59 protein-coding genes are annotated in these 57,671 nt (G+C 42.1%); 24 read left to right on the top strand and 35 right to left on the bottom strand.

The window, feature by feature from the left end:
* Positions 1–154 precede the first annotated feature (154 nt).
* Positions 155–295 (bottom strand): hypothetical protein, encoded by a 141-nt coding sequence (locus LPA49_RS17085; RefSeq protein WP_162898013.1) that lies wholly within the window; start codon positions 293–295, stop codon positions 155–157.
* Positions 296–617: 322 nt separating this feature from the next.
* Between LPA49_RS17085 and LPA49_RS17080 the strand changes: the two genes are divergently transcribed.
* Positions 618–1,466 carry a diacylglycerol kinase family protein gene (locus tag LPA49_RS17080; RefSeq protein ID WP_036974456.1) on the top strand — a complete coding sequence of 283 codons (849 nt, stop codon included), beginning with the start codon at positions 618–620 and terminating at the stop codon, positions 1,464–1,466.
* A gap of 55 nt (positions 1,467–1,521) precedes the next feature.
* Here LPA49_RS17080 and LPA49_RS17075 read toward each other — a convergent pair whose 3' ends face one another.
* Positions 1,522–2,451 carry a DMT family transporter gene (locus LPA49_RS17075; protein ID WP_180311275.1) on the bottom strand — a complete coding sequence of 310 codons (930 nt, stop codon included), beginning with the start codon at positions 2,449–2,451 and terminating at the stop codon, positions 1,522–1,524.
* A 110-nt stretch (positions 2,452–2,561) separates the two neighbouring features.
* Between LPA49_RS17075 and LPA49_RS17070 the strand changes: the two genes are divergently transcribed.
* Positions 2,562–3,995, top strand: coding sequence for a PLP-dependent aminotransferase family protein (locus LPA49_RS17070; RefSeq protein WP_180311612.1), 1,434 nt, complete (start codon positions 2,562–2,564; stop codon positions 3,993–3,995).
* 63 nt (positions 3,996–4,058) lie between these two features.
* On the opposite strand, the gene LPA49_RS17065 is transcribed toward LPA49_RS17070, so the two are convergent.
* Positions 4,059–4,859: a YggN family protein gene (locus tag LPA49_RS17065; protein ID WP_180311276.1), complete on the bottom strand. Its 801-nt coding sequence runs from the start codon at positions 4,857–4,859 to the stop codon at positions 4,059–4,061.
* 391 nt (positions 4,860–5,250) lie between these two features.
* On the opposite strand from LPA49_RS17065, the gene LPA49_RS17060 reads away from it, so the two are divergent.
* A complete protein-coding gene (locus LPA49_RS17060) occupies positions 5,251–5,439 on the top strand; it encodes a PA3496 family putative envelope integrity protein (protein ID WP_036974357.1) in 189 nt (62 codons plus the stop codon).
* Positions 5,440–5,493: 54 nt separating this feature from the next.
* Here the strand turns inward: LPA49_RS17060 and LPA49_RS17055 are convergent, their stop codons facing one another.
* Positions 5,494–5,976 (bottom strand): glutathione peroxidase, encoded by a 483-nt coding sequence (locus tag LPA49_RS17055; protein WP_180311277.1) that lies wholly within the window; start codon positions 5,974–5,976, stop codon positions 5,494–5,496.
* A gap of 67 nt (positions 5,977–6,043) precedes the next feature.
* Positions 6,044–6,910, bottom strand: coding sequence for a LysR family transcriptional regulator (locus LPA49_RS17050; RefSeq protein WP_051501983.1), 867 nt, complete (start codon positions 6,908–6,910; stop codon positions 6,044–6,046).
* Positions 6,911–7,067: 157 nt separating this feature from the next.
* On the opposite strand from LPA49_RS17050, the gene LPA49_RS17045 reads away from it, so the two are divergent.
* The gene (locus LPA49_RS17045) at positions 7,068–8,222 is read left to right on the top strand and encodes an iron-containing alcohol dehydrogenase (RefSeq protein WP_036974363.1); all 1,155 of its coding nucleotides are present in this window, start codon (positions 7,068–7,070) and stop codon (positions 8,220–8,222) included.
* A gap of 6 nt (positions 8,223–8,228) precedes the next feature.
* On the opposite strand, the gene LPA49_RS17040 is transcribed toward LPA49_RS17045, so the two are convergent.
* Both LPA49_RS17040 and LPA49_RS17035 read right to left on the bottom strand, forming a co-directional pair.
* Positions 8,229–8,528 carry an AzlD domain-containing protein gene (locus tag LPA49_RS17040; RefSeq protein ID WP_074989611.1) on the bottom strand — a complete coding sequence of 100 codons (300 nt, stop codon included), beginning with the start codon at positions 8,526–8,528 and terminating at the stop codon, positions 8,229–8,231.
* Positions 8,525–9,232, bottom strand: coding sequence for an AzlC family ABC transporter permease (locus LPA49_RS17035; RefSeq protein ID WP_036974367.1), 708 nt, complete (start codon positions 9,230–9,232; stop codon positions 8,525–8,527). Before LPA49_RS17035 ends, LPA49_RS17040 begins: the two co-directional genes overlap by 4 nt.
* A gap of 153 nt (positions 9,233–9,385) precedes the next feature.
* Between LPA49_RS17035 and LPA49_RS17030 the strand changes: the two genes are divergently transcribed.
* On the top strand, positions 9,386–10,036 hold the full coding sequence (locus LPA49_RS17030) for a cytochrome b/b6 domain-containing protein (protein WP_036974369.1): 651 nt from the start codon (positions 9,386–9,388) through the stop codon (positions 10,034–10,036).
* 61 nt (positions 10,037–10,097) lie between these two features.
* Here the strand turns inward: LPA49_RS17030 and LPA49_RS17025 are convergent, their stop codons facing one another.
* A complete protein-coding gene (locus tag LPA49_RS17025) occupies positions 10,098–10,550 on the bottom strand; it encodes a cytochrome c (RefSeq protein WP_036974371.1) in 453 nt (150 codons plus the stop codon).
* Positions 10,551–10,653: 103 nt separating this feature from the next.
* Positions 10,654–11,124 (bottom strand): DUF2721 domain-containing protein, encoded by a 471-nt coding sequence (locus LPA49_RS17020; RefSeq protein WP_036974373.1) that lies wholly within the window; start codon positions 11,122–11,124, stop codon positions 10,654–10,656.
* Positions 11,125–11,362: 238 nt separating this feature from the next.
* Here LPA49_RS17020 and LPA49_RS17015 point away from each other — a divergent pair, with 238 nt between their 5' ends.
* Positions 11,363–15,343, top strand: a complete 3,981-nt coding sequence (locus LPA49_RS17015) for a S8 family serine peptidase (protein WP_075594399.1) — start codon at positions 11,363–11,365, stop codon at positions 15,341–15,343.
* A 129-nt stretch (positions 15,344–15,472) separates the two neighbouring features.
* Positions 15,473–17,647 carry a S9 family peptidase gene (locus tag LPA49_RS17010; RefSeq protein ID WP_118843877.1) on the top strand — a complete coding sequence of 725 codons (2,175 nt, stop codon included), beginning with the start codon at positions 15,473–15,475 and terminating at the stop codon, positions 17,645–17,647.
* A 32-nt stretch (positions 17,648–17,679) separates the two neighbouring features.
* Here the strand turns inward: LPA49_RS17010 and LPA49_RS17005 are convergent, their stop codons facing one another.
* From LPA49_RS17005 to LPA49_RS16985, 5 genes are all read right to left on the bottom strand, one after another.
* Positions 17,680–19,131: an ATP-binding protein gene (locus LPA49_RS17005; RefSeq protein WP_230237325.1), complete on the bottom strand. Its 1,452-nt coding sequence runs from the start codon at positions 19,129–19,131 to the stop codon at positions 17,680–17,682.
* A gap of 8 nt (positions 19,132–19,139) precedes the next feature.
* A complete protein-coding gene (locus LPA49_RS17000) occupies positions 19,140–19,868 on the bottom strand; it encodes a response regulator transcription factor (protein WP_074989615.1) in 729 nt (242 codons plus the stop codon).
* A gap of 59 nt (positions 19,869–19,927) precedes the next feature.
* Positions 19,928–20,635 (bottom strand): spondin domain-containing protein, encoded by a 708-nt coding sequence (locus LPA49_RS16995; protein ID WP_075594396.1) that lies wholly within the window; start codon positions 20,633–20,635, stop codon positions 19,928–19,930.
* A 9-nt stretch (positions 20,636–20,644) separates the two neighbouring features.
* Complete coding sequence (locus LPA49_RS16990; protein ID WP_075594395.1) at positions 20,645–21,346, bottom strand: spondin domain-containing protein; 702 nt, start codon at positions 21,344–21,346, stop codon at positions 20,645–20,647.
* Between the two features lie 81 nt (positions 21,347–21,427).
* Positions 21,428–21,943 (bottom strand): TlpA disulfide reductase family protein, encoded by a 516-nt coding sequence (locus LPA49_RS16985; protein WP_075594415.1) that lies wholly within the window; start codon positions 21,941–21,943, stop codon positions 21,428–21,430.
* An 82-nt stretch (positions 21,944–22,025) separates the two neighbouring features.
* Between LPA49_RS16985 and LPA49_RS16980 the strand changes: the two genes are divergently transcribed.
* On the top strand, positions 22,026–22,397 hold the full coding sequence (locus tag LPA49_RS16980; protein ID WP_036974384.1) for a DUF4870 domain-containing protein: 372 nt from the start codon (positions 22,026–22,028) through the stop codon (positions 22,395–22,397).
* A 62-nt stretch (positions 22,398–22,459) separates the two neighbouring features.
* Positions 22,460–22,894, top strand: coding sequence for a YqaA family protein (locus LPA49_RS16975; protein WP_036974386.1), 435 nt, complete (start codon positions 22,460–22,462; stop codon positions 22,892–22,894).
* Here the strand turns inward: LPA49_RS16975 and folX are convergent.
* From folX to folM, 3 genes are read right to left on the bottom strand one after another with little or no spacing between them, the layout of a single operon-like run.
* The gene (gene folX / locus LPA49_RS16970; protein ID WP_036974387.1) at positions 22,891–23,250 is read right to left on the bottom strand and encodes a dihydroneopterin triphosphate 2'-epimerase; all 360 of its coding nucleotides are present in this window, start codon (positions 23,248–23,250) and stop codon (positions 22,891–22,893) included. The two genes, LPA49_RS16975 and folX, sit on opposite strands and share 4 nt — an antisense overlap.
* 2 nt (positions 23,251–23,252) lie before the next feature.
* On the bottom strand, positions 23,253–23,807 hold the full coding sequence (gene folE, locus LPA49_RS16965) for a GTP cyclohydrolase I FolE (protein ID WP_036974389.1): 555 nt from the start codon (positions 23,805–23,807) through the stop codon (positions 23,253–23,255).
* An 18-nt stretch (positions 23,808–23,825) separates the two neighbouring features.
* Positions 23,826–24,545 (bottom strand): dihydromonapterin reductase, encoded by a 720-nt coding sequence (gene folM / locus LPA49_RS16960; RefSeq protein WP_036974391.1) that lies wholly within the window; start codon positions 24,543–24,545, stop codon positions 23,826–23,828.
* 315 nt (positions 24,546–24,860) lie between these two features.
* On the opposite strand from folM, the gene LPA49_RS16955 reads away from it, so the two are divergent.
* Positions 24,861–25,655 (top strand): sulfite exporter TauE/SafE family protein, encoded by a 795-nt coding sequence (locus tag LPA49_RS16955; RefSeq protein ID WP_230237323.1) that lies wholly within the window; start codon positions 24,861–24,863, stop codon positions 25,653–25,655.
* Here LPA49_RS16955 and nadE read toward each other — a convergent pair.
* The 3 genes from nadE to LPA49_RS16940 form a co-directional block, all read right to left on the bottom strand.
* Positions 25,652–26,488, bottom strand: coding sequence for an ammonia-dependent NAD(+) synthetase (nadE, locus tag LPA49_RS16950; protein WP_180311279.1), 837 nt, complete (start codon positions 26,486–26,488; stop codon positions 25,652–25,654). The genes LPA49_RS16955 and nadE overlap by 4 nt on opposite strands.
* Positions 26,489–26,557: 69 nt before the next feature.
* Positions 26,558–27,184, bottom strand: a complete 627-nt coding sequence (locus LPA49_RS16945) for a YceH family protein (RefSeq protein ID WP_180311280.1) — start codon at positions 27,182–27,184, stop codon at positions 26,558–26,560.
* 4 nt (positions 27,185–27,188) lie between these two features.
* A complete protein-coding gene (locus LPA49_RS16940; protein WP_180311281.1) occupies positions 27,189–30,563 on the bottom strand; it encodes a response regulator in 3,375 nt (1,124 codons plus the stop codon).
* Positions 30,564–30,738: 175 nt separating this feature from the next.
* Between LPA49_RS16940 and LPA49_RS16935 the strand changes: the two genes are divergently transcribed.
* Complete coding sequence (locus LPA49_RS16935; protein ID WP_180311282.1) at positions 30,739–33,021, top strand: penicillin acylase family protein; 2,283 nt, start codon at positions 30,739–30,741, stop codon at positions 33,019–33,021.
* Here LPA49_RS16935 and LPA49_RS16930 read toward each other — a convergent pair.
* On the bottom strand, positions 33,014–34,114 hold the full coding sequence (locus LPA49_RS16930) for a diguanylate cyclase (RefSeq protein ID WP_230237321.1): 1,101 nt from the start codon (positions 34,112–34,114) through the stop codon (positions 33,014–33,016). The two genes, LPA49_RS16935 and LPA49_RS16930, sit on opposite strands and share 8 nt — an antisense overlap.
* Before the next feature lie 260 nt (positions 34,115–34,374).
* Between LPA49_RS16930 and LPA49_RS16925 the strand changes: the two genes are divergently transcribed.
* Both LPA49_RS16925 and LPA49_RS16920 read left to right on the top strand, forming a co-directional pair.
* Positions 34,375–35,907, top strand: a complete 1,533-nt coding sequence (locus LPA49_RS16925) for a carbon-nitrogen hydrolase family protein (RefSeq protein WP_036974402.1) — start codon at positions 34,375–34,377, stop codon at positions 35,905–35,907.
* The gene (locus LPA49_RS16920; RefSeq protein ID WP_036974404.1) at positions 35,907–36,224 is read left to right on the top strand and encodes a multidrug efflux SMR transporter; all 318 of its coding nucleotides are present in this window, start codon (positions 35,907–35,909) and stop codon (positions 36,222–36,224) included. The genes LPA49_RS16925 and LPA49_RS16920 overlap by 1 nt, the downstream gene beginning before the upstream one ends.
* A 22-nt stretch (positions 36,225–36,246) precedes the next feature.
* Here the strand turns inward: LPA49_RS16920 and LPA49_RS16915 are convergent, their stop codons facing one another.
* On the bottom strand, positions 36,247–37,122 hold the full coding sequence (locus LPA49_RS16915; protein ID WP_083633684.1) for a DMT family transporter: 876 nt from the start codon (positions 37,120–37,122) through the stop codon (positions 36,247–36,249).
* 174 nt (positions 37,123–37,296) lie between these two features.
* Between LPA49_RS16915 and LPA49_RS16910 the strand changes: the two genes are divergently transcribed.
* Complete coding sequence (locus LPA49_RS16910; protein WP_065978879.1) at positions 37,297–37,680, top strand: MAPEG family protein; 384 nt, start codon at positions 37,297–37,299, stop codon at positions 37,678–37,680.
* Positions 37,681–37,740: 60 nt separating this feature from the next.
* On the opposite strand, the gene LPA49_RS16905 is transcribed toward LPA49_RS16910, so the two are convergent.
* The 3 genes from LPA49_RS16905 to LPA49_RS16895 all read right to left on the bottom strand — a co-directional run bounded on the left by LPA49_RS16905 (position 37,741) and on the right by LPA49_RS16895 (position 40,086).
* Entirely contained in the window at positions 37,741–38,946 is a 1,206-nt protein-coding gene (locus LPA49_RS16905) for a M56 family metallopeptidase (RefSeq protein ID WP_036974406.1), read from the bottom strand.
* Between the two features lie 9 nt (positions 38,947–38,955).
* A complete protein-coding gene (locus LPA49_RS16900) occupies positions 38,956–39,330 on the bottom strand; it encodes a BlaI/MecI/CopY family transcriptional regulator (protein ID WP_036974407.1) in 375 nt (124 codons plus the stop codon).
* A gap of 69 nt (positions 39,331–39,399) precedes the next feature.
* A complete protein-coding gene (locus LPA49_RS16895; RefSeq protein ID WP_075594412.1) occupies positions 39,400–40,086 on the bottom strand; it encodes a pseudouridine synthase in 687 nt (228 codons plus the stop codon).
* Between the two features lie 80 nt (positions 40,087–40,166).
* Here LPA49_RS16895 and LPA49_RS16890 point away from each other — a divergent pair, with 80 nt between their 5' ends.
* The gene (locus LPA49_RS16890; RefSeq protein WP_036974408.1) at positions 40,167–40,472 is read left to right on the top strand and encodes a DUF6482 family protein; all 306 of its coding nucleotides are present in this window, start codon (positions 40,167–40,169) and stop codon (positions 40,470–40,472) included.
* Between the two features lie 45 nt (positions 40,473–40,517).
* Positions 40,518–40,925 (top strand): N-acetyltransferase, encoded by a 408-nt coding sequence (locus LPA49_RS16885; RefSeq protein WP_065978881.1) that lies wholly within the window; start codon positions 40,518–40,520, stop codon positions 40,923–40,925.
* Here LPA49_RS16885 and LPA49_RS16880 read toward each other — a convergent pair whose 3' ends face one another.
* The 8 genes from LPA49_RS16880 to LPA49_RS16845 form a co-directional block, all read right to left on the bottom strand.
* Positions 40,926–41,285, bottom strand: a complete 360-nt coding sequence (locus tag LPA49_RS16880) for a HopJ type III effector protein (RefSeq protein WP_074989623.1) — start codon at positions 41,283–41,285, stop codon at positions 40,926–40,928.
* Between the two features lie 9 nt (positions 41,286–41,294).
* Positions 41,295–42,407 carry a TIGR02281 family clan AA aspartic protease gene (locus LPA49_RS16875; RefSeq protein WP_180311283.1) on the bottom strand — a complete coding sequence of 371 codons (1,113 nt, stop codon included), beginning with the start codon at positions 42,405–42,407 and terminating at the stop codon, positions 41,295–41,297.
* 68 nt (positions 42,408–42,475) lie between these two features.
* Positions 42,476–43,186: an HAD-IA family hydrolase gene (locus tag LPA49_RS16870; RefSeq protein WP_180311284.1), complete on the bottom strand. Its 711-nt coding sequence runs from the start codon at positions 43,184–43,186 to the stop codon at positions 42,476–42,478.
* Positions 43,187–43,196: 10 nt separating this feature from the next.
* Complete coding sequence (locus LPA49_RS16865; RefSeq protein WP_036974413.1) at positions 43,197–44,150, bottom strand: tyrosine recombinase XerC; 954 nt, start codon at positions 44,148–44,150, stop codon at positions 43,197–43,199.
* Positions 44,147–44,758 (bottom strand): DUF484 family protein, encoded by a 612-nt coding sequence (locus tag LPA49_RS16860; protein ID WP_036974415.1) that lies wholly within the window; start codon positions 44,756–44,758, stop codon positions 44,147–44,149. The genes LPA49_RS16865 and LPA49_RS16860 overlap by 4 nt, the downstream gene beginning before the upstream one ends.
* The gene (gene dapF, locus LPA49_RS16855; RefSeq protein WP_036974416.1) at positions 44,755–45,585 is read right to left on the bottom strand and encodes a diaminopimelate epimerase; all 831 of its coding nucleotides are present in this window, start codon (positions 45,583–45,585) and stop codon (positions 44,755–44,757) included. Before dapF ends, LPA49_RS16860 begins: the two co-directional genes overlap by 4 nt.
* A gap of 64 nt (positions 45,586–45,649) precedes the next feature.
* Complete coding sequence (gene lysA / locus LPA49_RS16850) at positions 45,650–46,903, bottom strand: diaminopimelate decarboxylase (protein ID WP_065978886.1); 1,254 nt, start codon at positions 46,901–46,903, stop codon at positions 45,650–45,652.
* A complete protein-coding gene (locus LPA49_RS16845; protein ID WP_036974419.1) occupies positions 46,904–47,086 on the bottom strand; it encodes a lipoprotein in 183 nt (60 codons plus the stop codon).
* A 148-nt stretch (positions 47,087–47,234) separates the two neighbouring features.
* Here LPA49_RS16845 and cyaY point away from each other — a divergent pair, with 148 nt between their 5' ends.
* The 8 genes from cyaY to add all read left to right on the top strand — a co-directional run bounded on the left by cyaY (position 47,235) and on the right by add (position 56,846).
* Complete coding sequence (gene cyaY, locus LPA49_RS16840; RefSeq protein WP_036974421.1) at positions 47,235–47,558, top strand: iron donor protein CyaY; 324 nt, start codon at positions 47,235–47,237, stop codon at positions 47,556–47,558.
* Entirely contained in the window at positions 47,555–48,211 is a 657-nt protein-coding gene (locus LPA49_RS16835; RefSeq protein ID WP_118843888.1) for an alpha/beta hydrolase, read from the top strand. The genes cyaY and LPA49_RS16835 overlap by 4 nt, the downstream gene beginning before the upstream one ends.
* 23 nt (positions 48,212–48,234) lie before the next feature.
* Positions 48,235–49,119, top strand: coding sequence for a DUF2914 domain-containing protein (locus LPA49_RS16830; protein ID WP_036974464.1), 885 nt, complete (start codon positions 48,235–48,237; stop codon positions 49,117–49,119).
* Positions 49,120–49,148: 29 nt separating this feature from the next.
* A complete protein-coding gene (hemC, locus tag LPA49_RS16825) occupies positions 49,149–50,087 on the top strand; it encodes a hydroxymethylbilane synthase (RefSeq protein WP_036974425.1) in 939 nt (312 codons plus the stop codon).
* 1 nt (position 50,088) lies between these two features.
* Positions 50,089–51,909 (top strand): uroporphyrinogen-III synthase, encoded by a 1,821-nt coding sequence (locus LPA49_RS16820; protein WP_118843890.1) that lies wholly within the window; start codon positions 50,089–50,091, stop codon positions 51,907–51,909.
* Positions 51,906–53,015 carry a heme biosynthesis HemY N-terminal domain-containing protein gene (locus LPA49_RS16815; RefSeq protein WP_065978890.1) on the top strand — a complete coding sequence of 370 codons (1,110 nt, stop codon included), beginning with the start codon at positions 51,906–51,908 and terminating at the stop codon, positions 53,013–53,015. The genes LPA49_RS16820 and LPA49_RS16815 overlap by 4 nt, the downstream gene beginning before the upstream one ends.
* Before the next feature lie 30 nt (positions 53,016–53,045).
* Positions 53,046–55,742, top strand: coding sequence for a CHASE domain-containing protein (locus LPA49_RS16810; RefSeq protein WP_230237319.1), 2,697 nt, complete (start codon positions 53,046–53,048; stop codon positions 55,740–55,742).
* A gap of 102 nt (positions 55,743–55,844) precedes the next feature.
* Positions 55,845–56,846: an adenosine deaminase gene (gene add / locus LPA49_RS16805; RefSeq protein WP_036974434.1), complete on the top strand. Its 1,002-nt coding sequence runs from the start codon at positions 55,845–55,847 to the stop codon at positions 56,844–56,846.
* 23 nt (positions 56,847–56,869) lie between these two features.
* Here add and LPA49_RS16800 read toward each other — a convergent pair whose 3' ends face one another.
* Together LPA49_RS16800 and LPA49_RS16795 are read right to left on the bottom strand one after the other, a co-directional pair.
* Positions 56,870–57,286 carry a CBS domain-containing protein gene (locus tag LPA49_RS16800; RefSeq protein WP_036974436.1) on the bottom strand — a complete coding sequence of 139 codons (417 nt, stop codon included), beginning with the start codon at positions 57,284–57,286 and terminating at the stop codon, positions 56,870–56,872.
* 116 nt (positions 57,287–57,402) lie between these two features.
* Positions 57,403–57,671 (bottom strand): integrase core domain-containing protein (locus tag LPA49_RS16795; RefSeq protein WP_230236436.1); only part of this gene is annotated, 269 nt, incomplete at its 5' end.

Below are 57,671 nucleotides of genomic sequence, written 5' to 3'. Positions count from 1 at the left end.
TTTGAGCGTAAAGACGGTGTTTTTTGTAAAAAGCTTTAAATTTTTGCTGTTTTAGTGCTTTTAAAAAGAGGGGAGCAGCAAACGAGGAGCTAAAGAAGATGCTTCGTTAGTGGTTGGGTGTTTGCTGCACCTAAAAAGTAACCATGGTTGGGGATTACTTATATTGTACTGCACCGCCAAGCGCTAGCTTTTTGCCGTAGCGATTAAGTTTTGCCAACATTTTTGCTTTGCGGTTAGTTGGTTTTACGGCAACATGAGTTGCAGCATTTTGATTTAAAGTGTTAATTGGGTTCATTACTTTGCTCCAGATTGTGTTTGGTTGAAAACATGGGTATTTTGCAGGCAAAGTGAACAAAAATAAAACGATAAAATTTGAGTCTACCGGATAACTTTTTCTTATCCGAATGTGCCTTGTTAACGGTGGGTTAAGTTACGTGTCTCATTGTTTTTTGAATAATTATGCTAAGGGAGTTCGCTCTAAAACCCTTGTTTATAAGGGTTTTTAGATTTTGAAACTTTGTTTTATGCGTTTTTAAAGTTTCAAATTGAGTATTTATTCAGATTAATTTAATTTGAATAAAAAGGGGTTTCTTACTGAGAAGATGAAGTGATAGTTGATGTTAATAATAATAAAGCCAAGTGACAAAAAAAATACTAAGCAAAGTGTCGAATGGTTATTAAACGAATGCACATTACGGCACATTGAGCCGCAACTTTTCTTTACCACGGGACACTTTGAAAGTGACCATAAAGCAATTGCGAATCTTGCAAAGCACGTTAATCAGGCTGTTGTTATTGGTGGCGATGGTTCACTGCATTTAGCCATTAATGCACTGTTTGGTTGTGATTGTTCAATTGCCTTATTGCCAGCAGGGACCGGTAATGACTTTGCGCGAGGCTTTGCTTTTAAGCCGCAACAATGGCGAGACGCTGTCTTTTCAGGCCATACTCAGTTAATTGATGTTGGGAAAATTAATCAGCGGTATTTTATTAATGTGGCTGGGGTCGGTTTTGATGCGGATGTTGTTAGTCAATTAAATCAAGTGGGGCGGTTTACTGCGTTTGGTTATCTATGGCAGGGCATTAAACAGTTATTTTCTTTTCAAGCAAAGTCTTTATCAGGGGTATTTGCCGACAAGCATGAAGAGTTCACTAATTTAGTGACTTTATTTGCTAACCATCATTATTTTGGTGGAGGCTTAAAAATTGCGCCTCATGCCATATTGAATGATGGAGAGCTTGAGTGTTATCGCATGCCAGCAGGTAACTTAGTGAAGAATTTACGCAGTTTTTTACATCTCATTTTTGTAAAACATCATAACTTAAACGAGCTTCAATACTGCCGTTTGTCTCGTGCCGAAATACACACTGCCGGTTTACTAATAGAGGCTGATGGCGAGTTGGTCGGTGTGACACCTGCAAAAGTTGTCATGTATCACCAAGCATTACGTTTTCATTTACCATAAAAAAGCGCCTGCTATTTTTAGCAGGCGCTTGGTGTTAGAGGTGACATAATCACTTCTAACTGGGGACAGAGCGATTTTGCAGATTATTTCTTGTAGCAAAAAACGCTTTAATTCGTTGTGTGGGCGTTAATACAATGGCATTGCCAAATAGCACTAAACTAAACCCTATAAATGTGTTGGTTTGCCACTCAAACCCTTCAAACAATGTACTCAGTACGACTGCAACCAGAGGAAATAATACAATGACGTAACTGGCGCGCTCGGGACCAATATTTTTCAACAGCGCAAAATAACAAGCAAATGCGATGACAGTGCCAAATATGGCTAAGTAAAGTAGCGATACCCAGTAACTTGCAGGTGCAGTGAATGTCAGTTGCACGTCGCTTATTAATACATACACGGCTAAGCCAATAGCACTGTAAAGCATGCCCCATGCATTCCCCTGCATAACGCCAATATCACGCTGAGAATTGCGGACGCTGATCATATTACCTAATGAAGCCACAAAGGTCCCTGACAGCGCAAGTAGTAACCCGACCAACGTACCATTACTCAAGTCGAACTGCTGAATTTGTGGCCAAAACAAGCTGGCGATACCCAAAACGCCTAACAATGCGCCAACGTAAATTCGCTTGGCGATTGGTTTCGAAAAAAACAGTCGGGTATTAATAATATTCATCACTAATAGCATTGAGAATGCAATGGAGGCCATGGCAGAACTAAGGTAGTTTTGTGCCCAATACAGTGTTAGGTAGTTCAAACCAAAGTTAAATAATGCCAGTAGGGTAAAAAAACCATGATCACGCCATGAATAACGCATCGGCAGGTTTTTAAATAACACAAATGCCCACATTAAAATGGCGGCAATCGCAAAACGATAGAACAAAGAAATTTCAACGGCGACATCACCTAATTGAAACTCAATAGCCAGCCACGTTGATCCCCAGATCAATACAGTTGCAAGGTAAAGAGCGGCGCTTTTCATCTTTATTGCCTAAATAGGGTAAGTGTGTTTATTTTAAGTTGATTCTGTATACTTAACATATACAGAAAACTACAAATGCAACCTATACAGTTTGGTGGGCTATGTCACAAGTGATCAGTCGCAGTAACAGTGAGTTCTTGTATCAGCAAGTGACTCAGTTAGTAAGAGATTTATCGTCACAGGGATCGTTATTACCCGGTGAAAAACTCCCTTCATTGCGAAAAATGGCTGAAAAGCTTAATGTCAGTATTCCTACCGTTAAGCAGGCCTATCAGCTTCTTGAGGGGCAAGGGTTGATTGAAGCGAGAGAGAAGTCGGGATACTTTTTAAAATCATCGCAGTTAAATCAATCAAGACCCAAGCGCGTGAAATTAAGCCGCGAGCCAATGACTGTCAACAAGCAAGCGCTGATAGAGCAAGTTTATAGCGCAATTCACAAAGCCAATGTTGTCCCGTTTGGTATTGCTAATCCAATTGCTGCGGCACCCACCGATAAAGCATTAGCACGAACGATGCGCCGAGTGATGACATTGGCCGGAGCTACGGTAATTAATTATGGGCCGATGGATGGCTTTGCTCCGTTAAAAAAGCAATTGATTCATCGTTATTTAGATTTCGGAATTGGTGTGGCGAGCGATGAATTGGTGATCACCAATGGGGCACAAGAAGCGCTTGCCATTGCACTAAAATGCGTGGCAAAACCTGGTGATGTGATTGCGATTGAATCACCTTGTTACTTTGGCATCATTGAGTTAATTGAAAGTTTAGGATTGAAAGCGCTGGAAATCCCACTATGCCCAGATGAAGGCATTTGGTTAGATGACTTACAACAGGCGCTAGATGAGCATGATATAAGAGCATGCGTGTTCTCTACCTCATTGAATAACCCCGTGGGGAGTTTTATGCCTGATAGTAAGCGTGAACAGCTGGTCGCTTTACTTGAGGCTCGTGATGTTGTGCTGATAGAGGATGATGTATACGGTGACCTACATTACACCGCAAAACGTGCTACACCAGCGCAGGCTTACTCTAAAAAAGGATTGGTGATCACCTGCGCCTCATTTTCAAAAACGGCTGCGCCGAGTTATCGGATTGGTTGGATTATTGCGGGCCAGTTTGCTGAACAAGCCAGACGTTTTAAACGAGCCTTGAGCTGCTCAGCGCCATTGATCAATCAATGGACCTTGTATGAATTTATTGCCAGTGGTGAATATGACAGAAATATTCGTTTATTACGCCAGCGACTAAGTGCCAACAAAGAGCGAATGATTTGGTGCCTGCAGCAATATATGCCAAGTTGTGCACGTATTAGTAACCCGCAGGGAGGGTGTGTTATTTGGGTGGACTTAGGGAGCCAATATGATGCCGTTAAACTATTCCATTTAGCATTAGATGCGGGGATTAGTATTACTCCTGGGCTTATTTTTTCGGCGGGGAAAAAATACCGCAGCTGTTTTCGATTAAGCTATGGTTTGCCTTGGTCAGAGCGTTTGGAAGACGCGCTCAAAACGTTGTCACAACTAACCGTACTTGCAAAAAAATAAAAAAAGCGCAGAGCAAGCTCTGCGCCATAAGACCAAGTAGATTGGTTCAGGGATGTTAATGCATTACAGGGTGTTCTGTTTGAACGTGAACAGTTGGTATTCTTTGAGTTGTGGCACTAAAGCAACGAGCTGTTGCTCTTTGTGAGCAATATCGGCAAAGCTGCCACACAATGCGTCGGCACGTTTTTCAAGTTGCGCTGCTTGTGTTTCTACACGCGCTTCGATTTGTTCACCCATGTTTTCCATGCGCTGTTCAAACGTGTCCATATCACCACCCGAGCCAAGAAGCTCAGAGCCTAGCGCAACTAAAATACTGCCCATTGATTGCATCATTGCCGATTCAACTGCAGACTCAATTTGTTGGTCGAATTGTTCATCAAAATTTTGACCAAACTTTTCAAAACTTTGCTGACCCATGGTGAATGCACCTTGTTGGTAAAAGGTATTTTGCACTTCTACACTAATCTCATCCATTAATTCCGAGATGTCATCAAAGCCACTAATGTTGAATGCGTTTGCCACTTCTTCAATTGCAACACCGGCAATTTTCACACCCTCTAGAGCAATGTTTGCCACTTCGGGTAGTTGGCTACGTAAGCTATCTGAGTAATTTGCAATAGCTTGTTGTTGAGATGCATTCAGCGATATGTTTTCGCCATCAATGTATAAGTTATTTTGATCAATGATTTTCATTGTGCGGTTATCAGTAGTGAACACTTCTAATTCGTTTGGCGTGATGCGAACATCGTTCTTGAACTCAACATCACATTGCTCACCACTGAATGAAATATGCGTATCATTATCGTTATGAGCCATAGCGCTGGTTGCGATAAATAAAGAACTTACTAACAATAACTTTTTCATTTTTTTCTTTCCTGTTTGAAATGACGAAAATAAATAATCAAACTTAATGCCAAGGTTTTTATTGTGTTTATTTTCATTGAGTTATGTTGTTTTTGTGGTTTTTTAAAATGAAAGCTGTTTGGTTTTTTAGCCATTTTTTAGTCAAATTAACTAAAAAACACACATGGATAAATGTGTTTTATCGAAACGATAAAAAACTCTCACTTTTCAGAAATCAAATTTAGCGCTATTTATTCACAATATTGACATATCGCCACTTTAGCATGGCGGTGTGGCTTTATTTTGGTGGTTTTTTACATACTAAATAACCACTGAGCTTTTTAATCTTTGCCAATTCACAGAGCAAATTTTAATCTCCTGAATTGGTCTCAAACACTTTATGGAGTGGGTTGTGGGTAAGACATTTAGTTATGATGCGCTAGATGACGATTTTGTTGAAGACGAGTACGAAATGGTCGGGCGTAATCAACACGACAAGAAAAAGCAACGCGTTAAGAAGAAGTTGGAAGACTATCTTGAGCAAAAACGCTTGCGCAGAAACTTAGGCGAAGACGACTTTGATGAGTACATGAACGACTAAGCATAAATTTAGATAAAGAGGCTATTGCCTCTTTATTGCTTTTTGGTTCGAGGTTTATTTGCTCAGTGCTGTAATAATTGCAGACTCGATGTGTTCTGGTTTAGTGAGGGGCGCGAATCGTTTAATTGCTTTACCATGCCTACCAATCAGAAACTTTGTAAAGTTCCACTTTATTTTACGGGTGATAAAGCCCGGTAGTTCTGATTTTAGGTGCCTAAAGACAGGGTGAGCATGTTCACCATTGACATCCACCTTACTCATCATTAAGAAACTCACGCCATAGTTGATGAGGCAGCCTTCCTTAATTTCTTTTGCGTCACCGGGCTCTTGTTTACCAAACTGATTACACGGAAAGCCAATAATAATGAGGCCTTGATCATGGTATTTTTCGTGCAATTTTTGCAGGCCTTCGTATTGTGGTGTAAAACCACACTTGCTCGCTGTATTGACGACTAAAACGACTTTATTTTCGAAATCAGAAAAGTGAACCGTTTGGCCTTGTAAGTTGGTTGCTGAGAGTTGATAAAATTCGTTCATAATAGTGACTTTTTATTATTATTTGATTGATTCTAACCCGCTTGCCTTATTTCTGAAAGTGTGAATTTTATTCAGCGAATTCATTGGTAAGGTGCTCAATTAGTAAACGTACGCGGTAAGGCAAGAGATCTTTGCGCGGATACACCAACCAAGAGGCGTTGTCGCTGACTTGAAAGTCATCCAGCACTGTTACAAGTTGCCCTTTTGCAATATAGGGCTCAACAATGTCGTGTGCCAAATGCGCGATTCCGATGCCAGCAATAGCTGCACTTAGAATGGCTTGAGGGTGATTGCTGCGCCAATTGCCATTTATACGGACTTCTTTGATGTGTTCATCAATGTTAAAACGCCAACGTTTTCTCATCGCGATTAGGCAATTGTGTTCAGTCAACTCATAAGGGTGCGTTAAGCGTGGATGGTTGGCTAGGTATTCAGGGCTTGCGACAAGCGTCATTATTCGCTTGCAAAGAGGTCTGGCGATAAGATTGGAGTCTTCCATGCGGCCAAAACGAACGGCTAAGTCAAAGCCCTCTTCAACTAAATTGACATTACGGCTATTGAAGTCGATTTCGACTTCGACCTCTGGGTAGCGTTTGACAAATTCGGCAACTTTCGGTGCAACTTGATTGGCAACAAATTCACCGGCACCTGTAATACGAATAAGCCCTTTAGGTTGGCGTTGCTCACCCTGTAACTGGTTATTCGCATCGATAAGCTCTTGCCGGATTGCTTTAAGTTTGATCGCATATTCTTTTCCGGCCTCTGTCAGGCTTATTTTTCGCGTGGTACGCTGAAAAAGGACTGACCCTAAGCGGTTTTCAAGTTGTTGAATTTGCCTACTAATATGTGAAGTAGAGACCTCCATCGCCTTGGCTGCATGGGTAAAGCTCCCTTGCTCAACAACATATAAAAATTCGTCTAAACCTTGCCACATATTCATATCCTAAGATTTCTAGCTAGTGTGAGTTTACGTTAATTATTATTGCATTACTGCAAAAGTGATTATCTATTTTACCGCTTTATCCCTATATAAAAATAACTAAAATGGTTTATTCACTGATAAAAACTCACATCAACGATGAGGAAGCCACATGTTAAATTTTAGTTTTGAAAACCCAACCAAGATTCATTTTGGTGAGCAACAGATTAAAGAGATTCAGTCAGAAATCCCTAAAAATGCCAAAGTACTCGTCACTTATGGTGGTGGCAGCATTAAGAAAAATGGCGTTTATGATCAGGTTAAAGCAGCATTAAGTGAGCATACGTGGTTTGAGTTTGCAGGTATTGAGCCAAACCCAAGTTACCAAACCTGTATGAAAGCCGTAGAGCTTGTTAAAGAAAAGCAGATTGATTTCATTCTGGCTGTAGGTGGGGGTTCTGTGGTTGATGGCAGTAAGTTTATTGCCGCTGCGGCTGAATTCACGGGTGAGCCTTGGGATATTTTAGCAAACGGCGCAGAAGTAAAATCGGCGGTTGCACTCGGTGTGGTACTGACCTTGCCTGCAACGGGGTCTGAGTCGAATACCTTTAGTGTTGTCTCAAACCTTGAAACTCACGATAAACTTCCATTTGCCAGTGAGTATGTGCGCCCTCGTTTTGCGGTACTTGACCCCGCAGTAACGTTTTCATTACCAGAGCGCCAAGTGACTAACGGGATTGTTGACGCATTTGTACATACTATGGAGCAATACCTTACGTATGATGTAGGTGCAAAGTTGCAAGACCGCTTTGCCGAAGGAATTTTAATGACCCTCATTGAAGAAGGGCCTAAAGCATTCTCAGAGCCAGAAAATTATCAGGTGCGCGCTAATATTATGTGGTCAGCAACAATGGCATTAAATGGGTTGATTGGTGCGGGCGTACCTCAAGATTGGGCAACACATATGATAGGGCATGAAATGACAGCAGTGTACGGCCTTGATCATGCGCAAACCCTAGCGATTGTATTACCACGCATGATGGCTGAGCAAAAAGACACTAAGCGCGGTAAGTTACTACAATATGCAGAACGTGTGCTGGGACTGGATATTACCAATGAAGAGGCGGCAATTGAACACGCGATAGCTGCAACGGAAGCTTTCTTCCACAGTGTTAAAATGCCAACACGTTTGAGCGATTATAACTTAGACGACAGTGTGGCAGATAAGCTTGTTGCGCAGTTAGAGCGCCATGGTATGACTGCACTGGGTGAGCGTGAGCAAGTGACACTTGAGAAAAGCCGCGCTATTTTGCTCGCCAGCGTATAAGTTGCGTTAGCTCAAGATTATAAATAATCCCATCCCTGCCAGTGTTGTGTAGTAAATGTTGTGTGTTTTGTAAGCCACAATAACGGAAAGTACTGCAGCAATTAGGTAGGGATTTTGCCAATCTAAATTAATCCCTTCATCATTAATAAATACAATGGGCACCCAAATAGCAGTGAGCACGGCAGGAGCACTAAAACTCAAAAACTGCTGCATTTTAGGGCCTACCTTAAAAGGCAAAGCGCGGTGTAGAAACAAGTAACGCGTAAAAAAAGTAATACACGCCATTAATACAATCGTGGTCATCATGCACTATGCTCCTCTTTTGCTTGCCAGCGGCTAATTGCGTACCCAACCGACATAGCAATCAGTGCTGCTGTTACTAACCATAACTGAAAACCGTGGCTTTTAAGGAGGGTTGCAACGACTCCTGCGGTGACGACGGTGGCAAGAGTTGCGAGGTTTTTCACCCCTGGCACCACTAATGCAATAAAAGTGGCGGCAATAGCAAAATCAAGGCCTAGGTTTGTTAAATCGGGCAATAAGCTGCCAGCAACAATACCAAGCAATGTCCATATGTTCCATGCGATATAAAAACTAAAGCCAGCACTTAAAGCATAAATAAGGCGCAGCTTTGTTTGGTAGGCTTTAGGGTGATGCGAAAAAGCAAATAACTCATCGGTTAAAACAAAGCTGACAGGTAAACGCCAACCAAATGGTTGATCAATGACTTTATGGCGGATGGCTAGGCCATACAAAAAGTGTCTTGAACTTATAATAAGCGTGGTAAATAAAATAGTGAGTAAGGGGGTATTGCCAGCCATTAATTCAATCGCGACTAACTGCGCAGAACCGGCAAATACGAGTAGTGACATTGCTTGTGTTTCAAACGCACTAAAACCATTTTGGATTGCTAAAGAGCCACACAGAATGCCCCATGGGATGACGGCTAAACATAGCGGGAGCATGTCGAAAAAGCCTTTTAATAACGCTTTGAGAATAGGTTTTTGCATTTTATCGCTCTTACTTGTTGTTATGGCTCAGATCAAAACACCTGTAATAGAGGCGTGTCAAAATAACCGAAGTTTGCAATAATGTATACCCCAATGCCTTGCCGGTTCTGGTCTTTTTAAGTGCTTTGAGTATATTTCATAGGGAGCGTTATCATGTCTAAAGTGAAAGTATGGGATGGCTTTATAAGAAGCTTTCATTGGTTATTAGTTGTTGCAATTGCAACGCTTTATTTTAGTGCTGAAGAAGGCATGCTGGAGCTACATTTTGCAACTGGGTATTTCACGCTAGCGCTCATAATCACGCGTCTTATATGGGGAGTTATTGGCAGTAAAACAGCCAAGCTGTCCTCATTGATACATTCACCGATTGCGGCAATTAAGTCATTTAAAAATAATGAGCATAAAGCTGGTCACGGGGCTGCCGGCAGCTATATGGTCATTGCGTTTTTTATATTAATTTTGGCGCAACTAGGCTCAGGATTGATGACCAGCGATGACATACTTACCGATGGACCGCTTGTTAAATATGTATCTACGGACACGGTTGAGTTTGCTGGTTGGTTACATCACCTGAACTTTGATATTTTACTGTATGCTATTGTGCTGCATGTAATTGCGATTGTGATATATCGCATTAAAGGCAAGAACCTCGTTAAACCAATGCTGACGGGCAGTAGTGAGCAAGTCTCTGTGACTGAGCCTGTGACAAAATCACCCTTGCTTGCATTCGTTATTTTTGCGCTGTGTTTAGTGGTACTTTTTACCACATGGGGTGCTGAGCCATTAAGTTATTTGTTTAATTAAGTGAGTTGAGTGAGTTAAGTGTTAAAAAAGGCGCAGACGGCGCCTTTTTTAATGTCGTTGACTAGTCTTTAAATGACTTATGACAGTCTTTACATCCTTTAGCCCACGCACCGAATGCTTTACCAATTACTTTCTGATCACCACTTTTTGCTGCAACCGCAAGTTCATCCGCATATTGCTGGAAAGCGACTGCTTTTTTCATAAAAGTATCGTTATCGCTCCACACCGCGGGAAGCGCTGATGTTTCGCCTTTGTCTGAACCTGCAACAAATGCTTCCCATGGCATTTTTGATAAAGCGGCAGCATTATTTGCTCGCATTTGGAAGCGCTCAGCATCAAAAGGGACTTTTCCTTTTAACATGTCGCCCATATCACCAATTTGTACACGGATCATAGAAAACGCAGCTTGGCGGTATTCAATCGCGTCGCTAGGTTCTTCGAATACGGTGCTTGCTGTTGCGCCTAGTGCCAGTGTCGATAACATGGTACCTAATACTAAGTGTTTTAATTTCATTCCTTTTGCCCCTTTAGATGTCATAAAGATAAACTGTTTGAGTTGTATCTTAGCTAGGTGTTTTATTCAAGTGTAATGCGGTTAATCTTAACTTAAGTTTAATTTAATCATTAATATCAATGTCAGCGAAGATCATCCCGCGTCGCATGCTACGTGTTGCTAAGAAAACTTCGCCAAGTAACGATAAAAAGCCACAAATGAGCAGTGCCATCGCAGCCACAAAGCAACTGGCAATGGTCACACTTAAGTTGATAGAGTGAATGTGTGATAAAAATAAACACATAACCACGGCGCACACGAGCAAAGCACTTAATACACTTGCACTAAATGCAATATGAATACAGCGAGAACGTTTTAGCAGGGCTCTTAATTCTGTGGTCAGTGACTTATTGAACTCTTCGTCGGTACTGACTTTTAGCTTTCGCTCTAACTGCCTAGCGCGGTCTGTAATACGCGCTAAACGATTTGATAAAACACCTAAGGTTGCCGCAATACCGGTGATTAAAAAGACTGGAGCGACAGCGGTTTGTATAACCTTTGCCATCGTTAGTATGTTAATGACTTCTGAGTTCATTGTGCCTTACTCTACTCTAAAAATACTACTTTCGTTTACAAACGTTTACATCAAATTTATGATGTCAAAGCTCAATTAAAACAATGGGGTAGATTAACATTGGCACCTTTTGTAGGTTGTAATGTAACCATAATGTAATCGAGATGTTGTTCTGGTTTGTGTTTACGTTTTATATTGGTACTGAAACGTAGTTTCAATCACTATTTAGACGATAACATAACATATCCCAGGGGAACCCATGTCTAATAATCTAATAAAAAGAACAGCCGTTGCTTTAGCTGTGACTAGTGCACTATGTGCCAGCGCGCAAGCGAATGATTTTTCAAAATATAATCTAGCAGGTAAAGAATTAATTAAACCGAGTGCGGTAAGTAAAAAAGAACAAAATACTCGCAGTGAAGTGACTAGTTGGTTAGTTAAATTAAATGTGCCAGCAACTATTAATGCAAAAAGTTTAGGGGCAGATGTTGCCTCAGTTCAAGCACAAGCCAAATTAGCACAAGCCAGTGTAGAGCAAGCTATTCAGAGTATGGACTTACCCGTTCAAGTTGTAGCTAAGACATCAACACTTGTAAGCTCGGTTGTACTGAATGGTAACAAACAAGATATCGCAAAATTACTTTCAAACTCGCAAGTTGAAGGTATTTATCCCGTCTATGATTACAAATTACATGTAGCTGATAGTGCTGACTATATTGAAGCGACTCCACTTGTAGCGAATGGCTTAGCGACGGGTCAAGGTGTACGTGTTGCTGTACTAGATACAGGTATTGATTATACGCACACTGCATTTGGTGGTGAAGGCACTGAAGCTGCCTATGAAGCAGCCATTGCAGACCCTACAACTGTTGATTGGCCGCAAGGAAAAGTGCTTGGTGGTTTCGATTACATTAATAATGATGCGGATCCAATAGATGTAACGACAAACCATGGTACGCACGTATCTCACTCTGTGAATGGCATTGCACCAAATGTTGATTTATTTGTTTATTCAGTGTGTGCTGCTAACTGTCCAGGGTTGGCGCAATTACTTGCGTTAGAGAATGCGATGGACCCTGATGGTGATGGTGATATTTCTGATCGTGTAGATGTCATTAATATGTCTTTAGGTGGTGACTATGGTGACATTGCTAACGACGCGGTTGGACTTTTCATTAATGAGGCTGTAAAGCTAGGCACTAACGTGGTTATTTCAGCGGGTAATGATGGTGCATACCCATTTATTGTTGGTGGTCCGAGTACAACAGAGAATGCGTTGTCTGTTGGAGCAATGACTCACCCTACAGAAGAGCAGTCAGTTGCTAGCGGTACAGTTAACGATGAAGAAACTATTGTTCAACCAGCTAGCTTCGGTCCACAAACTGCATTTAGTTACACAAATGACAACATTGAATTAGTTTACCCAGAAGCAAATCAAACAGCGTGTGAAGCATTTGCTGATGACGTTGATTTTACTGGCAAAGGTGTGATTATTGACCGTGGTGCGTGTGCATTCACAGTTAAAGTATTAGCAGCTCAAGCAAAAGGTGCAGAGTTCGTTGTCATTGCAAATAATACAGATGATGGCACGCCAGCACCTATGGGCGGTGCCGATGCAGCAGTCACAATTCCTTCTGTAGGTGTAACATTTACAGCAGGTGCTGCGCTTAAAGCGGGTGGAACATTTAACTTAACTGTTGAGCGTTTAGTATTGTCTGGTGCAATTGCAGACTTTACATCACGTGGTCCATCAATGGGCGGTTTATTAAAACCAGAAATTACCGCGCCGGGCGTGAACATTATGACGGCTCACCCAGGTCTTGGTGATGGTTTAACAGGCGCTACAGGTACTTCGTTCTCTGGTCCTATCACGGCTGGTGCAGTGAGTTTACTGAAAGAAGCATTACCAGAGCGCAATGCACTTGAAATTAAAGCAACGTTAATGAATACCGCTAACTTAAACGTAACAATGGAGCCATTAGCACTTAACCCAGATGCTGAACTTGCGCCAATTAGTTACATCGGTGCGGGTTTAGTTGATGTTAATAAAGCTGCAAACTTACCTGTTGCTGCTTGGGCAGCAGATACCAAACAAGCGGCTCTTTCGTTTGGTTTAGTGAATGCATCAGAAACAGTTAAATTAACAAAAACGGTACAAGTTAAGAACTTCTCGAATGAAGTCAAAGTGTATTCGCTTTCTTTAGAACAGCGTTATCAAAACGATATTGACCGTGGTTCATTCTCATTAGATTACCCAGAGACAATCACTGTTCCTGCAGGTCAAACGCTATCATTTGATGTGACAGCAACGATTGACCCTACTACATTACCAGAATGGACACTGACGGATGATAACATTGGCTCGCAAGCAGTCACTGCTGATTTAACAAACTTAGAGCTTGATGGTGCGTTAGTCTTCTCTGATGGTAGTGAAAGAGCATTCCACCTTGTGTATCACGTATTGCCAAAAGCAAACGCTGCAATGAGCTTTACTCCTGTGATGACAGAAGATGGCCTTGCTCATACGTTAACTAATACTGGTGCAGTGGCACTTGAACCAGTATTTGCACCAACAGTAATGACTGATGAAATAGATGAAGACCAACGCTTTGATTTAGTGGGCGCGTCAATTGAGACGTTTGCTGTGCCAACAGAAGTCTGTGCAAGCGGTTTTGTTACTTTAACTACGGTAGTGATGAATGAAGGTATCACTCACTCTTATGTGGGTGGCTTTATGGCTGACTTCGATATAGACCAAGATGGTACATACGATGTAACAGTTCAAAATGGTAAACTTGAGTGGTTCTATGATGTTGAGCCTGGTACTGCAATTACCTTTACACATGGTTATGGAAGCAGCTCTGGCGCGCTGAATAATATCTATCAAATCATTGGTAATAATCACTTAACAATGCAAAGCTGCTTGGGTGATTTTGGTTTAACTGCTGAAGATATTGGTAAAGTCTCAGCAAATGTTCGCTTCCGTACAGAGGAAGAAACATGGACACCAATCGCTACAGGTGCAGGCGATGTTGCAATGGGAACATATACGTTTACTGATGCTTCTAATGATGTATATGCTGTACTTGTGAATGAAGCTGGTGAAGCAGTAAGCTCAGTTGAGCCTGGTGCATCAGCAACGCTATTAAACGCAGGTGCAGACTTCATGATCCTGTCTGATTCAGGTTCTAAAGCATTTGTAGCAACACCTCGTGATGACGCAAATTCAGCCCCAGTTCTTTCTGATGCAATGTTTAGCGTTGATGAAAATACATCGACAGGTACTGTTATTGGCACACTTGAAGCAACATACAGTGCAGATCTTGCAAACCCTATCTCTGAGTTTATTGTACTCAGTTCCAATTCAACAGCTGTTTCAGTAACTTCTGAAGGTGATGTTGTTGTAATGGATGAAGCAATGCTTGATTTCGACGCAGGACTTGTGTCTATAGAGATAGAAGTTGTGGTAACTGACTCTGCTGGCAATATTTCTGAACCGGCTATGGTTACAGTAATGGTTAATAACTTAGCAGATGAAGCCGCTGAAATGATGCCAGTTGTGGAAGCGGGTCAAATGTTTACTGTTCAAGAAAATGCAGTGTCAGGAACAGTGATTGGTACTGTTTTGGCATCTGATCCAGACGCTGAAACTACGCCAATTGTTTCTTACTCAGTAGAAGGTCATGATGGTATTGCTATTGATGAAATGGGCAGCCTGACTGTTGTAGGTGAAATTGATTTTGATACAACACCAGTTATCGAATTAATGGTTACTGCGATAGACAGTGCTGAAAATATGTCTGAGGCTGTTCTAGTTACTATTGAAGTTACAGAAGACCCAGCAGAATCTAAGCCTGTTATAGCTTCAGGACAACGCTTCTCTGTTGATGAGAATGTTGCTTTAGGTACTGTGATTGGCACGTTAGAGTTCTCTGATCCTGATTCAGATGAAACGCCAGTTGTTGAATTTATCGTATCGGGTAGCAACTTAGTTACTGTTAATACTAATGGTGTTATTAGTGTTGCGAGCGAGCTTGATTATGAATTCCAAAGTGAATTTACATTCTCTGTAATTGCTGTTGATTCTGCCGGCAATATGTCAGACGCAGTAAACGTTGAAGTTGAAGTGAATGACATTCGTAGTAATGACGATGATGATAAAGATGATTCAGGTTCATTAGCATGGTTAACTTTACTAGCTGCACCGTTTGCATTTATGCGCCGTCGCAAGCAAAAGTAATGACTTGATTTGTAATTAATAAAGGGAGCTTCGGCTCCCTTTTTACATTGCTTCACAAAGCATGCTTATATCTTGCTCTGTTTTTACTTATATTGGAGGATGAATAATAAAAAATACAACAGGAATCTCATGAACGTTGGTTACTCTCTCTGCTTTGCAGCACTCTCATTTGCCGTTTTAACGGCGTGTAATAAAGTCCCTGATACCGCACATAATATTGAGCAATCACGTATTACAGAAAATGCAGTTATAGCGGCACCTATTGCAAAAAAAATTCGCCATGAAATGAGTATTCATGGTGATACGCGTGTCGATAACTATTACTGGATGCGTGATGATGCGCGTAAAAATGAGGCGGTAATTGCCCACCTCACTGCTGAAAATACTTACGTAGATCGCACGATGGCGCATACAAAAGCGCTGCAAGATACACTTTTTAATGAGCTTAAAAGTCGTATAGAGAAAGACGATAACTCTGTGGCTACCAAAAAGGGAGACTATTATTACTCATCGCAGACGCGAGGTGATGATGAGTATCCAATTTATGTGCGAAGCAAATCCAGTGATGGTAACAACCAACAAGTCATATTGGATGTTAATGAGCTTGCTAAAGAGCATGACTACTTTGCTGTAACAGGCTTAGAGGTAAGCCCTAATGGGCATTTATTGGCATACGGTGAAGATACTTTAAGTCGGCGTATTTATACCATTAGAGTGAAAGACTTGGTCAGTGGTGAGCGACTGGCAGATACGATAGAAGGGAGTGAGGGAGATGTTGTTTGGGCAAATGACAACCGCACTTTTTACTACATTAAAAAAGATCCACAAACGTTATTAGGTTATCAGGTTTATCGCCATACATTAGGCACCCCACAAGCTGATGATGAACTGGTTTATGAAGAAAAAGATACTCGCTATTACACCAGCATAGGTAAGAGTAAAGACCATCAAAAAATCTATATTTATCATGAAAGTACTAGTGCTTCTGGTGTCTCTGTTATTGATGCAAATGACACAGGTACTTTGCCGAAGCGGTTCATTGAGCGTGAACCAGAACTTGAATATAGTATTAAAAAGCACGGGGATTGGTACTACATAGTCACCAATCTACATGCCGTTAATTTTCAATTAATGAAGGTACATCAATCACAAGCGCATGATAAAGGCCATTGGCAAACGGTGATTGCGGGTAGGGATAACGTTAAACTTGAAGATATCGAGTTATTTAAGAATCATTTGGTATACAAGGAACGTGAAATGGGGCAAACCCGTTTAACTATTCGTGACTTACGAAACCAAAATGAACAAGTGATTGTTTTTAATGATCCAACTTATATGGTTGATAGCTATGGAAATTTTGAGCTGGATAATCCTCGTTTACGTGTTTACTACTCAAGTATGACAACCCCAGATACCCATTACGATATCGACCTTATAAGCGGCGAAAAAACAGTGCTTAAGCAGCGCAACGTTTTGGGTGACTTTACGCCAAGTAACTATGCATCTGAGCGTATCTATGTAACAACCCGTGATGGTGTTGATGTACCGGTCAGCCTTGTTTATCGTAAAGATAAGTTTAAAAAAGATGGCAGTAACCCTCTTTTACAATACGGATATGGTTCGTATGGTGCGACGATGGATCCGCGTTTTTCGAGCTCGCGTTTGAGCTTACTCGACCGCGGTTTTGTGTTTGCGATTGCACATATTCGTGGCTCTCAAATGCTTGGTCGCCCTTGGTATGAAGATGGCAAATTACTTCATAAGAAAAATACGTTTAATGACTTTATTGATGTAACTAAATCTTTAGTTGCACAAAAGTATGGTGACAAAGAACGCATATTTGCCATGGGAGGCAGTGCCGGAGGGTTATTAATGGGGGCGGTCGTTAATCAAGCGCCAGAGCTTTATAGCGGGGTGATTGCTGCAGTGCCATTTGTTGATGTAGTCACCACGATGTTAGACACAAGTTTACCACTAACAACCAACGAATATGACGAGTGGGGTAATCCGAATGAAAAAGTATTTTACGATTATATGCTGTCATATTCACCGTATGATCAAGTAAAAAAACAAGCCTATCCTCATATGTTGGTCACTACAGGGTTACATGATTCGCAGGTGCAATATTTCGAACCTGCAAAGTGGGTTGCTAAACTGCGCGAATACAAAACAGATAACAATTTAGTACTGTTTAAAACAGATATGGAAGCCGGGCATGGAGGGGCGTCGGGACGCTTTAAAAGCTTACAAGACACCGCCTTGTACTATGCCTTTATGCTTGATTTAGCGGGTTATCAACAATAAGCAAAAAGGCATCAATGCGCTTTTATTGATGCCTATTTTGATAAGTTAAAGCGAAACTGGCTGCCTTTCCCTAAGGTACTCTTCACTTCGATATTACTGTCCATTAGGGTTAGTAAGTGCTTGCATATTGCTAACCCTAGCCCTGATGTTCCTCGTTTTATACTGTTTCGTGCTTGATAATGTGGCTCAAAGATCGCGTGTAACTCGTCTTCGTGTATGCCGATACCCGTGTCTGATACTGTGACGTAAAGTTGCTCACTTTGCTGTGACACGCTAATTGAGACAGTGCCCTTTTCCGGAGTATGGCGAATAGCATTTTCGATCAGGTTGGTTAATATACGTTCTAGTTTGGCAATATCCGTGGTCACGGTGAAATCGCAGATTTCAGGGATAACCTGGAGAGTTATGCCGGCTTTTTGTGCAGTTAATGCTAGCTTGGCCAGGCAATCATAAATAAGCTCTCCTAGATTAAAGGTTTCTGTGTTTATTTTTACTTGGCCACTTTCTAAGTGCGCTAGTTCGAAAATTTGTTCTATTAACAGTTTTAACTGCTGGCAGTTATCCATAGCAAGGCTTAAGTAGTGCTGTTTTTCGTGTTCATTCAAATGACTTTTGGGTTTTTTTATTACTTCAATAAATCCGTGCAATGAAGCAAGCGGTGTTCTTAAATCATGCGAAAGGTGAGTGAGTAACTCGCGGCGCTGTTTATCTGCCTGTTGTAACGATTTTAATTGATCATCAATGCGAGACAACATGCCATGAACTCCTTTGCTTAAGTTACCTATTTCATTGTTACCCGAATAGCGTGGGCTTTGTGTCATTTTTGTTAAGCTGTAATTTGCCGCTCTAATTTGGCAAATCTCGTTATTTAGCTGCGTGAGGGGTAAGGTAAAAAATCGAAAGAGAATAAGCATGATAATAAGTAACGTAATGACTGCAACTACAAACCCTATTGCACCAATCTTAAGAATGTCATTACTTTTAATATTATTAAGTAAAGTATCAAAGGTTTGACCACCAATAATCACGTACAAATAACCTTGCAATTGTTGTTGGTTATAAACCGGCGCGGCAGAGAATATTTTTTGGGTATTACTGCGAGGATCATCACCGTAAATCGGTGTTGTACTCGTTTTATTAATTAGTTCTTTGATAGGGACGAGATTTATTTTTTGTTTAATTACTTGCCCAGGTTTAGCCGAATAGGTCAGTAACTTACCGGTTGAATCAACAAAGTAGAATTCAAAAGCCGGGCCGAGGATCATCAAGGTATGAAATAAGTTCTCCAAAGCTTTATAGTCATAGACACCTTGTTTAATTAATGGATTGTCATTCACTAGGTGCTCAGCTAACTGTAAATGCAGGTTTTGTTGTGCATGATCTTGGGCGCTTTGCTCCAGCTGTTTACTCCAGTTGAATACCAGTGTACACAACAGGCTAAAAATAAATATGAACGACCATGCGAGCTTTTGATATAAGGTCATCGAGTGCATTAATTGGCACTCAACTGACGAGGGTTTAGTTTATAGCCAACACCCCAGACGGTTTCTATAAATGGTGTTTGATGGTATTGCTCAAATTTACTCCGCAGACGGTTGATATGTGAATTCACTGTATGCTCATAACCACTGTGTTGATAACCCCACACTTGGTCGAGTAATTGTTGTCGGCTAAATACGTGGTTCGGGTGCTTGGCAAAATACACCAGTAAATCAAACTCGGTGGCGGTTAAGTTAATTGCTTGGTTAGCTAAAAATGCTTGGTGGCTGGCAAATTCTATGTGCAGTTTGCCTAGTTGTATTATGGGTTGTTTCTCAGTTTGCTCGTTACTTGATTGTGCCATAAGAAGCTGTGCGCGATGGCGTAGTTGGGTTTTTATACGTGCCTGTAACTCTCTGGCGAAAAAAGGTTTGCAAATATAATCATCTGCTCCCATTTCTAACCCTATAACTCTATCCATATCGCTGCTAAGAGCGGTTAGTAAAATGACTGCGATAGTTGGGTAATGTTCCTTAACTTTTCGACATAAACTTAATCCATCCATCTGCGGCAAGTTTATATCTAGTAATACAAGCCCATAGTGATTGCTAGCAAGCTTTTTAATCGCTGATTCAGCACTGCATGCTTCATCAATGTGTAGGTTTAAGCTTTGTAACTGGGTGGCGATCAAGTGTCGTATAGTTCGGTCATCTTCAACAATTAATACTTTTTCTGTGCGCATAGTCATATCCAAATCGCTAAGGCACCTCCCTATGCCCTCAGCGTAAGTGGGTGCTATTATTATTGCGTCCGCGTTATGATTATCTGAGCAACAGGGTTATCAAATTTATGTTGGTTCGTTAGCACTGAACTTCGTAAACCATCATCTTGGCTAACAACACCAGGGTGCATTGCTACACTGTTGATATCATCTCGGCTTTCGTTAAAACCTTCTCCTGAGTCAGCAGGACCTGGGATCGTACCATGTGCTTCTGAGTTGGTCTCTGTACCAGCATCATAAGCATGACTATGGCGAGAAAGTGATTCATTAACAGCTAACGAAGACACGTCTATAGCATTAAGACCGGTAAAAGCGTCATTTGTATTCACCAACATTGTCGCTAAGCTAATCTTTAATGATTCAAGCTGCTCCGTGGTGAGTGTAAGAGTAAGTTGCTCTCCCGGAGGTAGTGGGCTTTCAGCACTCTGAGCGTGTGTTGCAAAATCAACGGTTAATAGTTGGCTGTTATCACCGCCCTCGGCCATTCTTTCTAATGCCTCTGAAGCAGAGTTTCCTATTTGCCATAGCATACCCTCTGTGTGAGCGATAAGGGCAACAGGAGAAAAAGGTTGTGCGGCGGTTAAATTGGTTATTGTCACAGTAAATTCGTAGCTTGTCGGAGTGACAACCACGGGAGGTTTTACTTCCACATCATTGTTATCTGAATCACTGCATGCTGCGAGGCTTACACCCAGCGCGAGTATAATTAAGCTTTTTGAAAAGCGCATAACGGCCTCCTACTTCACGGTTACAGTTAACATCGCAACAGGGTTAAGCCATCTGTGTACTGTATTATTAAGATCACTGATACCCGCTTCGAGGTCGTCATCACCTAAGTTACCTGGATGAATGTGTACCATGGTATTGTTTTCGTTACTTGTTACACCACTTGCTCCACTACCAGCATTCCCACCAGGTGCCGCAGGAATACCTAAAACACCTAACGCACCCGCACCCTCAACAACACGTTCATCATTGGCTTCTGTACCCGCATCATAAGCATTTAAATACACGGTGTAAGTTCCTGCTTGCGATGGAATCATCCAGCTATCTAAGCCGACAAAACCATCATTGGTGGGGAGTAACATTGCAGTTAGCGATAAATAATTGTTGCCATCGCTGGTGGTTAATGTGGCCATAGTGGAACTGGTAGGCGCTAATAAGCCTTCTGCAGGATTCGCAACCATGTCACTACTTGCAGCAGTCGCTTCATTAATTAAAGGCTCTAAATTTCCGCCTTCAGCCATTGTTTGTAATGCCGTTGAGGCAGGCATTGCTACGTTAAATAACTTATGTTCACTGTTGTGGGCTGCAATGAGCACTGGGGTAAAATGTAACCCTTGGGTGAGGTTGGTCAGTTTAATGTCCAGTTCAGCCGCTTGGCCTAAAAAACTAGTCAAAGCGCTGGCTGCTAACATTGATAAAGGTAAAGCTTTCATTGTTCTTTCCTGTTTTTGATGATTTAAAAACAGTATCAAAGCGCAATATCAAGAAAGCCTCACGAAGTTATCACTTTTTTATCACAGCAAATTAAGTAGCCGTTCAAGGGCGTATACATCTTCGCCATTTTCTTCTTGAATCAGTCGGTTATCTTCATCGAGTAGCAATAGGCGAGGAATCCCTTTGTTTGCATAGGCATTATAAATTGTGCGATTTTCATCACTGATAAGCGGATAGTTAAGATGGTAGTCACGTTTAAACTGTGCCAACGACGTGGAATTTTCTTCACGGCCAATCGCAATAATTTGCAGTTCAGAATTATTGACCCATGGACTTGCTTGTAATTGCTCAATAGTACGCTGAGAATCAGCGCACCAGGTGGCAAATAAAATAATTAGTTTTTTCTTATTCTTAAGTTGTACGATATAGTTTTCAATATCAGTAAATTGGCTATGTTTAAATGATCCGCCTGGTTTAATAAACGTGACGTAATCGTTTTGAGGTAACGCTGGGGTCGTAGCTTGCTTTGCTCCGTTTGAAGAACAAGCGGTTGCTAGAAAACTACAGAGTATCAGTGTTATGCGTGTTTTTTTCATTTGCATCGTGAGCGTTTAATTTTTAATCTGCCCTCATAATATAGGCAAATGAAAAACGAAAACAATACAACAAGGAGATAAAATGGAAGATAATCAAAAAGTTGAATTAGTGGAATGTAATAAAGAGCAACGCACTTGGGCGATGTTATGCCACTTAAGCTCGTTTGCAGGGCTGTTGATCCCCTTTGGTTCCGTGATTGGTCCGCTTATAGTGTGGCTTGCTAAAAAGGATGAAATGCCATTAGTCGCCGAGCATGGCCGTAAATCACTTAATTTTCAATTAACCATGATGATCGCCTACATCGTGAGTTTTTTACTTATCTTTGTAGTGATTGGCGTGATTTTACTGCCTGTGATTGCGGTGTTTGCTTTTATCATGGTGGTGGTCAGTGCAATTAAGGCCAATGATGGTAAAGACGTTAACTACCCGTTGAGTATTGAATTTATAAAATAATGGGATTGCAATATACTGTTAAAGCTCAGTAACCGTGCTGAGCTTGTCTTTTTTGGTGTGTAATGGCCTATTTATCACTTTTTTTTACTGCTTTTATTTCAGCCACCTTATTACCGAGTTCCTCAGAATTAGTCATGACAGCGATGGTAGCCAAAGGCAACTACGTTTTATGGTTACTGTGGCTTAGTGCCACCTTAGGCAATGTGTTAGGGAGCTGTGTAAACTATTGGTTAGGAACACAAGTTTTACGTTTTAAAAACCGTAAATGGTTTCCGGTGTCAGAAAAATCAATTAAAAAAGCAGAAACGCAATTTAACAAGTACGGCATATACAGTTTGTTGTTTGCATGGCTGCCTGTTGTGGGCGACCCTCTGACAGTGGTTGGGGGAATATTTAGAGTTAAATTTTCTGTGTTTTTGATATTAGTTGCCCTTGGCAAAGGCGCACGTTATTTAGCCGTGCTTGCCTTTGCGGTTGGGCTAGAAGGGTTGCTTTAGTCTTTTTGCCAGTCAAGTGTGAGTGACACAGAGTCAGCAAAGCGAAGAGCATGAGGTTTATCAACGCGCACTTTAGCGTAATGAACGCTCTGGTGCTCATGGCAAATTGCCAGTATCTCTGCAACGAGTTTTTCTAAGAGTAAAAAATGCCCTTGCTCCACAAGACTGATCACCTCTTTAGTGATGGTTTTATAGTTGAGCGCTTTATCAACGGCATCTGTTTCACATGCTTGGTCAGCCGGGTAGTGAATTTCTAAGTTGATCACCACATCCTGCTTTTTTTCCCGCTCGTCTGGGTTAAAACCAATAAAGGTTCTCAGTCTTAAATTCGTTACATTAATAATTGCATTGGCCATAATTACCCTCTAACTAGTTGTAAAAACTCGTTACGGGTTTTTGGATCAGCCCTAAAGTTGCCAAGCATCACTGAGGTGCGCATGCTTGAGTTTTGTTTTTCAACGCCACGCATCATCATGCACATGTGTTTCGCTTCAACAATCACCCCCACGCCTTTTGCTCCAGTGACTTCTTCAACTGCTTTCGCTATTTGATGAGTAAGTTGCTCTTGGATTTGAAAGCGACGTGCAAACATATCAACAATACGTGCAAACTTTGATAAACCAAGTACTTTACCATTTGGAATATAAGCAATGTGGCAACGACCAACAAAGGGTAGCAAGTGATGCTCACACATTGAGTAAAGTTCAATATCTTGAATTAATACCATGTCATCAGCATCTGAGGTAAACACCGCGTTGTTGGTAATTTCATCTAACGTTTGACGATAGCCTTTTGTTAAATATTCCATCGCCTTTGCGGCACGCTTAGGTGTATCTAGTAAGCCTTCGCGTTGAGGGTCTTCGCCTACAGCGCTAATAATGCCTTGGTAACTCTTTTTTAAATCATCGTGCATAGGTTTCTCAATAATTCGTTATTTTAAATGTCTGCCACCATCAACGGGCATCGAACGGCCTGTGATGTAATGACTGTTAAGTAGTAGCTCTACACTGTTAATAATTTCGGCGCAGCCGGGCTCAATACCCATCAACGATTTTTTCAATGTTTTGGCTTTGTATTCGTCGCTATCGTGTTCATTAAAAATGATGAGTGAAGGGGCGATAGCATTGACCTTGATTGCTGGGGCAAATTTTGCAGCAAATGATTTTGTTAAGTTATCAAGCGCGGCTTTACTCGCAGAATAAGCAAGGTGTTTAGGGCTGCCTTTTTCAACTACGTAATCAGTAAGATGAATAATATCGGCAGGGTGTCCTGTGTTTTTTTGATAATTAAGTAATAAGTCTGCCGAAGCGAGATTTATTAAATAGGGGGCTTTCGCGTGAATGCGCATCATGTTGTCGAACAGGGCAGCATAATCGTGATTATTTGCTTCGCAGTCCCAGCTTGAAGCGTTGTGAATAATTGCTTTAAGCTGGTTTGTGTGACTTTTTAATTGTTCAATAAAGTGCGCAATTGCTTCGTCGTTATTAAAATCTGCATGAATGCAGGTTGCCCCTTTTCCAGCAAGTGTATCAATCGCTTCATGACGTGTGCGATAAGTGACAATGATTGCTTGCCCTTGTGCTAAAAAGTGCTCTGCTAAAGCAAGTCCTATACGTTGACCTGCACCAGTAATTAAAATGGGCGATGACATAAATTAATATAAATCCTTAGACTTTTTAATGCGATAAGGTATGCATTAAGAGTACGTTACTGTAACAACTATAAACCAAATTACAGAACTATTTCATCTTTACTGCAATCATGTAAGCAAAACTTTTACGTATCTAATCTCTATATAGATCATTTGCTGAACTTCAAGAGTCAGGCATAATAATCGCACTCGAGATTCTTCTAGCTGCTTATGTTTGCTTTTTTAAGGTCATGGCATTGGTTACGGTTTATGCCATGGCTGTTCATTATCAGTGTGTACTGTTCCTTATTATTTTCTCAAGGAGCCACCGGGCTAATGGGTCACTTTATGGCGCAATTGAGTATTGCCGCCACGATGGCTCTCGGATCCTTTGTTGCCGGAGGTACGGCATTAGGGGGCGGGGCGGTGGCGTTTCCTGTGATGACCAAAGTATTAGCAATAGAGCCTGCAACAGCTAAAGTTTTCTCTCTAGCGATTCAAAGTTTTGGTATGACAGCCGCGGCTTTAACAATTATTTTTGGTCGTATTGCCTATTACAAGCACGTGGTGTTGATTGCTGCGCCTTTGGCAATTGTGGGCGCTATTTTTAGCTTACTGTTTATTGCAGATTACGTGCCTCGCTTAGTCGTGAAAGGGGTATTTAGTTCACTACTGTTGTGTTTTGCGCTCACATTAGCGTGGCGTATTTACCGACGAGCCCAGCATATTTGCAGTCAAACTGATATTACCGTGAATAAAGCGCGAGTGGCGCTGGTGGCTGTTATTGGTGGCATTGCATCGGGGTTAGTTGGTTCAGGGGCTGATATTGCCATATTTGCACTGCTCGTCATTGCATACAATGCGAATATTCAACGTGCGACAGCAACCACGGTGATTATAATGGCGTTGACTTCGGTGGTGGCCAGTTGTGTAAACTATTTCTTTCTTAACGTAGTTACTGCGCAGGTTGAAGCGTATTTATTAGCCGCGATCCCTGTGGTTGTGCTTGGTGCGCCATTGGGGGCGTATGTGTGTGCGCGGGTCAAAAGCGGGCAATTAATAGGCTTTTTATTGCTGTTAATTGCCCTTGAAGTGTCATTTACGGTTTATGAGCTGTTAAATGCAGTTTAAAGCGCGTCGTAAACAGTGGGGATAGCTTGGCGTTTGTGCTGTGTACGCAGGTAAATCGCCGTTAGTTTTTGCTCTACTTCACTGCTCACATCTTTCCCTTCTAAAAAGTCATCAATTTGCTCATACGTTAAGCCGAGCGCCTCTTCGTCGGTTAAACCTGGGCGGTCACATTCTAGGTCGGCTGTTGGTACTTTGTGTACGAGCAGTGCTGGGGCACCTAAGTGCTCGGCAAGCGCTCTAACTTGACGTTTCGACAGACCAAACAATGGCGCAAGGTCGCATGCACCATCACCAAATTTAGTGTAAAACCCTGTGATATTTTCAGCACTGTGATCTGTGCCTACAACGAGGCCTTGGCAAAAACCAGCAATTTCGTATTGCGCGACCATACGTTGGCGAGCTTTAACGTTACCTTTAATGAAATCGATTTTTGCTTGTTCAGGCAATTCACCCCCAGCGCCGATGACAGCCGCCATAGCTTGCTCATGCATGCCATCCACAGCGGCTTTAATATTAACGGTCATGCGCTTGCTGGGTTGAATAAAGTCAACGGCCATTTGCGCTTCGTCTTCATCGGCTTGAATACCGTACGGTAAGCGCACAGCAATAAATTGATACTCGTTGGTGTTATGCTCTTGGTTCAATTCATTCACGGCTAATTGACATAAACGGCCACAGGTTGAAGAGTCCACACCGCCACTAATACCTAATACTAGCGAGCGCGAGTGCGCAGCAAGCAGTCGGCTTTTAAGAAAGTTGACGCGTCGAGTGATCTCCGCTTTTACGTCAATCGTGGGTTGGACTTTCATTTCTGCCAGAATATCGGCACGCATGGTAGAGCTCCTATTTATGTTATTTTTGGCGTTGAATCTAGGGGTATTATGTTACGGGTCTGCTTTTTATTAAAGCCCTAAATGTGCTTTTATAGTGTCTATATGTCGCTTAAGTTCGTCGATCTCAGCCCGTAATTGCTCAACTTCATCGACACGATCGTGTTCAGGCTCTGCTGAATGCGTTATTTCATGTACACTTTGTGGATCAACAAATAGATGTTGATAACGGCTTTCGCGTTTACCGGGCTCACGCGCTAAGCGAGTAACATACTCTTGCTCAATTAGATAGTTTAAAGCGCTTTCGACCTCATTGACGCTTGCAAACTCAGCAAGGCGATTACTGCGCGTTCTTAATTCGCCCGGCGTCTGTGCGCCGCGTAGTAATAACAAGCAAATAATGGCGCGTTGCTGCTCGGTAAATTGCAAGCTGCCGAATTCAGTATTACAAAAACGGTGCGCGTACTTATTCACGCGACCCGACAGCCCCTCATCAACAGTGACAAGGCGTAATGCAATTAACTCATCAAGCGTGTCTTGCACATCGGCTTCAGTAAGAGAGAGCACAGGTTCCCGATTTGATTTTTGATTACAGGCATTGGTTAATGAATTTAAAGACAGTGGATAATGTTCGGGTGTTGTACTTTGTTTTTCGAGTAAACAGCCAATAACGCGTTGTTGATTAGGAGATAATTGCATTGTTTTACTCTCTTTCTTGGTGGGTGTCTAACCACACGGATAGTTTTTTATTAAGTGAATCAAAGTTTAGCGGCTTGGTTAAATAATCATTCATACCGGCGTTTAAACAGCGCTCTTTATCGCCTTGCATCGCATTAGCTGTAAGCGCAACAATACTAACTTCGCGATGTGCTGTGCCTGCATCGCCGTTACGAATTGCCCGTGTCGCTTGGTAACCGTCCATTTCAGGCATTTGACAATCCATTAAAATTAATTCGTAGGGCATATGTTCTCGGTTTGCTATTTTTGCAATTGCCTCAAGGCCATTTTCGGCAATGTCAAAGCTAATACCGGCTTGTTTTAGCAGCGCGCCTGCAACCATCTGATTTACTTTATTATCTTCAACTAACAATATTTGCGATGCCGAATTTACAGTGTACGTTGCTACTTTTTTTACTAAGGTTTCTTTATTGATTTGTTGCTGCTCGATATATTTATCGTTAGCAAGAGAGTTAAACAAATCAGAGGGCGTTAATGGCTTAAAGATAATACTCTCAACTTTCAGTGTTTGTCTTGTTTGTTTTTCTGTCAGACTCATCGGGGCCATTAAAATGCGTTTACAGCGGGTTGCATTAAAATGTGTTTTAAAGGCCTGTTTTTCGGCTGCACTTGCTTGCATATACAGTTGATAATCAACAAAAATGGCGTCGCAACGTTGACCATTTTGTTGTTTGGCGCGATTTAATAAACTGGCCATGTCGTTTATTTCTTCGACTTCTGCGCCCCATAATTGCAGCTGCTTTTTGGCAATATTACTGCTTAGAGTACAGCTGTCGGCAATTAATATCTGTTTTTTATCAATGATATGGCTAGGCTCGAGGGACTGTTTTTTATAATCTAATTTTACCTTAATGGAAAAGTTAAAGGTGCTGCCTTCGCCATAAGAACTAACCACATTGACATCACCCTGCATCAACTTACACAGCTGCTTTACAATAGCAAGACCCAAGCCCGTGCCACCGTATCGGCGCGTGGTTGAAGCATCGGCTTGGGTAAATGAATCAAATAATGTGGCTTGTTTTTCAGGTTTAATACCAACCCCAGAATCAACGACAGAGCAATCTAAATACATCGCATCGTCAATCTGTTTGACCGTCGCAATGACGATTATTTCGCCATCTTTTGTAAATTTAATCGCATTTCCGAGTAGGTTATTAATAATTTGTCGAATACGATTAGGATCGCTAACAATAAATTCATGAGTAATTTGGGTGGCATCAAGCACAAGCTTGGTATTGTTTTGCTCTGCTTTAATCGCAAATGACTCAACGGTGTCACCCAGTAGTTTTGATACATTAAAGCTAATATTTTCAATATCTAATTTGCCTGCTTCAATTTTCGAGAAATCTAAAATATCGTTGATAATATGCAATAACGACTCAGCAGATGATTGTGCTAATTGAATATGATGATTTTGTTGGCTATCTAACTTGGTTTGCTTGATGATATTAAGCATCCCAATTACGCCATTCATGGGCGTGCGTATCTCATGACTCATACTGGCTAAAAACTCACTTTTAGCTTTAACAGCCTGCTCTGCGGCTTCTTTCGCTTGCACCAGTTGTTGCTCGGTTTCTATACGACGTTGGCTGGCATGTAGGCTACCAATCAGAGCAGCCACGGCAATTAAAAAGCTTTCTTCGTTTTTACTCCATTGCTGGCGACTATGGCACTTTTCAGCACATACCACCCCCATAGTTTTACTGCCTGTAGGAATAATCACCGTAAGCAGAGAGCGAATATCAAACTTATCAAGGTAATCCGTGTATAAGTCTTTAGTAAAGGGATGTTGTTGAGCATCGCTGGCGTTAATAACGGCATTATTGTTAATGGCATCAAAATAGTTTTGCACCTCAATCTGCTGCAAACAGATGGGGTCACTAAATTGTGGGTTGCTCTGATCATGAATAGCAAAAGTGTTGAGTGACTGCCTATCGTCGCTAAACAACCAAATACTTGCACGGTCGACATTGAGCGCATGGCAAATTGCTTGCACAATTACATGCTTAGACAAGTTTAAGTTGCCAGTCAGGACTGCATCATTCACGGTTAAAGATGCTAAAATTTCGTTGTGTAGTGCTATTTTCTGGTTTTCAAGTTCGATTAGTTTGCGCGCATCTATATCTTGAATTGAGCCAAATAGCTTGATGCATCGACCATTCTTATGCTCAGCCTCACAGTGGACTAAAACCCAAACCGCATCACCTTTTGCATTAATAATTTGAATTTGTGTTTCAAAGCTCTTGCCATGTTTAAGCGCCTGCTCGTAAAGGTGGCGAATTTTGTCGCGGCTAAAGCCCGCTTTAAAACCGTTAAAATTGGTAGGCCATTCAGGTTGTTTATTTATCGGATAGTTAAATATTTGCTTGGTCATATCTGACCAATACATGTTTTTGGTTTCAAGATTAAAAGACCACGCGCCGATTTTGGCAAGACTGCTCATGGTTTCAAGCATTCGTTCGCTTTTGTATTGTCGTTCTAGCATTTTTAAGAAAAATAGCGATGCGCTAGCAAATAACGCACAAACCAAAATTATGGCTATCCTAAGTGGCCATATTGTTGAACTAGGAGGGCTCCAACCTGCTTTTGGCGCCGCATACATGCGCCATTCACCACCCGGAAATGTAATACTGAAACTGAGTGGCGTGTTCTCTAAAATATGCTTTTGACCATAAAAGAATTCACCGTGTTGGCCTTTGCCGTTTCGCCCTTGTAGTGCTATGTCGTAATGATTACCTAATGAGACCAAGCCAGAGTTGGTATAGATCTTATTAATATCGAGCACCACCGAGAGTAAGCCCCAAAATTTATGGTCAGGTGGCATAAAAACAGGCATTCGGGCGACTAATGCGTGGCCACCTTGCACCAATTCTAATGGGCCCGCCATGACAATGGTATTCTCGTCACGTGCTTTAATGGCATCATCGCGCTGTGCTGCATTCTCTAAAAAGTTAAGGCCAATCGACTTTTCGTTACCTTCTAGCGGGTAGCCCATACGAATAACCATATCGGGCGCGCCACCAATATTTCTAAGCTCTGAAGAGGTCTCAAATAGAGGGGCTGCAATTTGTGCAAAGCGTGTTTGATCAAGGTTGGGCTCGGCAGCAACCGCGACAGCAAGGCCACGAACAAGCTGGATATTTGAAATGAGGATTGATTCAAGTTCAGCACGGTAGGCGCTTAATTTAGCCAGTTCTTGAGAGCGAAAGGCGTCTTTTCCGCGGTTGTAATTAATGTGATCTAATACAAAACCAATCAATACAATTAGCGCGAGCGAAAACCAGAAAGCGAGCCTGAGTTTTCTTAGCTTTTTATTGTCGTTTTCAGTCGCTAGCGGCATAAGTCTTATTGCGTATTATACTATCTTCCTACTATAGACAATTTCTGTCGTAATTAACAATGGACAATTGAGCTGTCCACGTTAAATTTAATTATTTGTATCGTAACACTATTTTTTCACAAAGCACGGGTTACTATACCCATGTATTTGTTACTTTCGCGCAAGGAATTTGGGCATGTTTAAGATAATCAAATGGTTACTAATAAGCTTACTTATAGTGGGGCTACTCGCTACGGGGATCACTTATGGTGTGTTGAATTTAAGTTTACCTGCTTTAGATGGTCGGGGAACCAGCTCGGCAATTACCCACTCAGTAAAAATTGAGCGCGATAAGCTGGGGCAAGCCGTAATTCATGCTCAAAACCGTTTAGATGCCGCTTATGCACTTGGCTTTGCGCATGGGCAAGATCGCTTTTTTCAAATGGATTTATTGCGTCGAAACGCAGCAGGGGAACTGAGTGAGCTATTTGGAAAAGCAGCTCTAGGCCTTGATAAAAAAATGCGTTTTCATCAATTGCGACAACGCAGCCAAATTATGCTCGCACAATTACCGGATAAAGATCAGGCTTTATTAAAAGCTTATACAGCGGGAGTCAATGAAGGGCATGCACAAGTTGGTTTCGACAGTTTTGAGTATATTTTAACGGGCGCAGAGGCCAAGCCTTGGCAAAGTGAAGACAGTTTACTGATTATTTTTAGTATGTACTTAGATTTGCAAACGGCAACCTTTGAGCGTGATAAAACACTGATTGAAATTGAACAACGGTACGGTAATGCAATGGTTGAATTTATAACTCAACCGAGTCCCTATCAAGCCGCGCTAGATAACAGTAAATTAGCCCCATATTCAGGCAAGATTCCCGCATTAAATGAGCCGCTGTGGGCGATGACTCACATTGATGAAAACCAAGAAGTAGGCAGTAATAACTGGGCAGTAACAGGCGATTTAACCGCCACAGGGTCGGCCATGTTATCGGATGATATGCATTTGTCGTTTGCTGTGCCAATCATTTGGTATCGCGCGCAATTGAATTACCCATTAAAGGGAGAAATGCAGCAAATTACAGGGGTATCATTACCGGGAGCGCCCGCTATTGTTGTGGGCACTAATAATAAAATCGCTTGGGGGTTTACCAATGGGTACCTCGACACTGCTGACTGGATTGCACTGGATGGAAAAGAAAAAACATGGCAAATCGACGAACCCATACTCTTAAATGATGGCAGCACTGAGCATTATGCATTAACGATGAGTGAATATGGCCCTGTGACAGAGATTAACGGTAAGCCATACGCCTTAAGCTGGGTTGCCCATCATGATTATGCTGTAAACATGGCGCTTTTAAAGCTTGAGCAAGCGCGCAATGTCGATGACGCTTTATCGCTTGCAGAGTATGTTGGTATTCCGGTGCAAAACCTCATGGTGGTTGATGATAAGGGCAGTGCAGCATGGAAAAATATGGGGGCAATTCCAGCACGTAAAGTGCCTCATCAGCTTGCGGTATCGGAGCAAGATTACTCACCCAAATGGCATGATAATGAAACCGATCGCCCCTTTGTTAAAAACCCTGAGAGTGGTCGCCTTTGGACGGGTAATTCACGTGTTGTTTCTGCAGCAGACCATGCGCGTTTTGGTAATGGAGCGTATGCGATGGGGGCTCGTTCAGCGCAAATTCGCGATCGCTTATTTGAAAAACAACAGTTTAACGAACAAGACTTTTATGACTTACAACACGATAATGAAGCGCGCTTTTTAAAAGATTGGCATAATTTACTTGTTAATCAATTAACTGCTGCCGGTGATAAGTATGCTGTTTACTTAACAGCGCTTAACAACTGGCAAGCCTGTGCTTGTAGCGACTCAATAGGCTATACCTTAGTGAAACGTTATCGAGACGAAGTTATTAATAGCCTATTTAGTCCTCTTGAAAACACACTTAAGTTAGACGGCGGTAGCTTGAAATATGTAAAGCGTGATTTAGAGCCTGCGCTTCGGCAATTGATTGAGGAAAAACCGGCACACTGGTTAAATCCAAAGTACAGCGATTGGCAGCAGCAAATGTTGGCAGTATTCGATCACACCGTCGCTAAATTAACGAAGCAGTATGGCAATAATTTACATAGTTGGGAGTGGGGAAAAGTGAATCAATTGGTGATTGAACACCCATTCGCTAAGCAGATCCCAGTGCTTAAAAAGCTGTTGAATATGCCAACGGCTCCGGGGTTTGGCGATACTTTTATGCCCGCAGTACAAGGTCGAAGTTTTGGCGCATCACAGCGCTTTATCGTACAGCCAGGTTATCTAGAAAATGCGATTATGGCGATTCCTGGAGGTCAGTCAGGTCATCCTTTATCGGAGTTTTACCGTGCAGGGTTTAATGATTATGTGTCTAGCGAGTTGACGCCACTGTTGCCGCAAAATATCGTACACAGTATTACGATTAACGCGGTTAACTAACGGCGTCAACGTTATTAAATACGCTACTTTGTCCGGTCGCGATGGTGGTTTTATTTCGCCCTGAGTGCTTGCTTTTATACAATGCGGCATCTGCTTGTTGCAGCATGCACTCAAGCGACGCTAACGGTTGCCATTCAATAAGGCCAAAACTCATCGTGACGGTTAATTCAGGAAAGTCTTGATGCGGTTCAATGGCTGCAATTTGCTGGCGTAATGCTTCGACTTTGGCAAAGGCTTGTTGTTGATTGGTGTGCCCTAGTAGTAACAAAAACTCTTCTCCTCCCCAGCGTACCGCAATATCATTTTCAGTTAAAAAAGCACGAATAGCGGCAGAAATATTCAACAATATGGTGTCGCCTTTATCATGGCCGTAGCTGTCATTTATATTTTTAAAGTGATCAATATCAGCCATAACTAAGCAGAGGTTATCAGCGTTCTCAATGCTTTTTTTATGGGCTGCTAGGATGAGTTTTTTTGCAAAACGACGGTTATACAATTTTGTAAGTGGGTCACGAGAGGCCATTTCTGTCAGCTCTATTCGCTGTGATATCGTTATTTCTCTAATTAAGCCAATGCCATATACCATGGGTAATCCAGCGATAATGATGTTGATCACATTGATATGAGGAATGAGTTCAGGGTAGGAAAAGGTATAGGTTACTTCGGCAAAAAAGACGTATAACAAAGCAAAGGTGATGATCATTAAAAAGCTATAAATAGCAGCGCGTTTTAACGGCAATTGATAGTCGATCATTAAAATACAAGAAATTGTCCATAAATAAAATTGAAACCCTGCGCTGAGTCCCAGTGTTGCACATACCACCACTGCATGAATGAGCACTTCGAGGCAAAATACTCTCAGCGCTAATGAGGTTAATCCTTGGTTTATAAGAAAGATGCCACCGCCCCAAGCAAAAACACTTAATACGTTTACTATGGCAAGCGTATTGGCTCCAATGTGGGCAAAGGCTGGTATTAATAAGGCATGAACTGCTAACGCAAAATAAGCAATTCTAGAAATGATGAGAAACTTTACATGTTCAATTTCTTCTAATCCAGTCTGCGTAGGTTGTTTAAGTAGATGTTTTATCAAACCAACCTCATAGATACAGACAGGGAGAATGTAAGTATAGATGATAATTTCAGCAGTGATCAGCTATTCTAGGTTATTCACATAGATAACAGTAAAAAAGTTCACAATTTGGGCGCAGGATTAAACACGTGTTCACCTGATATTTGCTAAGCTTAGGGTTTAGCATAACAAGCAAAAGATGCAGACTAGAATCAATTAGTTGAGAGAATAGTATGCACATTGCCGCTTGGTTTGTCCTCTCGTGCCTAAAAGGAGTATGTATGCCGGCAGAAAAAACGCATTTAGCGATCTGTAATTTAACGAAAGAGCAGTATCCACAAATAAAAACTTTAATGGATCAAGCCTATCCTGGGCTGGGGGGCGCGTGGCCAAGCCATACGATTTTCAGACTGATTGATCAATTTCCTGAAGGTCAAATCGGGATTGTGGATGATGGCGTTTTAGTAGGCATAGCACTGAGTGTGCAAGTTGATTATGCGCGTTTTTCTAACCCCCATACTTATGAAGATATTGTTGATGGTCATGACCGTGTCTTTAGTGATCCAGAAGGCGATGCGTTATACGGATTAGATGTGGTTATTTCATCGACCCACCGAGGTATGCGACTCGGTCGTCGTTTATATGACGCACGTAAAGAGCTTTGTCGTCAGTATAACTTACGCGCTATTTTAGCGGGCGGGCGAATTCCACGTTATTACAATCACAGCAGTGATATGTCGCCAATGGAATACATTGAGAAAGTTGATCACAAAGAATTATATGATCCGATTCTCAGTTTCCAGCTTTCGAATGATTTTCAGGTAAAGCGACTGCTAAAAAAATACCTACCTGAAGACCAAGAGTCAGTGGGCTACGCTACGTTGTTAGAGTGGAATAACATTATGTTTGAACCCACTGATACTGTGCTTGAATCAACTAAATCTATAGTGCGTGTAGGGGCTGTACAATGGCAAATGCGCTGTGTTGACTCGGTAGAAGAACTGCTAAAACAAGTTGAATATTTTGTGGATACAGTGTCTGACTATAAAAGCGACTTTATTTTATTTCCAGAGTTCTTTAATGCGCCAATAATGGGCTTAACTGAGCAAAGCAATCAAACAGAAGCGATCCGTTACTTAGCTGAGTACACCGAAACTTTTCGCGATGCGATGTCACGTATGGCTGTTGAATACAATGCCAATATTATTACCGGTTCAATGCCACTGGCAGAGGGCGATAAGATTTATAATGTCAGCTACTTGTGTCATCGAAGCGGTAAAATTGATGAGCAGCGTAAAATACATATTACGCCTCATGAACAAAACGACTGGGTTATTCAAGGCGGCGATAAAATTGCGGTATTCGAAACCGACGCGGGGCGTGTGGGGATCCAAATTTGTTATGACGTTGAATTTCCAGAGTTGTCGCGTATTTTAGCAAAACAAGGCCTAGATATTTTGTTTGTGCCTTTTTGGACAGACACTAAAAACAGTTATTTACGTGTGCGCCATTGTGCACAAGCGCGTGCTATTGAAAATGAGTGCTACGTGGTTATTGCTGGCTCTGTTGGTAATTTACCTGAAGTTGAAAGCCTTGATGTACAGTATTCACAATCGGCAGTATTAACGCCGTCAGATTTTTCATTTCCACACGATGCGACATTAAACGAAGCAACCCCAAATACCGAAATGCTGTTATTCAGTGATTTAGACATGGATAAGTTGAAGATTCTTCACAGCGAAGGAACCGTGCGTAACTTAAAAGACCGTCGTGAAGACTTGTACGATGTGATACTGAAAAAGAGAGACGACTAATGGCATGGCTATACTTAATTGTGGCGGGGTTATTAGAAATAGGCTGGCCTGTTGGGCTTAAAATGTCGCAAGATCAAGAAAGCCGCTGGTTAGGTATTTCGATTGCCGTGGCGTTTATGGTCGCCAGCGGGTTCATGTTATGGCTTGCACAAAAACAAATACCCATGGGGACATCTTATGCAGTATGGACAGGCATTGGTGCTGCAGGTACTTTTTTAGTGGGTATTTTGTTTTACGGCGATGCAGCCACATTTGGTCGCATCGCGGGTGTATTACTGATTATAAGTGGTGTGATCACGCTTAAAATCAGTCATTAAAAAAGCGGCTATTGCCGCTCTTTTAAGGAAGCATAACGAGTATAGCCGCGAGCGCAATTAACACGAGCCCTGCCGTGTCTTGGCGTTTTAGCGGCTGTTTAAGCCACAGTATTGATACCATTATGGTAAAGAACACCTCAATTTGCCCTAGCGTTTTCACATACGCAACATGCTGTAAACTCATGGCACTAAACCACCCTATAGACCCCAAACAACTACACACACTGACGGCAGTTGTCGTGCCTTTGTGTTGCCACATTTTTGCAAAGGTGTCGCGTTCTTTTAGCGCGATATAAAAACACAACATAACAGTTTGCAGACTAATAATAAGTACTAAAACCCATGCTGCAGAATGCGGAAAACTCAGTCCTGAGTTAAGACTTGCTTCGCGGATCCAAGATGATGAAAGCGCAAATGAAGTACCACAAGCCAATCCCAATAACGCGGTACCTAAGTTGAAGTGTTTGACATTGGCAATCCCACTGAGCAGTAAGACGGCAATGGCACCAATAAATACACCAAACCAACCTAATAAAGACAGCGCAGAACCAAAGAATAGCACTCCTAAAATGGCGGCCATTAAAGCTTCACTTTTAGCAAGCCCTGCTCCAACAGCAAAGTTGTTCATTTTAAACAGTTTAACCATTAAGCCGGTTGCGACAATTTGTACAACACTTGCACCAACAATATAACCAATAAAAGCAGGGTTGAAGTCGGGGAGTGCGGTTGCTTGATAACGATAAAGGCTCAATAAATACAGCGCTGCAATAGGACTTGCAACAATAAAACGTGCCAAAGTGACCCCTGCTACACTGACATGTGCGCTGAGTTTACTTTGTAATGCATTTCGCCACGACTGCATAAAGGCGGCAAAAATGGTTAAGAAAATCCAAGTCATATTGAAAATAAATTAATGGGGAGAGGCTGTTAGAGTAACAAAGCCGTGTTGTAAGCGCATTAGCTTATCGATCAACTTGAGAAAAAATCAGCTGTGTTAGACGGTGTCGTTAAAGGTAGCGGCTTTTTTCTGTTTACGTTAGGGTAGGTGTATACAACAGAATAGGGAAGCGTTATGACAACATTAATACTGTGTGCACTCATTGCTGTATTATTGCCTTATTTAGCGAAAGCGCCCGTCGCATTTGCACAAAATAAGCTTGCGGGATACGACAATAAACACCCAAGAGAGCAGCAGAGCAAACTAACAGGATTTGGCGCTCGCGCGTTGGCTGCACACCAAAACAGTTTTGAATCTTTGATTGTTTTTGGTGTTGCTTTAGCGGTCGTTATGAGTACTAACAATGTGTATCACGTTACCGAAACATTGGCTGTTATGCATGTTGTTTCACGTGTTATGTACTGCATTTTTTACTATATAAACCAAGATATTCTGCGTTCATTGGTTTGGCTCGTTGGTTATGTTTGTGCCGTGGCGATGATTGCAGTCTGTTTATAAAAACCACAAAGCAAGCGGTTTAAAAAAGGCGCTTGCTTTAGGGTCTTTGGTGCTCGTTAATTACTTAGAGCTCACTTTAATTTTCTCAATTAAATCCTTCGCTTTAACGTTTTCATCCAAAGCAAAGTCGAGCTGCACGAGGACATTTTTATAGCCTGATTCAGTTGGCGCGTATTGCCATTTTTTTAGTGCGCGCTTAGCCTCTCGGTTAAATACATCCTCAGGCTCAGCACTCACAACACTGATATTGCTGGTGGCCCCGCTGGGTGAAATGTCGTATTTCAATACAACTGAGCCGCTTATTCCTTGCTCTACTGCCTGCACTGGATAGATAGGCTCTACACGCATCACAGCTTGGTAGTCTTTTTCTTTCTCTGCATTCACAGGCTGTTTTGCAATTGCAAAGCTACTAAGCATACCGGCCGCAAAAATAACAAGTGCTGTTTTTGCAATAAACGAGCTATTATCGAGTTGTTTAATTTGGTTGAGTCTTTGTAACATGGTGTTTTTATCTCCGTATTGTGAGTAAGCCATGAGTCCCACGGTGCTAAAGCTTGCACAATGCACTAATGCCTTGCTGTATAGAATTCGTTGTTCCGTTGATTTATCTTTTAGTACGTGTTCATCGCATGAAAGCTCTTGCAATCGACGCAGGCTGGCATAGCCCAACCAGGCGAGTGGGTTAAACCAAATTAACAAGGTGCCCATGAGCGCCAACGCGTTAATTAAATTATCTTTACGATGAATGTGGACACACTCATGCTCCAAAATAAGGGCTAAAGCATGCTGGTCGTAATTAATGTTGTAATTAGATGGCAGGACTAATTTGGTTTTTATCAGCCCAATGACTAAGGGTGAACTGACTTTTTCACTTTGATAAAAACGTAATCCTTTATAGTTGTCATTAGGGGTCGCTATTGGCTTTAATTTTAAGCGAGTGAGAAACTGATAATGAAAGTACACGGCACAGAGCATAAGTGTAATTGTTATTAGGCTATAAATAGCGAACCAGCTCAGTGATAGCTGTGGCGTCACTGGATTAGATGGGGTAATGGTAAACTGACTAATGAACTGATTGTGTATTGGTTTTAAATGATCAGGCAAATTTGCCAACATTAAACACGCAGGGAGTAATGCCCATAACGCATAAACAAGGCGAGCAGATACGTGGCTGAGGAGCTTTCGCTCAAGAAGGATAAGAAATAAAATAGCGCAAGAGATAAAGAGTTGCTGCTCTAATAGCCAATTAAAAAACGTTTCGAACATGACATCACCTTACTTTTGCTGCTTTTCCCAATCATTAATGACTTTTTTAAGCTCATCAATGTCGTTTTGAGAAAGTTGTTCAGACTTTGCAAAGCCGCTAACCAGCGGGGCTATACGGCCATTAAAGAAACGTTCAACAAAGCTTTGGCTTTCTTTTAGTGTGTACTCTTCACGCGCAATGCAAGGCGTGTAGTTATACAGTCGCCCTTGTTTTTCAAAGCTGAGTGCGCCTTTTTTAACTAAGCGGCTGAGTAAGGTTTTTATGGTTTTTTCGTGCCACTCTTTATCGTCACTTAAACGCTCAATAACTTGGCTGGCTGTCGCAGGATAATCGAGCCACACGGCATCTAATACTTCGAATTCTGCTTTTGAAAGTTCAATCATTTTATTGCCTACATATGTAATCTTTAATTAAAGATTACACCTGTAGTCAAATAATGCAAACTTTTTTTGTTAGATGATGTCTGTTTTTTCGATACGGGTTGTTTGCCCTTCTGCAAGGCCGAGCTGTTCGATAGATAAATTGGCAATTTCAATTCTATAAAGATCAATAACCTTGTAGCCACAATAGTGCGCCATTTTGCGAATTTGACGGTTAAGCCCTTGCCTTAAGATAATCATAAACTGCTGCTCATTTACTTGCGTTACTTCACACGGAAGAGTGATGTGTTTATCGACAGGCACGCCATGTGCCATTGTTTGGCAGAAAGTGTGATTTAACGGTTTATCGACCGTGACCAGGTAGCGTTTTGGCTGATGAAAGTCTGGGTGGATTAATTGGTTACAAAACTCACCATCATTGGTCAGTATTAACAGTCCGCGGGAGTCTTTATCTAAGCGGCCAATGGGGTAAACGCGGGTTTCGCTCGGTAAAAAATGGATAAGGCTCTGTGCATCGCTACGATTGAGTTTGCAATCAATGCCTACGGGTTTATGGTAAGCAAAATAAACCATTGGTGCTTTTCCTGTGATCGTCTGTCCTTCAACAATCACTTCATCTTCGTCGTTTACATGGTCAATATGATTTGCCGCTTGGCCATTAACCCTTACAACGCCTTGGTCAATTAAGCGTGAGGCTTGTTTACGAGAGCATATGCCAGCATGAGCAATATATTTAGCAAGCCGTACTTTTTCTACCATGGATGATTTTTGCACAATTAATTTGATCACAGTATACCAAATTCACGTATAGATAACTCTATACACAAAGAGGATTTCACATGGCGATTAAGTTATCTGAACTTGCAGCGCACCAACCACTGCAAAAAGTTATTGTGCACTCATTGGAAATGGCACTTTATCAAGTGTCTGTGGTTATCAATAATGTGGAGTACTATGTTACTGACGAGAAAGGCGAGTTTATCCGTGATTTGAGCCCGCTGCATATTCAAAAGCGACTTGATCATTTGAGCTATGGTGAGATGGTGTTACGTCATACCAGTGCGTACGATGAAATGTGTGGCCAGCCAGAAAAACTTGCGAGCAACATGCTAGAAGTCCCTTACGGAAAAAATCATTTATACTGAATACGTTAAACGCTTATACTGAGTCATAACATTTATAGGTATGCTATGTATCAATTAAAAAGTGATGACTCGGTAGAGCTAAACGATGAGCTAAGGGCGCATGTTGTTGCATTTAATAAGCAGCACTTTAATGCTGAACGCGTGCCGTTAGGTTTTAAATACGTGAATAAAAAGTGTGATACTGTTGCGGGTATTCATGGTTATGTATTTGGTAACTGGCTGCTGATAAGTTGGCTGTGGTGCGACGACTTTACACGAGGTAAAGGGCTTGCAACGCGTTTGCTCCATGAGTTAGAAACCAAAGCTATTGCGCTTGGGGCAACGGTCGCTCAACTCGATACGCTTGATTTCCAAGCTAAACCTTTCTACGAAAAAAACGGCTACCAAGTGGTGTACCAAATGGCAAATTATCCACTCAACGGCTGCCGTTATTTTATGGAAAAAAAGCTGTAGTTATTTTGCTTTTAGTACATTTTCTTCACTAAAGGTGATCCCCAAAAACGGCGTAGTCTCAGGTGCGAGCATAAATGTGCGTATATTCATGTGATCTTGGCCATCAGGGTGTTTAACAACGTCTTCACGGTAAAACGCGCCAAAACAATCGAGGGTGTTTTGTTTGCTGAGTTGATTAAGTTTGGCAAACGCGAAGATTTTACATGATCCATTATTCTCATTGGCTGAACTAATTAGTCCGTGATTATTGAAACCACTGGGCGTAAAGTCATAATGACGATCAATTACCGCCATTGTATCGGTAAACTCGATTAAATGGGGTGTTTCAGCTAATTTTTGTAAGAAGTCATTGAGTGTCATGTTTCGTCCTTAATAAATAGTCTTTGTTAACTCTAACTCATCCAGTTGCTGATTGATATTAAACTTAAATTTCTCTAAAAAGTTCATACCAAGTAGGCCGAAGCCCGTGTGATTGTTGATAACCAAAATATCAAAGTCATCAACTTTTTGCTGGCCTATGCGAAACGATTGTACTCGATAGCGTTGTGCTTCAACGAGCCCATTCGCCGTATTTACGTGTAAGGTGTCAATATAGCGGGCCGGTTCGCTGAGTGTATTCAATAGCGCTTGGTCAATAACGGTAAAGCTTGCTCCCGTATCAATCATGAGCGTGGCCTCAATCTCATTATTAATAACGCTACTAACAAGGTAATGCGCCCCTCGGGGAGTTAATTTTATTTTCTCAACGCCTGCCAAAGCATGCTGTATTTTTTGCCTAAGTTGGTCGGATTGTGTTTTAAAGGCATGGTTATTAGGTAACTGCTCTAAACTTATTTGACTCGCCACATAGTCACCTAAGTGGTAGTAAGCCAATGCATGAATATATAAGTAGTAGGCATGATAGGGCGCGTATTCTAACCATTGCTGGCTGTGTTCGAGCAATTGCTGCCAATGTTGTGTGTTAATTAAGTGATTGCTGTGTAAAGTAGTGAGCTCTTCTATTTGCTGAGTGAGGTCACTGTGCGGATTACTGTCTAATTGATCACTTAGCGCCATCAAATTAACAATACCCTGTTGTACATAACCTTGATTAATTAACCGTTTTGCATCGAGCTTTAACATGGCGGCATCGTATGGATGACTGTTTAAAAAGGCGCTTAGAAATTGCTCGCTGATATGCTCGTGCTGCTCTAGCAGCCATGTTTCAACGGTTTGTTGCCATGCATGTTTAAGTTGCTGTGCGTATTGCGGTGAATTGTCCTTGAGCTGCGAGTATGCGGCAACAGCCTTATCGAATTGTTGGTTATTAAACAATGTGATGGCGTGCTCAAATAGCTTAGGTTGAACAGCGCTATTAACCTGAGTTGCTGTAAATTGCTGTTTATCTGCTATCACCGTGGTCTCTTGACGACTGAGCTGCCAAATAAAGTAGCCATTAATGCTTAATGAGCACAGTAGTAAAAGTTTCAGCAGAGTATTCATTTATTTTGCCTAAAAATCTCAATGATTAGAGGATTACTTTAGCAACAACCGAGACCGTGTAAAAATAGTTACTCTTTAATTAAGTGATTTAATGCAAAAATATCTTCAATTTCAATATCCGCCAGCCCTTTGTATTGATAATTAGTCGCTTGGTTATTTAACCAAACACTCTGACAGCCCGCATTATTAGCGCCTTGTACGTCAGTGTCTAAGCTATCACCAATATGCAAAATTTCACTGTGAGCGACATTTAATAACTGCGCTGCGTTATTAAATAAAGCAGCGTGAGGCTTTGCTTTACCATGTGGGCCTGCTTGAAGCACTAACTCAAACACCCCATTTAGATTAAACTTTTCAACCTCGACATTGCCATTAGTAATCGCGATTAAGCGAAAATGCCTGCCAAGCTTTTCAAGTAATTCAAGCACATCATCAGCAACGGTTATTTGACTACGAGCATCTGCAAAGGCCTGATATGCTTGTTCGGCATGGTGTTTGGCAAGGTCGTGTTCAAAGCCAAGATCCTGCATTGCATATAACAGGGCTGCTTGTCGCCAACGAGTGACATCGTCAACCAAGGTTGTGTCTTGTTTTAATGCATTATCGCGACATGTCAGCCAGTAGTTCATACTGTCGGCAGGCCATTGCTCAATATTTGCTAAGTAGTCAGCTTGGGCTTGTAAGGCTGATTTTATGATTGGATGATTGTTGTATAAGGTGTCATCTAAATCAAAACTTAGAACAGAAACGGGCGATAAGGCACGATTAAATCGGATCATAATTACAGGGTTACTCGGGTGTTGAGCGCTTTTTAGCGCGTGGGTGGGTGTTGTCGTATACTTTGGCTAAATGTTGAAAATCAAGGTGTGTATAAACTTGAGTCGCAGACAAACTAGTGTGTCCCAATAACTCTTGTACTGCACGCAGGTCACCCGACGATTCTAAAATATGTGATGCAAATGAGTGACGTAACTTGTGCGGATGTACTTGTGAGCTGATACCTTGCTTGATCCCCCACTCTTGCATGCGCAACCGTACATGACGTATTGAAATACGTTTCTTTTGGCTGCTGACGAATATGGCTATTTCATCAGGGTGTGCAAATTGTGGGCGAATTTTTAGCCATGCTTTTAACGCACTTAACGCTTTACTCCCCACGGGCAGTAAACGCTCTTTGTTGCCCTTACCCCGTACTAAAATTTCGCCTTCTCGGGGATTGATATCTTGTATGTTGGCACCAACTAACTCGCTAATACGCAAGCCCGATGAGTACATTAACTCCATCATCGCTTTATCACGAATAGCGAGAGGATCGTCATCGGGTAATTCTAGCAATTTTGCCATTTGATCAACGTCTAAATTTTTCGGCAAGGGTTTTGAGAATTTAGGCCCTTTAATAGCTTCAGCAGGGTTATGGTAATGTGCCTGATTGGCAATGTTCTTTGCTTTTAAAAATTTATACAAGCTGCGAATACAGCTGAGCTTTAAACTAATGGTGCGGCCACTTAACTGTTTACTGCGCAGCTGCATACTGTAGCGGCGAATATGCTCACCTTGAACCGTAAACCAGTTCTCACTGAGCTTACTAAAATATAAAGCGGCAAAGCCGAGCTGGCTGGTGTATTGGTTTATGGTGTGTATCGAATATTGTTTTTCGTAACGTAAGTAGTCAGCAAAAAGCTGGATGGGCGTACGCCATGCATCGCTTAATTCATTAAGGTCTGGCGTTGTTACGTCGCTCATGCAAGTTCCAATAACCGTAGCTGTAATGAGCGAACGAACTCAAGCACAAAAAAACTGTCTTTAGCGGGCTCAAAGTGGTTAACATCATCACTGCCAAACGCCAAAATAGCGACAGGGTGGTTGCTATTTCCAATCAAATACAAGGCAGTTGATTGGGTTGATTCTGAAAATAATAAATCGCGTTCTTGCTGATTCACTCGTCCTAAGTAGATGCCGTCATTTTGTAAACGGTGAGCAATTAAATCATCGTATTTTTTTTCATACTTTACTAACTGACATTCATTGATTAGCGGGTTTGTGCAAATAATATTGCGCAGATTATTTGCCAGCGTTTTGAAGTCGTAGTTAGTCCACAGTTGGCGATGGCATTCGCTAAACAAACGATGAATCAATTCATTTTCTTTTGCTTGTGCAACTAACTGCTCAATTTTATTTTTTAATAAGGTGTTGTGTTCACGCAACTGACGCTGCTGAATGTGCACTAATGATGTCGCAGCGGCCGTTTGCTGTTGCAACTCAAGTGTCGCAAGAACATCTGGATTATTTATTAAAAAGTCTGGATGTGCTTTTAAATACTCAGCTACATGTTGTTCTGTTAGTTTACTCATAATGCCACTTGTCCGTCGAATACATGCTCTGCAGGCCCTGTCATTCTTACTGGATGACCTTCACCTTGCCAGCGCACTTGTAAGCTTCCTCCTGGTAAGTCAACTTGTACAGTGCTTGCCAGTTTACTTTGTATTTGACCAATCACCACCGCTGCGCACGCCCCTGTACCACAGGCTAATGTTTCATTTACGCCTCGCTCCCACACTCTTAGTTTTATGTGGTCTTGTGAAATAACCTGCATAAATCCTACATTTGCGCGCTGTGGAAAGCGTTCATGGTTTTCAAGTAGTGGACCTAAGGTTGCGACTTCTGCGGTTTGAATGTCGTCGACTTCTAACACGCAGTGCGGATTCCCCATCGACACGGCACCGCTAAAAATAGTGTGCTCTTCAGTGCGAATAATGTACGTTAACTCGCGTTTACTTGCCTTGAGAGGAATTTTGTTTGGCTCAAAGACTGGGTGGCCCATGTTTACGGTTACTTGACCATCTTTTTCTATGTATAAGGTTAAGTTTCCCGACTTGGTTGATACGGTAATTTTATGTTTGTTGGTCAAGCCTTTCATGCGCACAAAACGCGCAAAACAGCGAGCACCATTGCCACATTGTTCCACTTCGTTGCCGTCAGCATTAAAAATACGATAGTGAAAATCTAAATCAGGAGAGTAAGGGGCTTCAACCATAAGTAATTGATCGAAGCCGATACCAAAGTGGCGATCTGCCAGTTTCTTTATTTGATCACGTGACAAGAAAACATTCTGCGTGATGTTATCAATAACAACAAAGTCGTTACCTAGGCCGTGCATTTTTGAGAAATTAACTAACATAGCGCTCTAATTCGGATTTGCTCTGAGCTAATCATGCCACAGAGCAGGGCGGTTATAAAAACGTTTATGGTAAAATTTTCTCACCTTGCCAAAGGCTTTCTAAGGTTTCTCGTTGGCGGATTAAGTGGCTTTGCTTGCCATCGACCATGATCTCAGCGACGCGTGGACGTGAGTTGTAATTTGAGCTCATGGTAAAGCCGTATGCGCCAGCACTGCGTTGCGCCAGTAGGTCACCAGCATGTAGCGCAAGCTCACGGTCTTTTCCTAAAAAGTCACCCGTTTCACACACTGGGCCAACAATGTCGTAGTTTTGACGTGGCGTGCCATCTTCGCGCGGTTCGACAGGCACAATTTTTTGCCATGCTTGGTAAAGAGATGGGCGCAGCATATCGTTCATACCGGCATCAACAATGGCAAAATATTTGTCTTGATTTTGTTTAATAAACTCAACTTTGGTCACTAAAATACCCGCATTAGCTGCAATGGCTCGACCGGGCTCAAAAATAAGCTCTAAGTCTTGATAATTAGCTAAGCGAGATGTGATTTTATCAACGTATTCACTTGGGTGAGGCGGTGTTTCACCATTATAAGGCACGCCTAATCCTCCACCAATATCTAGGTGGGTAAGTGTGATATTCACGGCTTTTAATTCTTCGATTAAGGTCAGCACTTTTTCCAGAGCCGCTAAGAAAGGCTTAATTTCTGTAAGCTGTGAGCCAATGTGACAGTCAACCCCAGTAATGTTTAAACCTGGAAGCGATGCTGCATATTGATAAACGCTGACCGCTGTTTGAATATCAATACCAAATTTATTTTCTTTTAAACCGGTTGAGATATACGGGTGTGTTTTGGCATCGATATCCGGGTTCACGCGAATCGAGATAGGTGCAACACGGTTTAGTGAAGTTGCTACTTCTGATATACGGTCTAGCTCAGCAACCGACTCAACGTTAAAACATTTGATCCCCAATTCAAGCGCGTAGGCAATTTCGTCAGCAGTTTTTGCAACGCCAGAAAATACCACTTTACTGGCATCGCCACCGGCTGCAATAACGCGAGCTAACTCGCCTTTAGAAACAATGTCAAAACCAGAGCCTAAGCGCGCTAAAATATTTAATACAGCAATGTTTGAATTCGCTTTAACGGCGTAACAGACTAAACTTTTGTGTGATTTAGCTGCCTCGGCGAAAGCGAGATAATGGCGCTCAAAGGTTTTACGTGAATAGATATAGCAGGGCGTACCGTATTGGTCGGCAAGCTCTTTGACAGCGATGTCTTCAGCGAACAGCTGATTATTATTGTAGTTAAAAAAGTCCATCTATTGGTCCTGTTTTTGCTCTGGTTGTTCGGATGGATCAGCCTGTGGCTGAGATTCTGCTGGCTTTGCAGTATCATCTGGAAGATAAAGCGCACCGCTTTGTCCACAGCCCACCAGAGTGAGCATAAGTAGGGCACTAAGAGGTAAAATTGTTTTAAATTTTTGGCTATGAGTCTCTTTCATTAGATTAATACGGTTGCTGGCTTTATAATCGCAGAGTAACAGAATATTTAAAAAATGCAGCTATTCGCGGATGAATTTATTCCTGTTACACTTGATGTACACAATCTGCCTCCAGATCTAGGCTTAAAGCCCGTTAAAGGACACTAAAATGACTGATCATGAATACCACACACTAGCCGATGCGTTGATGCTAACAATTGAAGAGCAAATCGATGAATGTGATGCTGATTTAGACTACGAGTCTGCATCAGGTATTTTAGAAATCATCTTCCCAGATCGCAGCAAAATAGTGATCAATAAACAAGCGCCATTGCACCAAGTGTGGGTGGCAACTAAATTCAATGGTCATCACTTTGAATTGCGAGACGATAAGTGGATTGATAATCGTTCTGGTGCTGAGTTCTGGCAATTTATGTGCGATGCGGCTACGCGCCAAGCGGGTCAACCAATCGAGTGGCGTTCTGAGTTATGAGTTTAGGGTTTGTAGAATACCCCGCGCAAGGTGAGCATAAGGCAACCGTTATTTGGTTGCATGGCTTGGGTGACTCGGGGGAAGGGTTTGCCCCTGTTGCTCCGCAGTTAGCGATACCGAAAGAGCTCGGTGTGCGGTTTGTGTTTCCTCATGCGCCAGTGCAACCGGTCACCATTAATGGGGGCATGGCGATGCGCTCATGGTACGACATTAAATCGATGGATTTAGATAAGCGTGCCGACGAACAAGGCGTACGAGAGTCTGCTGCTAAAGTGGTTGAGCTCATTGATCAAGAAATAGCGAAAGGCATCCCCGCGAGTAAAATTATTTTAGCAGGGTTTTCGCAAGGGGGTGTCGTGTCACTGCATTTGGCTCCACGTCTTGATTATAAGTTAGCAGGTGTCATGGCGTTATCAACGTATATGTGCGCACCCGATAAGTTGGCTGACGAAGCTAAGCAACAGGCGTTAAATATATTTATGGCGCATGGGCGTATGGATGATGTTGTACCGCATAGCGCGGGCAGGCAAGCATTTGACGTACTGAGCGCAAATAACATGGAAGTTAGCTGGCAAGACTATCCGATGGCACATCAGGTGTGTGGTGAAGAACTGATGGCTATTCGAGCGTGGTTAATTGCTCGCTTAAGTTAATTTTTGGTTGTGAAGAGGCCAACATGACAAACAAACTTGTAATAACAGCAAATATGAATTCGGCGGAGCCTGCAAGCACATCACCCACAGCGGTAACGTACCAATGGCATTGGCGACGTATTTTTATGTTCAGTGGCGTGATTTTAGTGGCCCTGGCGACTGTAATATACAGCTTCGTAGGTGCTGTGAGTGCTGAGCAAAGTGAACAAGATGAGCCGCACACTGAGTTGACTACCGCTGTATTACAAGCTCCTGATAATAATCTTGCAGCAGAGCACGTTAACGAGAACACAGAGGACAGTGCAGAGCAGCCCGATGTGAATACCCCTGACCTTGTGCCTAATAGTGTGGCCAATGAGCCAGAAACTGAGTCTCTCAAGCCCAAAACACACGTGCAATCACTTGACACCGTTACTTCGCAAGACACTCAATTACCGGCTAAAACGACCACAGACAGTGAAGCGAAGCCTGAAAATAACGATGAACAGCAGCTCGCTTTAGCACCTAATAATAAAGTGCAGCAGTTTTCACAATCAGCTCATGTTGCCAGCGTGGCCATTGGCGCTAAAATAGATACAGATAAAGTGAGCCGTGCGGTATTAACCACCGATGTTGTTGATCGAGAACCAGTCAATGTTCTAAAAAACGATGTAAGATTAGCGGACATTACGCATAGTTTGAGCTTCTTTAGTGAGCTTAGAAATATGCAAGGGCAAACGGTTCGTCATCAATGGTATTACCAAGATGAGCAGCTAGCCTCTATTGAATTAGCAGTAAGCAGTCCGCGTTATCGCACTTACTCGACAAAAAATATTATGCCAGAACAGCTTGGTGAGTGGCGTGTTGAAGTCGTTGACGCACAAGGCACTTTACTTGCACAAAAAGAATTTAGAATTTTAGCTGATTAAGTTCAGCCAGATAAATAATTGGATTTTTCATGACACAGACAATCAAACGCGTTCGAATTGCCACTCGTAAAAGTGCGCTAGCGCTATGGCAAGCAGAATTTGTAAAAGCCCAACTTGAACACTTTCATGACGATGTGACAGTTGAACTCGTTCCAATGTCAACGCAAGGCGATATTATTCTTGATACCCCTTTGGCTAAAATTGGCGGTAAAGGCTTATTTGTAAAAGAACTTGAGCAAGCGATGCTTGACGGCCGCGCTGATATTGCTGTTCATTCAATGAAAGATGTACCGGTTGAGTTCCCTGAAGGGTTAGCGTTGCATACGATTTGTGAGCGTGAAGACCCACGAGACGCATTTGTATCAAACAACTTTAAGAGTTTAGATGCGTTACCACAGGGTGCAATCGTCGGTACGTCAAGTTTACGCCGTCAATGTCAAATTCGAGAAGCGCGACCAGACTTAGATATCCGTGATTTACGCGGTAATGTGAATACTCGCCTAGCGAAACTCGATGATGGCCAATACGATGCAATTATCCTTGCCGCTGCAGGTTTAATTCGCCTTGAAATGCCAGAACGAATCACTGCGTTCATCGAGCCAGAAGTCTCTTTACCTGCAAATGGTCAAGGTGCAGTTGGTATCGAATGCCGTATTGATGACGAAGTAACTAAAGCGTTACTGGCTCCGCTTGAGCATACAGAAACGCGTATTCGTGTTAATGCCGAACGCGCTATGAATCGCCGCTTAGAAGGCGGTTGTCAGGTGCCAATTGGTGCTTTTGCACTCGTGAATGATGATCACGTTTATTTGCGTGGTTTAGTTGGCGCGGTTGATGGTAGTCAAATGCTGCGCGACGACGTTACAGGCCCAGTAGCTGATGCTGAGAAGTTAGGCATTGAACTCGCTGAAAAGTTATTGGCGCAAGGTGCAGACAAAATTTTAGCTGACGTATACAGAGACGCGTAATATGCATATTTTGATAACTCGTCCAGAAGGAAAAGGCACTGAGCTTGCACTTGAGCTTCAGCAGGCGGGTTATCAAACGACCCTGTGCCCAGTATTGACGCTTGATTATCTTACGCCAAGTAGTCAAGCACTCGCGCCGCTTGAAAATGCCGACAAAATTATTTTTATCTCACAAGATGCCGTTCACGCATTATTAAAGCTTACCCCCACAATTAACAAAACTGCGCAGCTTTATGCGGTTGGCCAACAGACGGCAGATGCGATACATGAGGCATTTGGGCGACGCGCAGCAGTTCCTAAAAAACACGACTCCGAGGGCTTACTTGCACTAAAAACACTGCAAGATGTAGAGCTTAGCAATATTGTTTTAGTGAAAGGAGAAGGTGGGCGTACCACAATAGCAAAAACATTAAAACAACGTGGTGCCGTGTTAAATCAACTTGTTGTTTATAAGCGACGTGCCATAGAAAGCGAATCAGGTAAGTGGATGGACCACTGGCAAACAGCGGGTGTAGAGGGTATAGTCATTACAAGTAATGCGGCTGTTGATGCCATTTTTAATGGCTTAAATGAGTCACAGTTGGCATGGTTGAAGGGGTGTCAGTTTTATGTTGCTAGTGAACGTATCGCTGAATACCTACAACAAAAAAATGTCATTAGAACACATATACATATTGCTGCAGGGGCTAGTGATAGCGCTATGTTCGCCTGCATTAATCAGCAAGGTAGCAAAATGAGTGAATCAGATCTAAAACAGTCAGCCAAACCTGCTGCGGCTGAACCAGCAAAAAAGGCAGCAGCGGCTAAGCCTGCATCAAACCAAGTGGTTCAGCATAAAAAAGGGATAAGTAAAACCGGTAGTTTGGCACTGTTGATTTCACTTCTCGTTGCTTCAGCGGTCGGTTATGAGTTTTACCATAAACTGAATAGTGATCAGCAGTCTACTCTGGCATTTAACGAGCTGACAACTGAAAACCAACGTCTAAAGCAACAACTCGATGCCATCAAGAATGCTCAGCAAACTCTGCAACAAGCTTTGTATAATAGCGAGCAAAAAGTCGCGGATACGTTGCGTGAAAATGCCGAACAAACTCAGCAACAACTGCAAGCCGCTTTAAAGCGTGCTGAGCAACAAAGCTATACGTTAAACCCACAAGAAGTGACCAGTCTGCAGCGTATGGCTGAGTTTAAGTTGTGGGCTGAGCATGACTTTCGGGGAGCGGCTGCTGTTTTATCACGATTAGACAGCTTATTAGCAGAGCATCCTGGTACGGGGGCTATTCGCCAAGCAATTCATCAGGACTTACAAACTTTGAACGGCATTGACCCAGTGGCTGTTGAAGCGATTTATTTAAAGCTGCATGGCATCAATCAAAAAGTCGATGAGTTGGTATTTAACGCGATTTCATTACCTGAAGAAGTCAGCCAGGACGATCCTAATCAATTAAGTGAAAATGTCAGCGAATGGCGTCAGAATCTTGCAAAGTCGTGGCTGCAATTCAAAGATTTTTTTGTCACGGTTCGTACGCGAGAAGACATGGTTGTGGCGCCGTTTTTAAGTGAACAAGAGCGTCATTTAGTTAAACAGCGTTTAAGGCTCTATTTAGCACAAGCACAGGATGCGATTTTAACCAAGCAAAGTAGTGTGTACTTTACAGCGGTTGAAGCGGCACATGCGCTTGTGAAAGACTACTTTAAGCAAGATGATGCCGTGACTAAAGCTGCATTAAAGAGTTTAACTGAGCTTTCTAAAGAGCAACTCGATTTTAATCCTAACGTGTCATTGCAAAGTACGGAGCAGGTGAAGGAGTGGGCACAATGATCCGCTTTTTATTGCTGATAATTGCGATTGCAGTCTGTTTAGGCATTGCTCCTTTTTTTATAGATCAAAAAGGCTATGTACTGATTGCGTTCAATAAAACGACCATCGAGGGCACTATATGGGGGGTTGCAGCCCTTATTGTGCTGGGGTGTGGTATTGCTTACTTAGGGTATAAGTTGGTGCGTTATTTATGGTCGTTATATAGCCATACACGCCATCGTTTTTTTGCCCGCAGTGAAGAGCGCAAACAAGCGGCTATTGAACAAGGCGTATGGAGTTTGATTAATAACGACTACGCAGAGCTTGAATTAGCACTGGATAACAACAGTGTCGCAGAGCCGTGGACCGATATACGTTATGCACTGCTTGCCAAAGCTGCACTGGCGAATAATAACAGTGAAAAAGCGATTAGCTATCTTGATAAAATCAACCAAGCAAATCAATTAAAAGTGGCTAATTTATGGCTTGCTAGCGGTGAATGCAGCACGATCTTTGCGGAATTAAAAACGTTAGCCGAGCGCAAAAAAGCAACAAACCTAGAGCTCAAAATGTATGCTCAGGTCTTAGTTCAAGAGCAGAAATGGTCTGCGCTTGATGACTTTATGCCACGATTACTGCGTAAAAAAGTGCTCACAGAAAAAGAATGGCAACAGGTGTTTGACCGTTATTTTGCAGCGCAGGCTGACACCTCGTTAACCGAGCGTTTTGAGCAACTTACAAAGAACTTAAAACCAATGGCAGAAGTAAGTTACTTAAAAGCTATGGCGCGCGCAGGAAAACTAAATAAAATAGAGCTAAGCTTAATTAAAATGATTAAAAAGCCTCTGCAACATAAAGACTTAGCTCGTATTCTTCGCACTAGTGCAGCAGGTGATGCGCTAAAACTGCAGGCCAGTTTGCAAGACGTATTGAAGAAAGACACCGAAAATACCGACCTTCTTCTTGCGCTTGCGTGTTTAGCCAATGCGCATGGCGAATACGATTTAGCTGCACGTGTGTTTGATAAAGCACTGAACGCAACGAATCGTGACGACTACTTACAGCAAGCTGTATTGAGTTACAGTAAGAGTGGGCAACCAGACAAAGCATTGGTTCTGTATCAGTAATTTTATGACTGCCAGTTAAGGAGTGATGGCTTGAAAAATGCGTTTACGCTAACAATAAGTATCGCTCTGGCCTACTTTTTTACGGGGTATTTAAGCAATTCTTTACTGGCAATCGATGGCTATGCTGTGGCAGCTTGGCCTCCATCGGGTATTGCTCTTGCCAGTATTTTACTCAGCCGAAACCGAGCACTCCCTGGGGTTTTGCTGGGTGCATTTCTGGTTAACTTAATTCATTTAGATAACGTATCCGACATTTTGCATTGGCAGATAATGCTGCAAGCAATCGGTGTAACCCTTGCCTCAACTTTTCAAGCTTGGCTTGCGTATTACATTATTATCCATTTAGTAAAAAATCCACTCGAACTTTCTTCACTAAGACAAAGCGTACAAGGGCTGATTATTGGCGGTCCATTGTGTAGCTTAATAGCTGCCTCTGCAGGCACTGCATTATTGGTTATCAATGATGTGATCCCCCATTATATGGCGTTAAACAATTTTGTTGCTTGGTGGATTGGTGACAGCATTGGTGTACTGATTTTTACTCCATTGGTACTGGCTGCGTTTAGTTACAATCACATTCAGCAACGTGTTCAAATTATTGTGCCGTCCCTGGTGATTTACATGATTATTTGTGTCAGCTTTTATGGTGCATCAAGTGTAAAAAAAGCCAAGGACGAGCAACGTCAACAGACTAAAGTAAGTGCCATTAAGACTAATTTAGAACACCGTGTTGGTGAAATACAGTCTCATCTAGCGTTACTGGCGACATTTTTTGCTAGCAGCGATGACGTTGATTTTAGAGAGTTTAAGCGCTTTACCTCTCGACAATTGCAAGATAGCAGCGAAATAGCGGCATTTGAGTGGGCACCCAAAGTCATTCACTCACAGTTGAGTAATTACGAAAACTTACTGCGCGATGAGTTAGGTGACGACTATTACGTAAAAGAAAAAAATACTGAAGGTGAATGGCAAGCTGTCAGCAAACGCGATATTTATTTTCCAGTGCAGTACATTCATCCCTTGATTGGAAATGAAGCAGTGAAAGGCTTTGACTTGGCTTCAAGTGCGGTCCGCTTTGAGGCGCTGACCAATTCGCGCTTGAGTAAAAGTGTCACCGTCAGTGAACCTATTTCGCTCATGCAAGGGGGCGGGAATGAACGGGGAGTGTTGTTTTTCAACCCTGTGTATGCGGATTTACATCACCAAGTTGGTTTTAAAGGTTATGTTGTGGCTGTCGTTAACTTAGAGGTTTTGGCACAAACGCTTAACTACAACCAAAACACCGATATTGATGCCAGTTTTTATGATATGACGGATGGAGATAATCCCACCGAAATATTCAGTCCGCAGCGGGTTGATACAAAGGTAATAGCGCATTTTAATTTCATTGTTGGTGAGCGTGTTTGGCAAGTAAAGCTGTGGGAGCCGGTTAAGCAATCCTCATGGCTTGTGTATTGGTTTGCGCAAATAGTGGGCATGCTATTCGTATGGTTGCTGATTACGTTTTTAATCTCGGTGACGGGCACGAATATTCAAATTCGACAGCAAGTGGCAAAACAGACACAAAGCTTACGAGAAGAAAAATTAAAAGCCGATAAAGCCAGTCAAATTAAAAGTGAGTTCTTGGCTAATATGAGCCATGAAATCCGCACCCCAATTAATGGTATCAAAGGGTTACATTATTTGGCGTTACAAGAGCAAGATTGGCAGCAAGCCCGCGCTTATATCGAACAAGCAGATGGTGCGCTAAACGTGTTACTGCGCGTTCTTAATGATGTGCTAGATTTTTCGAAAATCGAAGCTGGGCGATTAGAGCTGCACCAAGAACCTGTCGATATTAATAGCTTAATTAATGAGATCAGTAATTTAATGCAGTTTGAACTGAACTCACGCTCACTTAATTTTGTGGTTGATTACGACCGAAGTGAATCATTAGTGATTCAAACAGATGCTATTCGGCTGAAACAAATTCTGCTTAATTTACTTAATAATGCCGTTAAGTTCACCCCTGAAGGCGAGATCACGTTACGAATTTGGCAAGAAAATAAGATGACTTATTTTAGCGTCATTGATACGGGCATTGGGATTAAAAAAGAGGTGCAGGAGCAGCTATTTCAACCATTCTCTCAAGCCGATAGTTCGACATCTCGCCGCTTTGGCGGTACGGGACTCGGTTTAAGCATTTGTAAGAAGCTTATTGATTTAATGGGCGGAGACATAAGCCTAACGAGTGTTGAAGGGCAAGGCTCTACCTTTACATTCACAGTGCCGTTTGAGTCGCCTTTAGAGGCTGTTATCCACACGGATGACGTGCTATCAGAAATTGACATTTCGGCGATATCATTTGCGAATGTGGCTATTTTATTAGTGGAAGATAACCCGCTCAACCAGCATGTTGCGTGCGCTATTTTAAAAACAAAAGGGTGCCTTCCCGATGTTGCCAAAGACGGTCACGAAGCAATTAAGATGATTAGTGAAAAGAGTTATGATTTAGTACTCATGGATATTCAAATGCCGAATATGGATGGCTTGCAAGCAACGCAAGTTATTCGTAATGAATTATTAATAAATGACCTACCAATTATCGGCTTATCAGCGAATGCGCATGATGATGATTTGAAAAAAGGGCTGGCCAGTGGCATGGATGGATATTTAACGAAACCCATTGATGCCGATAAACTGTTTAAAACCTTGTGGTATCACTTACAAAATAAATCAGTGAATTAATGCAGACAATTGACCTCAATAAAGTAAATAAAATCATCTAAACTTGAAATATCAACGCGGGTACGTATGATCCGCGAAAACTGACTGAACTGAGTGCCAATTATGATCAACAACACACTTCCTTTGCTTGATATTCATCGCCACCTTGATGGTAATGTTCGACCACAGACAATTTTAGACTTGGGTCGACAGTTTAATCTTGCGCTACCGGCAGACCATATTGACGCACTTATTCCGCACGTACAGGTGATTGACCCTGAACCTAATTTAGTGGCGTTTTTACAAAAGCTTGATTGGGGTGTAAAAGTGCTGGGAGATTACGATGCGTGTCGTCGTATCGCAGTCGAAAATGTTGAAGATGCATTAGCACAAAAGCTTGATTATGTTGAGCTGCGTTTTAGCCCTTATTACATGGCGCAAAGCCAAGGCTTACATCCACAAGGTGTTGTGGAAGCGGTTGTTGATGGTGTAAAAAGTGCTTGCCAAGGTGCCCCGATTAAAGTGAATTTGATTGGTATTATGTCACGTACGTACGGGACTGAAATTTGCCAACAAGAACTGGATGCACTGCTTGCATTTAAAAACGATCTTGTTGCGGTTGATTTAGCTGGAGATGAAATGGGGTTTCCCGGAGAGTTGTTTGTTAACCATTTTAAGCAAGTACACGATGCTTATTTGGCCGCGACGATTCATGCTGGTGAAGCGCGAGGCAGTGACAGTATTTGGCAGGCAATAAATCAGCTGGGTGCGACGCGTATTGGGCATGGCGTAAAAGCCATTGAAGATCCAAAACTTATGGACTATTTACGCGATAAACGCATCGGAATTGAATCTTGTTTAACCAGTAATATTCAAACCAGCACAGTGGCTGAATTGGCAAGTCATCCTTTAAAAACATTTTTAGATCACGGTATTTTGGCGTCAATTAATACGGATGATCCCGCCGTAGAAGGCATTGAAATTGAACATGAGTATCGTGTCGCTGCGCCCGCTGCGGGCTTAACCCAAACAGACATAGAAAAAGCACAAGCGAATGCGCTTGAAATTGCTTATTTGAGTAATGCCGATAAAGCCGCTTTAAGAGAGTTAGCTGCGAACCGCTAATGAGCAGCAGCTAGCTACAAAACTTACACTTGATGCTCTTGGCACGAGACATAGTTCTCATAAAGTGCTTTGAGCACATCGCCACGGCTGATCATGCCAACCACTTTGTTACCTTCAACAACTGGGTAGTTTTTGGGTTTGCCAGTCTTCATGCCGTCGGCAAGCTCAATGATATTTTGATCAATACTCACGGTGACGACATCTGTTCGCATTAGCTGTTTCACCTTTACCACACCATCGCAGAAATAACTGTTTTGCATCAGTGGTTGTAGTAATTCTTGCTCAGAAATAAAGCCAACCAAAGCTTTATTATCATCAAACACCGGCGCGCCTAATAGTTTAAACTTTTGCAGCTCGCTAATGGCGGTGGTCATTTCGGTTTCGGGTGTAATATGTGGCAACTTACGTTGCATAAAATCTTGTACTTTTGTATTTAGCATTTGGGTCTCTCCCCATCATTATTCTACATAAAGTATGGTCAAGGAAATGCAGTTTGTGAAATCGTTATATGGATTTAAGTGTGAGTTATGTCTCGTCCTAAAATACGTTGACGGTTTTAATTGAAGGCCAGTAGCTTTTGCTCCTGGTCTTTTTTATGCACTTGGTTTGGGGTTTCCATGCCTAAACTCAAATGCGGCCTCATTTCATTGTATATTACTATTGATTCTTCGACGAGTTCACGTAGCTCTTTCAGATTTTGGCATTTATAGAGTAAGAATTCTTGCTTCAATATGCCATTAATGCGCTCCGCCAATGCATTTTGATAGCAATCATAGCCATCGGTCATCGATGGAGTAATGCCATTTTCATTAAGCTTTACTTGAT

The organism is Pseudoalteromonas sp. MB41, from assembly GCF_020966275.1.
GTDB lineage: Bacteria > Pseudomonadota > Gammaproteobacteria > Enterobacterales > Alteromonadaceae > Pseudoalteromonas > Pseudoalteromonas lipolytica.
The sequence above is the reverse complement of the archived record's forward strand: the minus strand, read 5'-3'. Positions and strand labels throughout refer to the sequence as shown.

Coding starts and splice junctions, on each gene's coding strand:
- LPA49_RS17085 (WP_162898013.1), bottom strand. CDS start 295: ATGAACCCAATTAACACTTTAAATCAAAATGCTGCAACTCATGTTGCC.
- LPA49_RS17080 (WP_036974456.1), top strand. CDS start 618: ATGTTAATAATAATAAAGCCAAGTGACAAAAAAAATACTAAGCAAAGT.
- LPA49_RS17075 (WP_180311275.1), bottom strand. CDS start 2,451: ATGAAAAGCGCCGCTCTTTACCTTGCAACTGTATTGATCTGGGGATCA.
- LPA49_RS17065 (WP_180311276.1), bottom strand. CDS start 4,859: ATGAAAAAGTTATTGTTAGTAAGTTCTTTATTTATCGCAACCAGCGCT.
- LPA49_RS17055 (WP_180311277.1), bottom strand. CDS start 5,976: ATGAACGAATTTTATCAACTCTCAGCAACCAACTTACAAGGCCAAACG.
- LPA49_RS17050 (WP_051501983.1), bottom strand. CDS start 6,910: ATGTGGCAAGGTTTAGACGAATTTTTATATGTTGTTGAGCAAGGGAGC.
- LPA49_RS17045 (WP_036974363.1), top strand. CDS start 7,068: ATGTTAAATTTTAGTTTTGAAAACCCAACCAAGATTCATTTTGGTGAG.
- LPA49_RS17040 (WP_074989611.1), bottom strand. CDS start 8,528: ATGATGACCACGATTGTATTAATGGCGTGTATTACTTTTTTTACGCGT.
- LPA49_RS17035 (WP_036974367.1), bottom strand. CDS start 9,232: ATGCAAAAACCTATTCTCAAAGCGTTATTAAAAGGCTTTTTCGACATG.
- LPA49_RS17030 (WP_036974369.1), top strand. CDS start 9,386: ATGTCTAAAGTGAAAGTATGGGATGGCTTTATAAGAAGCTTTCATTGG.
- LPA49_RS17025 (WP_036974371.1), bottom strand. CDS start 10,550: ATGAAATTAAAACACTTAGTATTAGGTACCATGTTATCGACACTGGCA.
- LPA49_RS17020 (WP_036974373.1), bottom strand. CDS start 11,124: ATGAACTCAGAAGTCATTAACATACTAACGATGGCAAAGGTTATACAA.
- LPA49_RS17015 (WP_075594399.1), top strand. CDS start 11,363: ATGTCTAATAATCTAATAAAAAGAACAGCCGTTGCTTTAGCTGTGACT.
- LPA49_RS17010 (WP_118843877.1), top strand. CDS start 15,473: ATGAACGTTGGTTACTCTCTCTGCTTTGCAGCACTCTCATTTGCCGTT.
- LPA49_RS17005 (WP_230237325.1), bottom strand. CDS start 19,131: ATGACCTTATATCAAAAGCTCGCATGGTCGTTCATATTTATTTTTAGC.
- LPA49_RS17000 (WP_074989615.1), bottom strand. CDS start 19,868: ATGCGCACAGAAAAAGTATTAATTGTTGAAGATGACCGAACTATACGA.
- LPA49_RS16995 (WP_075594396.1), bottom strand. CDS start 20,635: ATGCGCTTTTCAAAAAGCTTAATTATACTCGCGCTGGGTGTAAGCCTC.
- LPA49_RS16990 (WP_075594395.1), bottom strand. CDS start 21,346: ATGAAAGCTTTACCTTTATCAATGTTAGCAGCCAGCGCTTTGACTAGT.
- LPA49_RS16985 (WP_075594415.1), bottom strand. CDS start 21,943: ATGAAAAAAACACGCATAACACTGATACTCTGTAGTTTTCTAGCAACC.
- LPA49_RS16980 (WP_036974384.1), top strand. CDS start 22,026: ATGGAAGATAATCAAAAAGTTGAATTAGTGGAATGTAATAAAGAGCAA.
- LPA49_RS16975 (WP_036974386.1), top strand. CDS start 22,460: ATGGCCTATTTATCACTTTTTTTTACTGCTTTTATTTCAGCCACCTTA.
- folX (WP_036974387.1), bottom strand. CDS start 23,250: ATGGCCAATGCAATTATTAATGTAACGAATTTAAGACTGAGAACCTTT.
- folE (WP_036974389.1), bottom strand. CDS start 23,807: ATGCACGATGATTTAAAAAAGAGTTACCAAGGCATTATTAGCGCTGTA.
- folM (WP_036974391.1), bottom strand. CDS start 24,545: ATGTCATCGCCCATTTTAATTACTGGTGCAGGTCAACGTATAGGACTT.
- LPA49_RS16955 (WP_230237323.1), top strand. CDS start 24,861: ATGGGTCACTTTATGGCGCAATTGAGTATTGCCGCCACGATGGCTCTC.
- nadE (WP_180311279.1), bottom strand. CDS start 26,488: ATGCGTGCCGATATTCTGGCAGAAATGAAAGTCCAACCCACGATTGAC.
- LPA49_RS16945 (WP_180311280.1), bottom strand. CDS start 27,184: ATGCAATTATCTCCTAATCAACAACGCGTTATTGGCTGTTTACTCGAA.
- LPA49_RS16940 (WP_180311281.1), bottom strand. CDS start 30,563: ATGCCGCTAGCGACTGAAAACGACAATAAAAAGCTAAGAAAACTCAGG.
- LPA49_RS16935 (WP_180311282.1), top strand. CDS start 30,739: ATGTTTAAGATAATCAAATGGTTACTAATAAGCTTACTTATAGTGGGG.
- LPA49_RS16925 (WP_036974402.1), top strand. CDS start 34,375: ATGCCGGCAGAAAAAACGCATTTAGCGATCTGTAATTTAACGAAAGAG.
- LPA49_RS16920 (WP_036974404.1), top strand. CDS start 35,907: ATGGCATGGCTATACTTAATTGTGGCGGGGTTATTAGAAATAGGCTGG.
- LPA49_RS16915 (WP_083633684.1), bottom strand. CDS start 37,122: ATGACTTGGATTTTCTTAACCATTTTTGCCGCCTTTATGCAGTCGTGG.
- LPA49_RS16910 (WP_065978879.1), top strand. CDS start 37,297: ATGACAACATTAATACTGTGTGCACTCATTGCTGTATTATTGCCTTAT.
- LPA49_RS16905 (WP_036974406.1), bottom strand. CDS start 38,946: ATGTTCGAAACGTTTTTTAATTGGCTATTAGAGCAGCAACTCTTTATC.
- LPA49_RS16900 (WP_036974407.1), bottom strand. CDS start 39,330: ATGATTGAACTTTCAAAAGCAGAATTCGAAGTATTAGATGCCGTGTGG.
- LPA49_RS16895 (WP_075594412.1), bottom strand. CDS start 40,086: ATGGTAGAAAAAGTACGGCTTGCTAAATATATTGCTCATGCTGGCATA.
- LPA49_RS16890 (WP_036974408.1), top strand. CDS start 40,167: ATGGCGATTAAGTTATCTGAACTTGCAGCGCACCAACCACTGCAAAAA.
- LPA49_RS16885 (WP_065978881.1), top strand. CDS start 40,518: ATGTATCAATTAAAAAGTGATGACTCGGTAGAGCTAAACGATGAGCTA.
- LPA49_RS16880 (WP_074989623.1), bottom strand. CDS start 41,285: ATGACACTCAATGACTTCTTACAAAAATTAGCTGAAACACCCCATTTA.
- LPA49_RS16875 (WP_180311283.1), bottom strand. CDS start 42,407: ATGAATACTCTGCTGAAACTTTTACTACTGTGCTCATTAAGCATTAAT.
- LPA49_RS16870 (WP_180311284.1), bottom strand. CDS start 43,186: ATGATCCGATTTAATCGTGCCTTATCGCCCGTTTCTGTTCTAAGTTTT.
- LPA49_RS16865 (WP_036974413.1), bottom strand. CDS start 44,150: ATGAGCGACGTAACAACGCCAGACCTTAATGAATTAAGCGATGCATGG.
- LPA49_RS16860 (WP_036974415.1), bottom strand. CDS start 44,758: ATGAGTAAACTAACAGAACAACATGTAGCTGAGTATTTAAAAGCACAT.
- dapF (WP_036974416.1), bottom strand. CDS start 45,585: ATGTTAGTTAATTTCTCAAAAATGCACGGCCTAGGTAACGACTTTGTT.
- lysA (WP_065978886.1), bottom strand. CDS start 46,903: ATGGACTTTTTTAACTACAATAATAATCAGCTGTTCGCTGAAGACATC.
- LPA49_RS16845 (WP_036974419.1), bottom strand. CDS start 47,086: ATGAAAGAGACTCATAGCCAAAAATTTAAAACAATTTTACCTCTTAGT.
- cyaY (WP_036974421.1), top strand. CDS start 47,235: ATGACTGATCATGAATACCACACACTAGCCGATGCGTTGATGCTAACA.
- LPA49_RS16835 (WP_118843888.1), top strand. CDS start 47,555: ATGAGTTTAGGGTTTGTAGAATACCCCGCGCAAGGTGAGCATAAGGCA.
- LPA49_RS16830 (WP_036974464.1), top strand. CDS start 48,235: ATGACAAACAAACTTGTAATAACAGCAAATATGAATTCGGCGGAGCCT.
- hemC (WP_036974425.1), top strand. CDS start 49,149: ATGACACAGACAATCAAACGCGTTCGAATTGCCACTCGTAAAAGTGCG.
- LPA49_RS16820 (WP_118843890.1), top strand. CDS start 50,089: ATGCATATTTTGATAACTCGTCCAGAAGGAAAAGGCACTGAGCTTGCA.
- LPA49_RS16815 (WP_065978890.1), top strand. CDS start 51,906: ATGATCCGCTTTTTATTGCTGATAATTGCGATTGCAGTCTGTTTAGGC.
- add (WP_036974434.1), top strand. CDS start 55,845: ATGATCAACAACACACTTCCTTTGCTTGATATTCATCGCCACCTTGAT.
- LPA49_RS16800 (WP_036974436.1), bottom strand. CDS start 57,286: ATGCTAAATACAAAAGTACAAGATTTTATGCAACGTAAGTTGCCACAT.